49 protein-coding genes, 1 tRNA gene and 3 pseudogenes (1 of these 53 only partly in view) are annotated in these 56,367 nt (G+C 71.7%); 19 read left to right on the forward strand and 34 right to left on the reverse strand.

The window, feature by feature from the left end; genetic code table 11:
- The 4 genes and pseudogenes from ACZ6JY_RS04050 to ACZ6JY_RS04065 all read right to left on the reverse strand — a co-directional run.
- Positions 1-642: pseudogene (locus ACZ6JY_RS04050) on the reverse strand (hypothetical protein); the annotation flags it as partial.
- A gap of 120 nt (positions 643-762) precedes the next feature.
- Complete coding sequence (locus ACZ6JY_RS04055) at positions 763-1,734, reverse strand: ABC transporter substrate-binding protein (RefSeq protein WP_469192034.1); 972 nt, start codon at positions 1,732-1,734, stop codon at positions 763-765.
- Positions 1,735-1,781: 47 nt separating this feature from the next.
- Positions 1,782-2,462, reverse strand: a complete 681-nt coding sequence (locus ACZ6JY_RS04060) for an ABC transporter permease (protein ID WP_469192036.1) — start codon at positions 2,460-2,462, stop codon at positions 1,782-1,784.
- The gene (locus ACZ6JY_RS04065; protein ID WP_469192037.1) at positions 2,459-3,187 is read right to left on the reverse strand and encodes an ABC transporter permease; all 729 of its coding nucleotides are present in this window, start codon (positions 3,185-3,187) and stop codon (positions 2,459-2,461) included. The genes ACZ6JY_RS04060 and ACZ6JY_RS04065 overlap by 4 nt, the downstream gene beginning before the upstream one ends.
- Positions 3,188-3,350: 163 nt before the next feature.
- Between ACZ6JY_RS04065 and ACZ6JY_RS04070 the strand changes: the two genes are divergently transcribed.
- Entirely contained in the window at positions 3,351-4,508 is a 1,158-nt protein-coding gene (locus ACZ6JY_RS04070) for an ABC transporter ATP-binding protein (RefSeq protein WP_469192039.1), read from the forward strand.
- 70 nt (positions 4,509-4,578) lie between these two features.
- On the opposite strand, the gene ACZ6JY_RS04075 is transcribed toward ACZ6JY_RS04070, so the two are convergent.
- A complete protein-coding gene (locus ACZ6JY_RS04075; protein ID WP_469192041.1) occupies positions 4,579-5,697 on the reverse strand; it encodes an alpha/beta hydrolase in 1,119 nt (372 codons plus the stop codon).
- Positions 5,698-5,954: 257 nt separating this feature from the next.
- Between ACZ6JY_RS04075 and ACZ6JY_RS04080 the strand changes: the two genes are divergently transcribed.
- The 6 genes from ACZ6JY_RS04080 (at position 5,955) to ACZ6JY_RS04105 (ending at position 10,955) form a co-directional block, all read left to right on the forward strand.
- Positions 5,955-7,775: a phosphatidylglycerol lysyltransferase domain-containing protein gene (locus tag ACZ6JY_RS04080; RefSeq protein WP_469192043.1), complete on the forward strand. Its 1,821-nt coding sequence runs from the start codon at positions 5,955-5,957 to the stop codon at positions 7,773-7,775.
- A gap of 30 nt (positions 7,776-7,805) precedes the next feature.
- Positions 7,806-8,678 (forward strand): dihydropteroate synthase, encoded by an 873-nt coding sequence (gene folP, locus ACZ6JY_RS04085; RefSeq protein ID WP_469192045.1) that lies wholly within the window; start codon positions 7,806-7,808, stop codon positions 8,676-8,678.
- Complete coding sequence (locus ACZ6JY_RS04090; RefSeq protein ID WP_469192047.1) at positions 8,675-9,250, forward strand: nuclear transport factor 2 family protein; 576 nt, start codon at positions 8,675-8,677, stop codon at positions 9,248-9,250. Before folP ends, ACZ6JY_RS04090 begins: the two co-directional genes overlap by 4 nt.
- A gap of 143 nt (positions 9,251-9,393) precedes the next feature.
- Positions 9,394-9,753 (forward strand): dihydroneopterin aldolase, encoded by a 360-nt coding sequence (gene folB / locus ACZ6JY_RS04095; protein WP_363210595.1) that lies wholly within the window; start codon positions 9,394-9,396, stop codon positions 9,751-9,753.
- Positions 9,750-10,361 carry a 2-amino-4-hydroxy-6-hydroxymethyldihydropteridine diphosphokinase gene (gene folK / locus ACZ6JY_RS04100; RefSeq protein ID WP_469192049.1) on the forward strand — a complete coding sequence of 204 codons (612 nt, stop codon included), beginning with the start codon at positions 9,750-9,752 and terminating at the stop codon, positions 10,359-10,361. The genes folB and folK overlap by 4 nt, the downstream gene beginning before the upstream one ends.
- A gap of 108 nt (positions 10,362-10,469) precedes the next feature.
- Positions 10,470-10,955: a DUF3180 domain-containing protein gene (locus ACZ6JY_RS04105; protein WP_469192050.1), complete on the forward strand. Its 486-nt coding sequence runs from the start codon at positions 10,470-10,472 to the stop codon at positions 10,953-10,955.
- A 288-nt stretch (positions 10,956-11,243) separates the two neighbouring features.
- On the opposite strand, the gene folE is transcribed toward ACZ6JY_RS04105, so the two are convergent.
- The 6 genes from folE to dacB form a co-directional block, all read right to left on the reverse strand.
- A complete protein-coding gene (gene folE / locus ACZ6JY_RS04110) occupies positions 11,244-11,849 on the reverse strand; it encodes a GTP cyclohydrolase I FolE (RefSeq protein ID WP_469192052.1) in 606 nt (201 codons plus the stop codon).
- A gap of 109 nt (positions 11,850-11,958) precedes the next feature.
- Positions 11,959-13,983 (reverse strand): ATP-dependent zinc metalloprotease FtsH, encoded by a 2,025-nt coding sequence (gene ftsH / locus ACZ6JY_RS04115; protein ID WP_469192054.1) that lies wholly within the window; start codon positions 13,981-13,983, stop codon positions 11,959-11,961.
- Between the two features lie 182 nt (positions 13,984-14,165).
- Positions 14,166-14,726, reverse strand: a complete 561-nt coding sequence (hpt, locus tag ACZ6JY_RS04120; protein WP_365360061.1) for a hypoxanthine phosphoribosyltransferase — start codon at positions 14,724-14,726, stop codon at positions 14,166-14,168.
- 53 nt (positions 14,727-14,779) lie between these two features.
- A complete protein-coding gene (tilS, locus tag ACZ6JY_RS04125) occupies positions 14,780-15,835 on the reverse strand; it encodes a tRNA lysidine(34) synthetase TilS (RefSeq protein ID WP_469192056.1) in 1,056 nt (351 codons plus the stop codon).
- A gap of 240 nt (positions 15,836-16,075) precedes the next feature.
- Positions 16,076-17,206: a zinc-dependent metalloprotease gene (locus tag ACZ6JY_RS04130; protein ID WP_469192058.1), complete on the reverse strand. Its 1,131-nt coding sequence runs from the start codon at positions 17,204-17,206 to the stop codon at positions 16,076-16,078.
- A 108-nt stretch (positions 17,207-17,314) separates the two neighbouring features.
- Complete coding sequence (gene dacB / locus ACZ6JY_RS04135) at positions 17,315-18,808, reverse strand: D-alanyl-D-alanine carboxypeptidase/D-alanyl-D-alanine endopeptidase (RefSeq protein ID WP_469192985.1); 1,494 nt, start codon at positions 18,806-18,808, stop codon at positions 17,315-17,317.
- A 133-nt stretch (positions 18,809-18,941) separates the two neighbouring features.
- On the opposite strand from dacB, the gene ACZ6JY_RS04140 reads away from it, so the two are divergent.
- Positions 18,942-19,433, forward strand: coding sequence for an inorganic diphosphatase (locus ACZ6JY_RS04140; RefSeq protein ID WP_030785786.1), 492 nt, complete (start codon positions 18,942-18,944; stop codon positions 19,431-19,433).
- Between the two features lie 129 nt (positions 19,434-19,562).
- Positions 19,563-21,233 (forward strand): threonine/serine exporter family protein, encoded by a 1,671-nt coding sequence (locus ACZ6JY_RS04145; protein WP_469192060.1) that lies wholly within the window; start codon positions 19,563-19,565, stop codon positions 21,231-21,233.
- Between the two features lie 123 nt (positions 21,234-21,356).
- Here the strand turns inward: ACZ6JY_RS04145 and ACZ6JY_RS04150 are convergent, their stop codons facing one another.
- The 6 genes from ACZ6JY_RS04150 to ACZ6JY_RS04175 form a co-directional block, all read right to left on the reverse strand.
- Positions 21,357-22,049: a DedA family protein gene (locus ACZ6JY_RS04150; RefSeq protein WP_469192062.1), complete on the reverse strand. Its 693-nt coding sequence runs from the start codon at positions 22,047-22,049 to the stop codon at positions 21,357-21,359.
- Positions 22,050-22,301: 252 nt separating this feature from the next.
- The gene (locus ACZ6JY_RS04155) at positions 22,302-23,060 is read right to left on the reverse strand and encodes a MerR family transcriptional regulator (protein WP_469192064.1); all 759 of its coding nucleotides are present in this window, start codon (positions 23,058-23,060) and stop codon (positions 22,302-22,304) included.
- 103 nt (positions 23,061-23,163) lie between these two features.
- Entirely contained in the window at positions 23,164-23,805 is a 642-nt protein-coding gene (locus tag ACZ6JY_RS04160) for a PadR family transcriptional regulator (protein WP_469192066.1), read from the reverse strand.
- 149 nt (positions 23,806-23,954) lie between these two features.
- The gene (locus ACZ6JY_RS04165) at positions 23,955-24,503 is read right to left on the reverse strand and encodes a DinB family protein (protein WP_469192068.1); all 549 of its coding nucleotides are present in this window, start codon (positions 24,501-24,503) and stop codon (positions 23,955-23,957) included.
- Between the two features lie 151 nt (positions 24,504-24,654).
- Positions 24,655-26,112, reverse strand: coding sequence for an aldehyde dehydrogenase family protein (locus ACZ6JY_RS04170; RefSeq protein ID WP_469192070.1), 1,458 nt, complete (start codon positions 26,110-26,112; stop codon positions 24,655-24,657).
- 77 nt (positions 26,113-26,189) lie between these two features.
- A complete protein-coding gene (locus ACZ6JY_RS04175) occupies positions 26,190-27,053 on the reverse strand; it encodes a helix-turn-helix domain-containing protein (protein WP_469192072.1) in 864 nt (287 codons plus the stop codon).
- Positions 27,054-27,356: 303 nt separating this feature from the next.
- On the opposite strand from ACZ6JY_RS04175, the gene ACZ6JY_RS04180 reads away from it, so the two are divergent.
- The gene (locus tag ACZ6JY_RS04180) at positions 27,357-27,845 is read left to right on the forward strand and encodes an ATP-binding protein (RefSeq protein WP_469192074.1); all 489 of its coding nucleotides are present in this window, start codon (positions 27,357-27,359) and stop codon (positions 27,843-27,845) included.
- Positions 27,846-27,892: 47 nt separating this feature from the next.
- Here ACZ6JY_RS04180 and ACZ6JY_RS04185 read toward each other — a convergent pair whose 3' ends face one another.
- The 5 genes from ACZ6JY_RS04185 to rpmG form a co-directional block, all read right to left on the reverse strand.
- The gene (locus tag ACZ6JY_RS04185) at positions 27,893-28,132 is read right to left on the reverse strand and encodes a DUF397 domain-containing protein (protein WP_361725630.1); all 240 of its coding nucleotides are present in this window, start codon (positions 28,130-28,132) and stop codon (positions 27,893-27,895) included.
- Between the two features lie 240 nt (positions 28,133-28,372).
- Complete coding sequence (gene rpsR / locus ACZ6JY_RS04190) at positions 28,373-28,612, reverse strand: 30S ribosomal protein S18 (protein ID WP_447038214.1); 240 nt, start codon at positions 28,610-28,612, stop codon at positions 28,373-28,375.
- A 3-nt stretch (positions 28,613-28,615) separates the two neighbouring features.
- Positions 28,616-29,755 (reverse strand): CobW family GTP-binding protein, encoded by a 1,140-nt coding sequence (locus tag ACZ6JY_RS04195; RefSeq protein ID WP_469192077.1) that lies wholly within the window; start codon positions 29,753-29,755, stop codon positions 28,616-28,618.
- Positions 29,755-30,000: a type B 50S ribosomal protein L31 gene (locus ACZ6JY_RS04200; protein WP_447038216.1), complete on the reverse strand. Its 246-nt coding sequence runs from the start codon at positions 29,998-30,000 to the stop codon at positions 29,755-29,757. The genes ACZ6JY_RS04195 and ACZ6JY_RS04200 overlap by 1 nt, the downstream gene beginning before the upstream one ends.
- 5 nt (positions 30,001-30,005) lie before the next feature.
- The gene (gene rpmG, locus ACZ6JY_RS04205; RefSeq protein ID WP_363248282.1) at positions 30,006-30,170 is read right to left on the reverse strand and encodes a 50S ribosomal protein L33; all 165 of its coding nucleotides are present in this window, start codon (positions 30,168-30,170) and stop codon (positions 30,006-30,008) included.
- A 71-nt stretch (positions 30,171-30,241) separates the two neighbouring features.
- Between rpmG and rpmB the strand changes: the two genes are divergently transcribed.
- From rpmB to ACZ6JY_RS04220, 3 genes are all read left to right on the forward strand, one after another.
- Entirely contained in the window at positions 30,242-30,478 is a 237-nt protein-coding gene (rpmB, locus tag ACZ6JY_RS04210; RefSeq protein WP_469192079.1) for a 50S ribosomal protein L28, read from the forward strand.
- Positions 30,479-30,520: 42 nt separating this feature from the next.
- Positions 30,521-30,826, forward strand: coding sequence for a 30S ribosomal protein S14 (rpsN, locus tag ACZ6JY_RS04215; RefSeq protein ID WP_469192081.1), 306 nt, complete (start codon positions 30,521-30,523; stop codon positions 30,824-30,826).
- A 65-nt stretch (positions 30,827-30,891) separates the two neighbouring features.
- Complete coding sequence (locus ACZ6JY_RS04220; RefSeq protein ID WP_469192083.1) at positions 30,892-31,470, forward strand: hypothetical protein; 579 nt, start codon at positions 30,892-30,894, stop codon at positions 31,468-31,470.
- A 125-nt stretch (positions 31,471-31,595) separates the two neighbouring features.
- Here the strand turns inward: ACZ6JY_RS04220 and ACZ6JY_RS04225 are convergent, their stop codons facing one another.
- Both ACZ6JY_RS04225 and ACZ6JY_RS04230 read right to left on the reverse strand, forming a co-directional pair.
- Positions 31,596-34,316, reverse strand: coding sequence for an FUSC family protein (locus tag ACZ6JY_RS04225; RefSeq protein WP_469192085.1), 2,721 nt, complete (start codon positions 34,314-34,316; stop codon positions 31,596-31,598).
- Positions 34,317-34,412: 96 nt separating this feature from the next.
- Positions 34,413-35,591, reverse strand: a complete 1,179-nt coding sequence (locus ACZ6JY_RS04230; protein ID WP_469192087.1) for a DUF2786 domain-containing protein — start codon at positions 35,589-35,591, stop codon at positions 34,413-34,415.
- 84 nt (positions 35,592-35,675) lie between these two features.
- Between ACZ6JY_RS04230 and ACZ6JY_RS04235 the strand changes: the two genes are divergently transcribed.
- The 3 genes from ACZ6JY_RS04235 to ACZ6JY_RS04245 all read left to right on the forward strand — a co-directional run bounded on the left by ACZ6JY_RS04235 (position 35,676) and on the right by ACZ6JY_RS04245 (position 40,426).
- Positions 35,676-36,500, forward strand: coding sequence for an ABC transporter ATP-binding protein (locus ACZ6JY_RS04235; protein WP_469192089.1), 825 nt, complete (start codon positions 35,676-35,678; stop codon positions 36,498-36,500).
- Positions 36,500-38,656 carry an ABC transporter permease gene (locus ACZ6JY_RS04240; RefSeq protein WP_469192988.1) on the forward strand — a complete coding sequence of 719 codons (2,157 nt, stop codon included), beginning with the start codon at positions 36,500-36,502 and terminating at the stop codon, positions 38,654-38,656. The genes ACZ6JY_RS04235 and ACZ6JY_RS04240 overlap by 1 nt, the downstream gene beginning before the upstream one ends.
- 81 nt (positions 38,657-38,737) lie before the next feature.
- Positions 38,738-40,426, forward strand: a complete 1,689-nt coding sequence (locus tag ACZ6JY_RS04245) for a bifunctional 3'-5' exonuclease/DNA polymerase (protein ID WP_469192091.1) — start codon at positions 38,738-38,740, stop codon at positions 40,424-40,426.
- A 248-nt stretch (positions 40,427-40,674) separates the two neighbouring features.
- On the opposite strand, the gene ACZ6JY_RS04250 is transcribed toward ACZ6JY_RS04245, so the two are convergent.
- Positions 40,675-42,678: a HAMP domain-containing sensor histidine kinase gene (locus tag ACZ6JY_RS04250; RefSeq protein ID WP_469192093.1), complete on the reverse strand. Its 2,004-nt coding sequence runs from the start codon at positions 42,676-42,678 to the stop codon at positions 40,675-40,677.
- Positions 42,679-42,859: 181 nt separating this feature from the next.
- Positions 42,860-43,585 (reverse strand): annotated as a pseudogene (locus tag ACZ6JY_RS04255) (response regulator transcription factor); the annotation flags it as partial.
- Between the two features lie 326 nt (positions 43,586-43,911).
- Here ACZ6JY_RS04255 and ACZ6JY_RS04260 point away from each other — a divergent pair.
- Both ACZ6JY_RS04260 and ACZ6JY_RS04265 read left to right on the forward strand, forming a co-directional pair.
- Positions 43,912-45,297, forward strand: a complete 1,386-nt coding sequence (locus ACZ6JY_RS04260; RefSeq protein WP_469192095.1) for a sensor histidine kinase — start codon at positions 43,912-43,914, stop codon at positions 45,295-45,297.
- Positions 45,261-45,914 carry a LuxR C-terminal-related transcriptional regulator gene (locus ACZ6JY_RS04265; protein WP_469192097.1) on the forward strand — a complete coding sequence of 218 codons (654 nt, stop codon included), beginning with the start codon at positions 45,261-45,263 and terminating at the stop codon, positions 45,912-45,914. Before ACZ6JY_RS04260 ends, ACZ6JY_RS04265 begins: the two co-directional genes overlap by 37 nt.
- Before the next feature lie 254 nt (positions 45,915-46,168).
- Here ACZ6JY_RS04265 and ACZ6JY_RS04270 read toward each other — a convergent pair whose 3' ends face one another.
- Both ACZ6JY_RS04270 and ACZ6JY_RS04275 read right to left on the reverse strand, forming a co-directional pair.
- Positions 46,169-46,948, reverse strand: coding sequence for an SDR family NAD(P)-dependent oxidoreductase (locus ACZ6JY_RS04270; protein WP_469192099.1), 780 nt, complete (start codon positions 46,946-46,948; stop codon positions 46,169-46,171).
- A 313-nt stretch (positions 46,949-47,261) separates the two neighbouring features.
- Positions 47,262-47,753: pseudogene (locus tag ACZ6JY_RS04275) on the reverse strand (cupin domain-containing protein); the annotation flags it as partial.
- 170 nt (positions 47,754-47,923) lie between these two features.
- On the opposite strand from ACZ6JY_RS04275, the gene ACZ6JY_RS04280 reads away from it, so the two are divergent.
- Positions 47,924-48,748 carry an alpha/beta fold hydrolase gene (locus ACZ6JY_RS04280; RefSeq protein ID WP_469192101.1) on the forward strand — a complete coding sequence of 275 codons (825 nt, stop codon included), beginning with the start codon at positions 47,924-47,926 and terminating at the stop codon, positions 48,746-48,748.
- A 10-nt stretch (positions 48,749-48,758) separates the two neighbouring features.
- On the opposite strand, the gene ACZ6JY_RS04285 is transcribed toward ACZ6JY_RS04280, so the two are convergent.
- From ACZ6JY_RS04285 to tmk, 6 genes are all read right to left on the reverse strand, one after another.
- Positions 48,759-49,352 (reverse strand): TetR/AcrR family transcriptional regulator, encoded by a 594-nt coding sequence (locus ACZ6JY_RS04285; RefSeq protein ID WP_469192103.1) that lies wholly within the window; start codon positions 49,350-49,352, stop codon positions 48,759-48,761.
- Between the two features lie 299 nt (positions 49,353-49,651).
- Positions 49,652-50,149 (reverse strand): histone deacetylase, encoded by a 498-nt coding sequence (locus tag ACZ6JY_RS04290; RefSeq protein ID WP_469192105.1) that lies wholly within the window; start codon positions 50,147-50,149, stop codon positions 49,652-49,654.
- 443 nt (positions 50,150-50,592) lie between these two features.
- Positions 50,593-50,666 (reverse strand) — tRNA-Thr (locus tag ACZ6JY_RS04295).
- A 95-nt stretch (positions 50,667-50,761) separates the two neighbouring features.
- Positions 50,762-52,390: an alpha/beta hydrolase gene (locus tag ACZ6JY_RS04300; RefSeq protein WP_469192107.1), complete on the reverse strand. Its 1,629-nt coding sequence runs from the start codon at positions 52,388-52,390 to the stop codon at positions 50,762-50,764.
- Positions 52,391-52,576: 186 nt separating this feature from the next.
- Positions 52,577-53,782 carry a DNA polymerase III subunit delta' gene (locus ACZ6JY_RS04305; protein WP_469192109.1) on the reverse strand — a complete coding sequence of 402 codons (1,206 nt, stop codon included), beginning with the start codon at positions 53,780-53,782 and terminating at the stop codon, positions 52,577-52,579.
- A 152-nt stretch (positions 53,783-53,934) separates the two neighbouring features.
- A protein-coding gene (tmk, locus tag ACZ6JY_RS04310; RefSeq protein WP_469192111.1) for a dTMP kinase crosses the window boundary here: on the reverse strand, positions 53,935-56,367 show its 3' portion. The gene runs 777 nt beyond the window's last position; 2,433 of the gene's 3,210 nt are visible here — the last part of the coding sequence; its start codon lies off the right edge, out of view; it ends in the stop codon at positions 53,935-53,937.

The raw sequence follows: 56,367 nt of genomic DNA on the forward strand, positions 1-56,367 counted from the left end.
GGTTTGGGAATGGGGGTTTTCTGAGGGTGGTTTCTTCGTGGGCGTGGGGGGGTTTTGTTTGCGGGGGGGGGCTTTTTCCGGGTCCGGGGGGCGGGGGGGAGCTCCCGCCCGCACCGCGGGTACGAGGTCCACCGCGCCCGGCACCATGTCCTCGGCGCCCGCCTTCGGCAGTGCGGCGGCCGGGGACGTGGCCTCGATGGCGAGCAGCCGCCGGCCTTCGAGGGCGCTGGCCCGCTCGGTCTCGGCGGTCGCGTACCGGCGCAGCAGCTCGGCGTGTTCGTTGCGCAGTGCGGCCAGCTCGGCCCGCTTGGCGCGCAGCTTGGTCTCCAGCCTGCCCCGCAGCTCGCGCGACTCCTCGAGTTCGGTCTCGGCCTCGGCCATCCGTTCCTCGTGGCGCCACTCGTCGCTCGCGCGGGCCCGGCCGAGCTCGGCGACCTGTCTCCCGGCCGCCTGGTCCCAGCGGCGCATGACGACCGAGCCGACGACGGCAGCGGCGGCCGCCGCCGCGACGAGCCCGCGGAGCACGATCGGTTCCGCGAACATCCAGGCGCCGCCGGCGCAGAGAACAGAGACGCCTGCGACCGTCGAAGGCGGAAGCAGCCTGTGCAGGGGTGGGGAATGGCGGTGACGTCCACGTGGCATGGCCAGAAACTTACCGCGCGTAGGCGAACTCATGTGTCCCGCCCGCCAAAAAGCAGCCTTCTCGGCCACGACTCGTCATAATTGCCCATCCCTTTTCTTGATCAACTAGCCGAACCGGTCTCAGACCAGGCCCTTCGACTCCAGGTACTCCTTCGCCACATCGGCTTCCTTCTGACGCTCCTCGTCCACCTTCCGGTTGAGCTCGATGAGGTCGTCCGTGGTGAGCGTCTTGGTCAGCTTGCCGAGTGCGGCGGCCATCTCCTTGTCGCCCGCCTCCTTCTCGTTCACCACCGGAAGGATGTTGTCCGCGTTCTGGAGCTTCTTGTCGTCCTCAAGAATGACGAGGTCGTAGTTCTTCAGCGTCGCGTCGGTCGTCGTGGTGAGCACCAACTGGTCCGTGCCGTTCTTGACGGCCTGCTTGGACTGCGTGGTGCCGACGCCCTTGGGGTCGATTCCGCTGACGTCGATGCCGTACGTCTTCTTCAGACCGGGCGCGCAGAACGGCCGGGACTCGCATTCGTCGCCCGCCGCGATCTTGACCTTCTCGCCCGACTTGCCGAGGTCCGAGAGCGTCTTCAGCTTGTGCTCCTTCGCGAATTCCGCGGAGACCGCGAACGCGTTCTGGTCGACCGCCTCTCCCGCGGGGAGCACCTTGAGTCCCTCGGGCCCCGCGAGCTTCTCCAGGGCGCTCACCGTGGCGTCGAGATCGCTGGAGGCGACGAGCTCGGCCTTCGGCCCGTTCTTCTCCAGGTTCAGGAATTCCGCGAGGGTCGCGGCGTATTCGGGCACGACGTCGATCGAGCCCTTCTTGAGTTCGGGCGCGTAGATCTCGCGGTTCTGCACCGTCTTGACCTCGGCGTCATATCCGGCGTCATCGAGAACGCCCGCGTAGAGCTCGGCGAGGACCTTCTGCTCGGTGAACCGGGCCGAACCGACCACGACCGAGCCCTTCTTGTCACCGCCCGCCTTGTCCGACCCCTTGCCGTCGTCCTCCAGGCTGTCCCCGCCGCACGCGGCGAGCCCCGCGGTCAGCGCCATGACGGCCGCGGCCGCCCCTGCCATCCGTCGCGCGCGACGCGTTGTGCTGTTCATCGGTGAACCACCATTTCGAAGGGAATCCGAGGAGATGTGAAAGACGCTCAGCGGGTGGCGCCGCCCGTCCTGCGCATCGGGTCGAAGAGGCGTCCCGCCACCACCAGTGCGCCCTCCACGAGCAGCGCGAGCAGCGCCACCAGGACCGCGCCCGCGACCACTTGCGGAGTGTTCTGAAGGTTGAACCCGGCGGTGATGATCCGGCCGAGGCCGCCCTCCCCCGCCATCGCGGCGAGCGTGGCCGTCGCGACGACCTGCACGCCCGCCGACCGGACGCCGGTCATGATCAGCGGATACGCCAGCGGCAGCTCGACCCGGGCGAAGAGCTGGCCGCCGCTCATGCCCATCCCCCGCGCGGCCTCGACCACGGCCCGGTCCACCTCGCGCATCCCGAGGTAGGCGTTGGTCAGCAGCGGCGGCACGGCGAAGAGGACCAGCGCGATCAGCGTCGGGGCGTCGCCGTGCTCACCGAGCGGGGTGAGCGTGAGCAGGATCAGCAGGGCGAGGGTGGGCACCGCGCGGCCGACGTTGGAGATGTTGACCGCGAGGGCGCCGCCCTTGCCGATGTGGCCGAGGTAGAGCGCGAGGGGGAGCGCGATCAGGCAGGCGACGGCGAGGCAGACCCCGCTGAAGTACAGGTGCTCGGCCAGGCGGTGCCACACCCCCTTCTCGCCCTGCCAGTTGGCGCCCGTGGTCAGCCAGTCGTACGCACCGGTGATCGCGTTCATGCAGGTTCAGCCACCTTGGCCACGGCCGCCTCGCGGTCGGCACGGCTCGTCCGTATTCGGTGGGCTCTCGTCCAGGGCGTCAGCCACCGCTGGAGGCCGAGCAGGAGCAGGTCGGCGGCGACGGCGAGGAGCACGCAGAGCACGGACGCCGTGAGCACCTGGGCCTTGAAGGTCGTGTCGAGGCCGTCGAGGATCAGGGTGCCCAGGCCGCCGTAGTCCACGATGGCGCCGACGGTCGTCAGGGCGACCGTGGAGACCGTGGTGATGCGGACGCCGGCCAGCAACGCGGGCAGCGCGAGCGGCAGTTCCACCTCCCACAGCAGCCTCAGCGGGCCGTACCCCATGCCTTTGGCGGCGTCCCTGGCCTCGTCCGGAACCGCCTGGAGCCCGGCCAGGATGTTCCGCACGAGGACCGTGAGGGAGTACAGGACCAGGCCCGTGACGACCAGCGAGGCCGAGAGCCCGAAGAAGGGCAGGAGCAGCGAGAACATCGCGAGCGAGGGGACGGAGTAGAGCACGGTCGTCACGCCGAGGACCGGCCCCGAGAGGAAGCGCCACCGCCGGGCCAGCAGCGCGAGCGGCAGGGAGACGGCGAGTCCGATCACCACCGAGACGAGCGTGATCCCGACGTGCTCCAGGGTCGCGTCGATCAGTTCCTGACTGCGGGAGCGGACATATTCGCCGCAGATCCAGTCGTTGGTCACCAGACAGTTCCGCTCGGCCACGCGCCCCACCTCCCCCGAACCCTGAATTCCCGGACGCGCCGTACACACGTCCCCCCGTGTCTGGCGACCCTAACGCGCGGCACCGACAATCGCCGAGAGTCGTTGTACGGCCGCAATACTGCCGACACGCAAAGCCCGCCGCCGCCCGCCACAATGGGGAAACATGATCCGGTTCGAGCACGTCACCAAGCGCTACGCGGACGGCACCACGGCCGTCGACGATCTGTCCTTCGAGGTCGCGGAGGGCGAACTGGTCACGCTCGTCGGCCCGTCGGGCTGCGGCAAGACGACCACGATGAAAATGGTGAACCGGCTCATCGAGCCGAGTGCCGGCCGGATATTCGTCGACGGCGACGACATATCCGACGTCGACCCGGTCCAACTGCGGCGCCGTATCGGCTACGTCATCCAGCAGGTCGGCCTCTTCCCGCACAAGACGGTCCTGGAGAACACGGCGACCGTCCCGCACCTCCTCGGCGTCAAGCGCGGCAAGGCCCGCGAGCGCGCCGCCGAACTCCTCGACCTGGTCGGCCTCGATCCCGCCGTCTTCGGCGACCGCTATCCCGAGCAGCTCTCCGGCGGCCAGCGCCAGCGGGTCGGCGTGGCCCGTGCCCTGGCGGCCGATCCGCCGGTGCTGCTGATGGACGAGCCGTTCGGCGCGGTCGACCCCGTGGTCCGCGAGCACCTCCAGAACGAGTTCCTGCGCCTTCAGCAGTCCATGCGCAAGACCGTCCTGTTCGTCACGCACGACATCGAGGAGGCGGTGCGCCTCGGCGACCGTATCGCCGTCTACGGCCACGGCCGCGTCGAGCAGTTCGACACTCCCTCGACGGTGCTCGGCTCCCCCGCCACCGCGTACGTGGCCGACTTCGTCGGCGCGGACCGGGGGCTCAAGCGGCTCTCCGTGACACCGATCGAGGAGGGCGACCTGGAACAGCCCCCCGTGGTGCACCTCGACGACCCGCTGCCGAAGGAGCTCGACGCCCGCTGGGCCGTGGTCCTCGACGGCGGGAACAACCTGCACGGCTGGATCTCCGCCGAGCACGCGCGCGTGGGGCACGGCACGGTCCGCGAGCACGCGCGCCGCATGGAGGCCTGGCTGCCGGTGGGCGCGAGCCTGAAGCAGGCGTTCGCGACGATGCTCCAGCACGACGCGGGCTGGATCGCGGTCATCGACAAGGACAGCGAGGGCCGTTTCCTCGGCGTGCTCACCCCGGCCCGGCTGCACGAGGCGCTGCGCCGCTCGACGGCGGCCGACGCGCGGGCGATGGCGCGCGCGGACGTCGAGCTGGAGACGGTGGCGGCCATCAGCAAGGCGTGAACCACTGGAGCCCCGCCACGATGGCGCCGCCGAGGAGGCGGCTGCTCGGCCGCCGGCCCCGGTCCGCGGCTCAGCCGTCGCTCAGCCGGCCGCTCATCCACTGGAGGGTGGCGGGGATCTCCCTGCGCCAGGTGTTGAAGTTGTGCCCGCCGCTATCCAGCGTGATCGACGACACGCGCGTGGGCGGCTTCACCGCGTCGATGAAGTCCAGGGTGTCCTGGTAGTTGTCCTCGCCCTTCTTGCTGCTGGTCACCAGGAGGGACGTTCTGGGCCGCGGCTCGTGGCGGAGGTACCACATCAGGTCGGCGCGGCGCTCCAGGTCCTCGTCGCCCTGGAAGAGGTCGCCGGTGGTGACGTCGATGGGCGCCTTGTAGTACGCGGACAGGCCCGCCGCGGCGCCGTACCGCTCGGGGTGGTGGACGGCGAGCTTCAGGGCGCAGTAGCCGCCCGTGGAGTCGCCGACGACGCCCCAGCTGCGGCCCCCGGTGCCCACCCTGTAGTGCCCCGAGATGGCGCTGGGCAGGTCCTTGGCGAAGAAGGTCTCGGCCTGCGGGCCGCCGGGGACGTCCACGCACTCCGTGTCGCGCGGCGGCGCGACGGTCGGCCGCATCATGATCAGGACCATCGGCTGCATCTTGCCCTCGGAGGCCAGCCTGTGCGCGGTCTGGGGGTAGTGCAGCCCCTTGATGAGCGCCTCGGCGGTCCCCGGGTAGCCGGTGAGGACCACGGCCGCGCGGAACTTGCGGTTCCTGTGCTGCGGCTGGAAGTACTCGGGCGGCAGGTAGACGTAGGCCGGGCTGGCGATCTGCGACGCCCTGCCACCGATGTCGATCTTCTGGATCTGGCCTCCGGTGACCGTCCTGTGGCCCCCGGGAACGTCCACGGAACGGGTGTCGAGAACCTTGATGGGCCCCGCGCCCTTGGCCGGGTCGTGGTCCACCACGAGGCCGGGGCTCGTCTCCTGGCCGAACAGGTCGGCCCACGTGGCGTAGAAGCCGAAGGCCTGGTTGGCGGCCAGGCCCACCGAGGCGAAGATGGCGACCTGCGCGGCGAGAAGCAGCCCGACGCGGCCCGTGACGGCACGCCAGGTGCGGCGGGCGAGCCGCGGCCAGAGCCAGATCGTGCCGAAGAAGAGCACTACGGCCAAGAGGACCGCGAGGGCCAGGACCTCGTTGCTCGTGAGTCCCATGGGGATTTCCTGCCTGCGCTTTCTGCCTGTGCCCCGAGATAGCCGTGGCGTGACCGGAGCCGACCGGAACCGACCGGGACGCACGGCGGCTCGCCGGTGATTCGCCGAAGTTTTCCAGTGGTTTCCGATCGGGAATGAACCCGTTTCCCCGAAGGACCGTCCTAGAGGGGGCAATGGTGCCGGATGCCGCTTTGGCACCGGATTAAAGCTCTCTCGCAGAACTACGGGATGCGATGTCTGTCAGGATAGATGGGGAAATGTCGGGCGAGGTTCCGGAGGGTCAGGAACGTCACTTCGGCAGCCGGTTCCGCCGGTTGACGCGCGGTCCGCGCCCGGAGGCCGTGCCGACCCTCGTCGCCAGGGCATGCGCGCTCGTGGGTGTGCTGAACGTCGCGGCGGGTGTGTTCCCGCGCTTCCGGCACAGCCGCATGCACGCCATCGCCGAGGTACTGCCCGGCGCGCTCGGCCCCTTCGCGGCCGCTCTCGCCCTCAGCTCCGGCATCCTGCTGCTCCTGCTCGCCCACGGCCTGCGGCGCCACAAGCGGCGGGCCTGGCGGGCCGCCGTGGTGCTGCTGCCCGCGGGTGCGATCGCGCAGTTCACGTACCGGCACTCGGTGATCGGCGTACTGATCTCCGTCGCCCTGCTCGCGCTGCTGCTCCGCCATCGCAGTGAGTTCACCGCGCTGCCCGATCCACGCAGCCGCTGGCGGGCCCTGGCCAACTTCGTCCTGCTCGGCGCCGGTTCGATCCTGCTCGGCCTGGTGATCGTAAGCGCCCACCCCGGCAAGGTCGTCGGCGACCCCGGCATCACGGAACGCCTCCAGCACGTCCTGTACGGCCTCTTCGGCTTCGAGGGCCCGGTCGGCTACTACGGAAGCACGTCCTGGACCGTCGGCTTCTCCCTCGGCGCCCTCGGCATGCTCACCGCCCTGACCACCATCTACCTCGCCTTCCGCCCCGAGCACCCGGCCGCCCGTCTCACCGAGGACGACGAGACGAGGCTGCGCGCGCTGCTCGACAAGCACGGCGGCCGCGACTCCCTCGGCCACTTCGCGCTCCGCCGCGACAAGGGTGTCGTCTTCTCCCCCAGCGGCAAGGCCGCCGTCACCTACCGCGTCGTCTCCGGAGTGATGCTCGCCAGCGGTGACCCGATCGGCGACGTCGAGGCCTGGCCCGGCGCCATCGAACGCTTCATGGACGAGGCCAAGGCCCACTCCTGGACGCCCGCCGTCATGGGCTGCTCCGAGACGGGCGGCGAGGTCTGGACCCGGGAGACCGGCCTCGACGCCCTCGAACTGGGAGACGAGGCGGTGGTGGACGTCGCGGATTTCTCCCTGTCCGGGCGTGCGATGCGCAACGTACGCCAGATGGTCAAGCGGATCGAGCGCAATGGCTACGAGACGCGCGTACGGCGCATCCGTGACCTCGGGGAGCGCGAGCTCGCCAGGATCCAGCAGGCCGCCGAGGACTGGCGCGGCACCGACACCGAGCGTGGCTTCTCCATGGCGCTCGGCCGCATCGGCGACCCCGAGGACGGCGACTGCCTGATCGCCACCGCCCACAAGGCCGACGAGGAGCCGGGGCCCTACGGCGACCTGAAGGCCGTCCTCCACTTCGTCCCGTGGGGCAAGGACGGCGTCTCCCTCGACCTCATGCGCCGCGACCGCGCGGCCGACCCCGGCATGAACGAGCTGCTCATCGTGGCCGCCCTCCAGGCCGCCCCCAAGCTCGGCATCGCGCGCGTGTCCCTCAACTTCGCCATGTTCCGCGCGGCCCTCGCCCGCGGCGAGAAGATCGGCGCGGGCCCGGTCCTGCGCGCCTGGCGCGGCCTGCTGGTCTTCCTCTCGCGCTGGTTCCAGATCGAGTCCCTGTACAAGTTCAACGCGAAGTTCCGCCCCCGCTGGGAGCCCCGCTTCGTCGTCTACCGCTCCAGCAAGGACCTGCCCCGCATCGGCTTCGCCGCCATGCAGGCCGAGGGCTTCGTGACCCTCGCGCTCCCCAGGTTCCTGCGCAGGGGCACCGCCCAGCGCCGCCCCTGTGCGCACCGGAGCACGGAGCGTGAGGTCCAGGCGGCGTAACCCGCCGCCGACCGGGCCTAGGCTGGAACCATGAGTACGTTGCGCGGGCGGGGATCGGTCCAGGGGCTGCCGGAGTGGGACCGCTGTGCGGTCATGGGCGTCGTGAACGTCACGCCGGACTCCTTCTCCGACGGAGGCCGCTGGTTCGACACGACGGCCGCCGTCAAGCACGGCATCGACCTCGTCGCGCAGGGCGCCGACCTGGTCGACGTCGGCGGTGAGTCCACCCGCCCCGGCGCCACCCGCGTGGACGAGGACGAGGAGCTCAGGCGCGTCGTCCCCGTGGTGCGCGGCCTGGCCGCCGAGGGCGTCACGGTCTCCGTGGACACCATGCGCGCCACCGTCGCCGAGCAGGCGCTCGCCGCGGGTGCCGTCCTGGTCAACGACGTCAGCGGGGGCCTCGCCGACCCGCGTATGGTCCCCGCGGTCGCCGCCGCCGGCGCCCCCTTCGTGGTCATGCACTGGCGCGGTTTCCTCGCCGACATCCACGCCGAGCCCGCCTACGACGACGTCGTCTCCGAAGTCGTCGACGAGCTCCACGCACGCGTGGCGGCCGCCATCGAGGGCGGCATCGCCCCCGAGCGCATCGTCGTCGACCCGGGCCTCGGCTTCTCCAAGAAGGCCGAGCACGACCTGGCGCTCCTGGCCCGCCTCGACCGGCTGCGCGAGCTCGGCCACCCGATCCTGGTCGCCGCCTCCCGCAAACGTTTCCTCGGCCGGGTCCTCGCGGGCCCCGAGGGCGCACCGCCGCCCGCCCGCGAGCGCGACGCCGCCACGGCCGCGGTCTCCGCCATCGCCGCCCACCAGGGCGCCTGGGCGGTCCGCGTGCACGAGGTGCGGGCCACCGCCGACGCCGTGCGCGTCGCCCAGGCCGTGACGGACGCCGCGGGCGACAGCCGGTGACCGGGGCCCGTACCGACGTCGAGCAGGTCGAGAGTGCCAACACCGCCTTCTACGAGGCGCTCGAACGCGGTGACTTCGACGAGGTCTCCGACCTGTGGCTGGACCCCGGGACCGACACCGCGACGGACGACGACGAGGCTGACGACGACTCGACGGACCACGACTCGGCCGCCGATGACCCGACGGACGACGACGCGGACGACGACGAGGTGTCCGACGACGGCACCGCGATCTCCTGCGTGCACCCCGGCTGGCCGGTCCTCACCGGCCGCGGCGAGGTCCTCAGGTCGTACGCGCTGATCATGGCGAACACCGAGTACATCCAGTTCTTCCTGACCGACGTGAAGGTCGGGGTGGCCGGCGACACCGCCCTGGTGACCTGCACCGAGAACATCCTCAGCGGCGGTCCGCCCCCGGAGGGCGGCGGCGAGCTGGGGCCTCTCGTGGGCCAGCTCGTGGTCGCCACCAATGTGTTCCGCCGCACACCGGACGGCTGGAAACTCTGGTCGCACCACGCCTCTCCCGTACTCGCCGAAACCGACGACGACGAGAGCGACGAGACCCCTTCCTAGTGGGTAGGGGCAAGGATGTGGCCGGTCCCACGGGCCCCGCGAGCGAGCGTTGTCAGTGCTCGCAGGTAGATTCGACCGAGGCTGGAGCGCCGACCGCACTCGGTGCAGGCCCGCCGATACCGACGATTGCAGGAGTGATTCGCGTGGATCGTGTCGCGCTGCGTGGCCTGAAGGCCCGCGGGCACCACGGTGTCTTTCCGCGGGAACGCGAAGAGGGCCAGACCTTCATCGTGGACCTGGTTCTCGGCCTGGACACGCGAGCGGCCGCGGCCGACGACGACCTGGCGAAGACCGTGCACTACGGGATCGTGGCCGAGGAGGTCGTGGCCGCCGTCGAAGGCGATCCCGTCGACCTCATCGAGACGCTCGCCGAGCGCATCGCCCAGACGTGTCTGAAGCACGAGGGAGTCCTGGAGGTCGAGGTGTGCGTGCACAAGCCGGACGCCCCGATCACCGTGCCCTTCGACGACGTGACCGTCACCATCACCCGGAGCCGAGTATGACTGCGCCCTTCAAAGCGGGTCAGAGCGACCCGACCGTCCAGCCGGTGCCCGCCTCCGTGGTCGAGCAGGTGGACGCGGCGGACCACACCCTGTCCAACCCGCACCGCGCCGTGATCTCCCTCGGCAGCAATCTCGGCAACCGCCTGGAGACGCTCCAGGGCGCTGTCGACGCCCTGGAGGACACCCCCGGCCTGCGGGTCAAGGCGGTCTCTCCGGTGTACGAGACGGAGCCGTGGGGCGTCGAGCCCGGCTCCCAGCCCGCGTACTTCAACGCGGTGGTCCTGGTGAAGACGACCCTGCCGCCCACGTCGCTCTTGGAGCGCGCGCAGGCCGTCGAGGAGGCCTTCCACCGCGTCCGTGACGAGCGCTGGGGCCCGCGCACGATCGACGTCGACATCGTGTCGTACGCCGACGTGGTCTCCGACGACCCGGATCTCACGCTGCCGCACCCGCGCGCGCACGAGCGTGCCTTCGTCCTCGCCCCCTGGCACGACGTCGACCCCGAGGCCAGCCTGACCGGCCGCGGCCCCGTGGCCGAGCTGCTCGACTCCCTCACCCGCGAGGGCGTCACGCCCCGCGCCGACCTGGAACTCCGACTGCCGGAGTAGTCGTTAGGGTCTGATGAACCCGTACGACGGCGTGTACGACGGCATGTACGACGATCGGGACGCCGACAAGGGTTATGAAGGTCGGACGACGGCTATGAAGGGTCATTCGTGAAGCAACTGCGCATCAGGACGCTGGCCGGCCTCTTCCTCGCGGCCGGAGTGCTGTCCTGGTCGGGCGCCAGGCTGTGGGACTCCGTCGGCACTCTGCCGAAGGTCCCGCTGGCCGCGCCCATCGTGCTCGCGGTGATCGCTGTCGTACTGCTCTCGACGGCGCTCTCGCTGCGCTCGCGCCTGCGCGCCCAGCGTGAGCGCCGCCCCGGCGCCAAGGGCGTCGAGCCGTTGATGGCCGCCCGAGCCGTCGTCTTCGGCCAGGCCAGCGCCCTGGTCGCGGCGCTCGTCGCGGGGATGTACGGCGGCACGGGCGCGTTCCTGCTGGAGTTCCTGGACATCCCCGCCCGCCGCGACCAGGCGGTCTACGCCGGTCTTTCGGTCGTCATGGGCATCGCCGTGATAGCCGCCGCCTTCTTCCTCGAGCGGGTCTGCAAGCTCCCCGAGGACGACGACGAGGACGGCCAGACGGCTCCGGCGGCCTAGGGCCTGCCGTTTGGATCATCTCGGCGTCGCGGGGTCTGGCACGCACTCCCCCACGCCTGAACGGCGCGGGGGGACCCCCACCGGCGTTGTCGTCGGTTGCCAACTCCCCCAAGCTCTCGGCTCCGCTCGAGCAGGGGGCACCCCCATCGCGTTGTCGCCCTCCTCCGCCTTGCAGCTGCACGCACCAGACCCCGCTCGAGCCAGGTCGAAAAGGCACCGCCCCTCCAGCCGACCTGATCCAAACGACAGACCCTAGATCCGGAGCAGCTGGTTCCGGCTCGGTCCGCCTCAGCGGGCCATGATCAGGCTCATCGCCTCGTTGCGCGTGGCGGGATCCCGGAGCTGGCCGCGGACCGCGGACGTTATGGTCTTGGCGCCCGGCTTGCGGACCCCGCGCATCGTCATGCACATGTGCTCGCACTCGACGACCACGATCACACCGCGCGGCTCAAGGATGCTCATCAGGGAGTCGGCGATCTGCGTGGTCAGCCGCTCCTGCACCTGCGGCCGGCGCGCGTACACGTCGACGAGGCGGGCGAGCTTCGACAGACCGGTGATCTTGCCGTCCGTGGACGGGATGTACCCGACGTGGGCGACGCCGACGAACGGGACCAGATGATGTTCGCAGGAGCTCATGACCTCGATGTCCTTCACCAGGACCATCTCGTCGTGCCCCAGGTCGAACGTCGTCGTCAGGACGTCCTCCGGCTGCTGCCAGAGCCCCGCGAATATCTCCCGGTAGGACCGCGCCACACGCGCCGGGGTCTCCAGGAGGCCCTCGCGGTCGGGGTTCTCACCCACCGCGATCAACAGCTCGCGCACGGCGTTCTCGGCGCGCTTCTCGTCGAACTCGCCGATCGAGCCCTCGCCGTACAACGTCACCGGGTCGGTCATGTGGTGCCTCGTTCCTGTGCGTCCTGCGCGGGGCTACGGAAATGCCGCGCCCCCCAGGCTAAAACCTGGGGGGCGCGGCATTCATTCCGGGCCTGCCGGGACGCGGGACTCAGCTCTCGGGGCGGTCCTCCGGGGCCACCTCGATGGGATGCTCCGTGCCGCCCCCGGAGATCGCGGGGGTGGCGCCGTTCGCACCGTTCGTCAGCGACAGCTCCCTGGGGGAGAGCACCGGCGGACGGGTCGAGGGCGTACGCCGCGAGGAACCGGTCCACGCCGGACGGGCCGGGCGCTTCACGATGCCGGAGAAGACCTCGGCGATCTGCTCCTTGTTGAGCGTCTCCTTCTCCAGAAGCTGGAGAACGAGGTTGTCGAGGATGTCGCGGTTCTCGACGAGGATCTCCCACGCTTCGTTGTGCGCGGTCTCGATGAGCTTCTTGACCTCTTCGTCGACCAGCGCGGCGACCTCTTCCGAGTAGTCACGCGGGTGACCCATCTCGCGACCGAGGAACGGTTCGGTGTTGTCGCCGCCGAACTTGATCGCGCCGAGGCGCTCGGTCATGCCGTACTGCGTGACCATCGCACGAGCGGTCGCGGTGGCCTTCTCGATGTCGTTCGCCGCACCCGTCGTCGGGTCGTGGAAGACGAGCTCCTCGGCCGCGCGCCCGCCCAGCATGTAGGCGAGCTGGTCGAGCATTTCGTTGCGCGTCGTGGAGTACTTGTCCTCTTCGGGCAGAACCATGGTGTAGCCCAGGGCCCGGCCGCGCGACAGGATCGTGATCTTGTGGACCGGGTCCGAGTTCGGGGAGGCCGCCGCGACCAGGGCGTGTCCGCCCTCGTGGTACGCGGTGATCTTCTTTTCCTTGTCGGACATGATCCGGGTCCGCTTCTGCGGGCCCGCCACGACGCGGTCGATCGCCTCGTCCAGGAAGTGGTTGTCGATCAGCTTCTTGTCACCGCGCGCCGTGAGGAGCGCCGCTTCGTTCAGCACGTTCGACAGGTCGGCACCCGTGAAGCCGGGCGTGCGCCGGGCCACCGCGCCCAGGTCGACGTCCGGGGCGACCGGCTTGCCCTTCTGGTGAACCTTGAGGATCTCCAGGCGGCCCAGCATGTCCGGACGGTCGACCGCGATCTGGCGGTCGAAACGGCCGGGGCGCAGGAGCGCCGGGTCAAGGATGTCGGGCCGGTTCGTGGCGGCGATCAGGATGACGCCGCCCTTCACGTCGAAGCCGTCCATCTCGACGAGCAGCTGGTTCAGCGTCTGCTCGCGCTCGTCGTGCCCGCCGCCCATACCGGCGCCGCGGTGCCTGCCGACGGCGTCGATCTCGTCGACGAAGACGATCGCCGGGGCGTTCGCCTTGGCCTGCTCGAAGAGGTCACGGACACGGGAGGCACCGACACCGACGAACATCTCGACGAAGTCGGAACCGGAGATCGAGTAGAACGGAACCCCGGCCTCACCGGCGACGGCACGCGCGAGCAGCGTCTTGCCCGTACCGGGCGGGCCGTAGAGGAGCACGCCCTTGGGGATCTTGGCGCCGACGGCCTGGAACTTCGCCGGCTCCTGGAGGAACTCCTTGATCTCGTGGAGCTCCTCGACGGCTTCGTCCGAACCCGCCACGTCGGAGAACGTCGTCTTCGGGGTGTCCTTGGTGATCAGCTTGGCCTTGGACTTCCCGAAGTTCATGACCCGGGAGCCGCCGCCCTGCATCTGATTCATCAGGAACAGGAAGACCACGACGATGAGGACGAAGGGGAGGAGGGAGAGCAGGATGCCGACGAAGGGGTTCTGCTTCGACGGGGAGACGGTGTAACCGTCCTTGATCTGCTTGTCCTCGAACTTGGCCTGCAGAGACTTGGCGAGGTCGACGCCCTGGTCGCCGATGTAGCTCGCCTGGATCTTGCTGCTGCCCTTGACCTTCTCACCGTCGATGAGCTCGGCCTTGATGGTCTGCTCGTCACCGGTGGTGAGCTTGGCCGACTTGATCTTGTTGTCGTTGATCGCCTGGACGACCTGACCTGTGTCAACCGTCTTGTAGCCACCGGACGAGCCGACGACCTGCATCAACACGACCACGGCAAGGACGGCCAGCACGATCCACATGACTGGCCCACGGAAGTATCGCTTCACGTCCATCCATACGGAGCGATGACGCCCCGTCCCTCCTGCCATAGTGAGTTTGATAAAGACTGTTCTTCGGACGGTACCCCAGCATTGTGACCCGAAGCCGCACGGGAGGGCTGGCAATACTGTCTTCGCTTCTCCAACGGCGGGAAACGGGTGAGGGTTCCCCGCCGCCGCACACGGTCCCTCGGGTGTCAGCCGCCGTAGACGTGCGGGGCGAGCGTTCCGACGAAGGGAAGGTTCCGGTACTTCTCCGAGAAGTCCAGGCCATAGCCCACCACGAACTCGTTGGGGATGTCGAAACCGATCCACTTCACGTCGATCGCGACCTTCGCCGCCTCGGGCTTCCGCAGCAGCGTGCACACCTCAAGGGAGGCGGGCTCGCGGGAGCCGAGGTTGGAGAGCAGCCAGGACAGGGTCAGCCCGGAGTCGATGATGTCCTCGACGATCAGGACGTGCTTGCCCTTGATGTCGGTGTCCAGGTCCTTGAGGATCCGGACGACGCCGGAGGACTGGGTGCCCGCGCCGTACGACGAGACGGCCATCCAGTCCATCGTGACCGGGGTGGACAGCGCGCGCGCCAGGTCCGCCATGACCATCACCGCGCCCTTGAGGACACCGACGATCAACAGGTCCTTGCCCGCGTATTCCGCGTCGATCTTCGCGGCCAGCTCTGCCAGCTTCGCGTCGATCTCTTCCTTGGTGATGAGCACCGACTTGAGGTCGGTGCCCATGTCTTTCGCGTCCACCCGCATCACTTTCGGTCGTCCCACCGGCCGACGGGGTCCCGCAGCGCGCACGGTCCTCGTCAGCCTTGCCGGATCACCAGTCTGCCACCCTGGCGCTGAGCCACGACTTTGCCCGGGAGATTGATGGCTCCCTGGCCGCGCCAGCCGGTGATGAGGCGGTCGACTTCCTCGATGTGCCGGGCGAACAGCGAACCGGCCGGCGCACCGGCGTCGATCGCGGCCCGGCGCACGATGCGGCGGCGCACGGCGGGGGGCAGGGCGAAGAGCTTGGCGCACTCCAGGAGGCCGGTGGCGTCGCGCACCGACGTCTCGGCCTGGGCTGCCCACGTGTCGAGGGCGTCGGCGTCGTCGCGGGAGAGCTGGGCCGTGCGGGCGAGCGCTTCGACGACGCCCTTGCCGAGCGCTTTCTCCAGGGCGGGCAGGCCCTCGTGGCGCAGCCGGGAGCGGGTGTAGGCGGGGTCGGCGTTGTGCGGGTCGTCCCAGACGGGCAGCGCCTGGACCATGCACGCCTTGCGGGCCGTCTGGCGGTCGAGGTGCAGGAAGGGGCGGCGGTACCGGCCCGCGACCCCCGAGGTCGCGGCCATACCGGACAGGGAGCGGATCCCGGAGCCGCGGGCGAGCCCGAGCAGGACGGTCTCGGCCTGGTCGTCGCGGGTGTGGCCGAGCAGCACGGCGGCGGCCGCGTGCCGTTCGGCGGCGGCGTCCAGAGCCGCGTACCGCGCGTCACGGGCGGCGGCTTCGGGGCCGCCCTCGCGGCCGACGTCGACGGCGACGGACTCGACCGGGGTCAGGCCGAGGGCGGTCAGGCGGACGACGACCTCGGCGGCGCGCAGGTCGGAGCCGGGCTGGAGGCCGTGGTCGACGGTGACGCCGCCGGCGCGGATGCCGAGCTTGGGGGCCTCGAAGGCGAGGGCGGAGGCGAGCGCCATCGAGTCGGCGCCGCCGGAGCAGGCGACCAGCACGAGCGGCCGGGGAGCCTGCTCGTGGGCGGAGGGTGCGGGGCGTACGGGGGGTGGGGGGACGGTTTCGGAGCTGCGCTGTACGTCGGTCAGTACGTCGTGGAGTACGCGGCGGACCGCCAGGCGTATCGCCGCGACCGCAGGATGGGGACCCATGTCCGGTTCCCTTCGTGAAGTTCGGGGGGGTGTGCCTCGGACCAATCGCTCCGGGACCGCTCGGAAGACCGGATCTGGTCAGCCAGACGTCGGAATCCCGAGCATTCGGTCACTCAGAGTGTGTTGATGGTGACAGAGCCGAGCCGTTCCCCGAGCATTGCACGCCTACCCACCGCCCACGGTCCCTCGGACGGGTGATTACGGGGGCATTCTCCTGCCATCGGCCCCCATCGGTCTCCCTCAGTCCGCCTTCCGGTGCACCCGCGAGACCCAATCCGCGGGTTTGGCGATCTCCGCCTTGGTGGGCAGCGTGTTCGGCGAGGTCCACACGCGGTTGAAGCCGTCCATGCCGACCTCCTCCACGACCGCGCGCACGAAGCGCTCGCCGTCGCGATACTGGCGCAACTTCGCGTCGAGGCCGAGGAGCTTGCGCAGCGCTTGGTCCAGGCGGCTCGCGCCGCGCGCCCTGCGCTCCTTGAACTTCTCCCGGATCTCGTCGACGGAGGGCACCACGTCGGGCCCCACGCCGTCCATCACGAAGTCGGCGTGGCCCTCCAGGAGTGACATCACGGCGGTGAGGCGGCCGAGGATCTCGCGCTGGACGGGGGTCTGCACCAGCTCCACGATGGAGCGGCCGCCGTCGGACGTCGCGTCGTCCTCGTCATCGCCCCGTCCGCCGGCGAACGTCTGGGCGGCCTCCCTGACGCGCTCCAGGACGGTCATCGGGTCGACCTCGGTCTCGCCGAGGAAGGCCTGGATCTCGCCCTCCAGGTGATCGCGCAGCCAGGGCACGGCGGTGAACTGCGTGCGGTGCGTCTCCTCGTGGAGGCAGACCCAGAGCCGGAAGTCGTGCGGGTCCACGTCCAGCTCCCGCTCGACCTGCACGATGTTCGGCGCGACCAGGAGGAGCCTGCCGCCGCCGTTCGCCCCCGCGGGGAGGTCTCGGGTGGCCGGGGCGAAGGTCTCGTACTGCCCGAGGACGCGGGAGGCGAGGAACGAGAGGAGCATGCCCAGCTCGACGCCCGTCACCTTGCCGCCGACCGCGCCGAGCATGGCTCCGCCGGGGCCGCCGGAGCGCTTGTCCTGCATCTTGTCCAGGAGGGGCTTGAGAAGCTCCCGGAAGCCGGCCACGTTCGCCCGGACCCAGCCGGCTCTGTCGACGACAAGGACAGGGGTGTCGTGGGTGTCCTCCGTGCCCATGCCGGTGAAGGAACGGACGTGCTCCTCCGAGGACTTGGCATGCCGACGGAGCTCGGCGACGACGGCGCGTGCCTCGTCGCGGCTCACTTCTGGGCCCGGCCGTACGAGCCGGGTCGCGGTCGCCACCGCGAGATTCCAGTCGACCATCTCCGCACCACCGATGCTCGTCATGCGACAACGGTACGTGGTCGCTCCCTCCGGCGGAGGGGCTTGCACCCCCCACTTTGCCCCTGGGCGGCCCCCTAGGGGCTCTCCGCGTCTGGCTGCGGCTGCTTCCTGTCAGCGGCAGCCGCAGTTCGCCACTGTCGAGGCCATCTTGTCCAGGGTTTTCTGGGCTGCCTGGGGGTCTGTCGTGCCTGTGGTCATGAAAGCGAAGACCAGGAGGCGGCCGTCCGCGTCGACGACCGTGCCCGCCAGGGTGTTCACGCCCGTGAGCGTGCCGGTCTTGGCGCGTACGACGCCGGTGCCCGGGGACTCCTTGGGGTAGCGGTCGACGAGGGTGCCGGTGAAGCCCGCGACGGGCAGGCCCGTCACCGCGGAGCGCAGTTCGGGGCGGCCCGGGTCGGCGGCGCTGTCCAGGAGCGCGGCGAGGAGCTCGGCGGATACGCGGTCGGCGCGGTCGAGGCCGCTGCCGTCGGCGAACCTCGCCCCGGAGAGGGGCAGGCCCAGCTTCGTGAGCCGGGCGCGGACCGCCTTGTCGGCGCCGTCGAAGCTCGGCCGCTCCTTGTCCGCCACGGCCGTCTGGCGGGCCAGGGCCTCGGCGATGTCGTTGTCGCTGTGGGTCAGCATCCGCTCGACCAGGGCAGACAGAGGCGGCGACTCGACCTTGGCGAGGGATTCGGCCCGGCCGGACGCCTTCGCCGAACGTGCCGTGTCGGTCGTGGTCCCGATGCCGTGGCCGTCGAGGAACTCCGCGAACTTCTTCGCCGCGTCCCCCGCCGGGTCCCCCGAGCGCGGGGCGGGCCCGCTGGTGGAGTCGTCGAGGCGGCCCTCGTCGGCCATCAGTGCGCTGACGAGGGTGATGTTCTCGTTGGGGCCGATGGGGTGCTGCGCGGGGCCCGCGTACAGGGACGTGTCGTAGCGGAGCCTCACCTTGTCGACGTGGCGGGCCTTCAGCGCGCGGGCCGTGTCCTCCGCGAGGCGGCGCAGGCTCGCGGCCGTGTCGGTGTACCGGCCGTCCTTGCGGGCGGTGAGCGTGGGGTCGCCGCCGCCCACCAGGACCACCTCCCGCGTGCCCCCGGACGAGCCGGGTTCGAGTACCGCCTTCGTGGCGATGCGGTGGTCGGGTCCCAGCGCGGACAGCGCCGCGACCGCCGTGGCGATCTTGACGGTCGACGCCGGAGTCAGGCCCCGGCCCGCGTCCTTGCCGTAGATGCGCTTGCCGGTGGCCGCGTCGAGGACCACGGCCGCGCGCTCCGGGCCGAGCGCCGGGTCCCGCAGAAGCGGATCGAGTACGTCCGCCATGGCGCGCTCCGTCGGCGCGGGCGCCGTCCCCACGGGCGCGCCGAGGCCGGCGAGCACCGTTCGGGCGCTCGGAGCGGTCTCCGGCGCCTGCCCCGCGGCGGGGCCACCGTGATCTGCGCCACCCCCGGCATCCCCGGAGGCCGCCCGAACGCGCTCCGCCGTACGCTGACCGGAGGAGTCCCAGGGGCCGGCCGCGGCCACCGCTCCGGCCGAAATCACCAGGCCGAGGGTGGCGGCACCCGCCGTGAGCTGCCAGTTCGTAAGCTTTCCCGAGAATCGGGGAAGCTTTACGGCGGAAAGCCCGGGCAGCTGTTCCAGCAGCTGTCGAGGCCGACGCCAAGGCTTGAGCTCCGGCACGACGACCAGCCCCTTTCGCGATCACACATCTGCGTGAGGGACACTTAACCACCCGAAGTATGTGCTGATCATGGAGGAGCCACCCGTGGAGTTCGACGTCACCATCGAGATTCCGAAGGGTTCGCGGAACAAGTACGAGGTGGACCACGAGACCGGCCGGATCCGTCTGGACCGTCGCCTCTTCACGTCGACCAGCTACCCCGCGGACTACGGCTTCGTCGAGAACACCCTCGGCGAGGACGGTGACCCGCTGGACGCCCTGGTCATCCTGGACGAGCCGACCTTCCCCGGCTGCCTCATCAAGTGCCGCGCGATCGGCATGTTCCGCATGACCGACGAGGCGGGCGGCGACGACAAGCTGCTCTGCGTCCCGGCCTCGGACCCCCGTGTGGAGCACCTGCGCGACATCCACCACGTCTCCGAGTTCGACCGCCTGGAGATCCAGCACTTCTTCGAGGTCTACAAGGACCTCGAGCCCGGCAAGTCCGTCGAGGGCGCCGACTGGGTCGGCCGGGCGGACGCCGAAGCCGAGATCGAGAAGTCCTACAAGCGCTTCGAGGCGCAGGGCGGCCACTGAGCCTCCGGCCTCGTACGGGCCGCGCGGACCGATCAACGGGCCGCGCGGCCCGTTCGCGTATCTGTGCCCATACTGGCCATACGGAGGTGCGTAGGAGTCGCAGAAGTCGCAGGAGAAGTGAGGGCATCAGTGGCCGAGCATGAGGCCGAGGACCGTAAGCCTCAGTCGGACGAAGCCCGCAGCGCGTTCGTCCCGCCGAGCGGGGTGCTCGCGCAGGAGACCACCGAGGACGAGTCGCAGACGACGTCCGAGTTCGCCGTCCCGACCGGCCTCGCGTCACCGTCGACCACGACGCAGGAGACCGAGAAGTCGGCGTTCACGACGCCGCACACCTACAGCTCCCGCAACGCCCCGCCGGCCTTCACGCCCGCGCAGGGCATACCCCTGGTGAAGCTCACCAAGGAAGCGCCCTGGCAGGACCAGATGCGCACGATGCTGCGGATGCCGGTGACGGAGCGGCCCGCTCCGGAGCCCGCGCAGAAGCAGGAGGACGAGTCCGGCCCCGCCGTTCCGCGCGTCCTCGACCTGACGCTCCGTATCGGCGAGCTGCTGCTCGCGGGCGGTGAGGGCGCCGAGGACGTCGAGGCGGCCATGTTCGCCGTCTGCCGCTCCTACGGCCTCGACCGCTGCGAGCCGAACGTGACGTTCACGCTCCTGTCGATCTCCCACCAGCCCTCGCTCGTGGAGGACCCCGTCACGGCGTCCAGGACGGTACGGCGACGGGGCACCGACTACACCCGGCTCGCGGCGGTCTTCCACCTGGTGGACGACATCAGCGACCCGGACATCGACGTCTCCCTGGAGGAGGCCTACCGCCGGCTCGCGGGCATTCGGCGTAACCGTCACCCCTACCCGGGCTGGGCCCTCACGGCGGCCAGCGGGCTGCTCGCGGGCTCCGCGTCCGTGCTCGTCGGCGGTGGCGCGCTGGTGTTCCTCGTGGCGGCCGTCGGCGCGATGCTCGGCGACCGGCTCGCCTGGCTCTGCGCGGGGCGCGGGCTTCCGGAGTTCTACCAGTTCGTGGGCGCCGCGATGCCGCCCGCCGCGCTGGGCGTCGCCCTGAGCTTCGCGCACACCGAGGCGACGATGGCGTCCGCGGTCATCACCGGTGGGCTCTTCGCGCTGATCCCGGGGCGGGCCCTGGTGGCGGGCGTGCAGGACGGTCTCACCGGCTACTACATCACCGCCGCCGCACGCCTCCTTGAGGTCATGTACCTGATCGTCGGCATCGTCTGCGGTGTGCTGCTCGTGCTGTCGCTCGGCGTGATGCTGGACGCGACGAACCTGACGCCCGAGACCCAGTTCGGGGTGACGTCGTCGCGGCCGGTCATCCAGATCCTGGCGTCGATGGCGCTGAGCCTCGCCTTCGCGATCCTGTTGCAGCAGGAGCGCCACACCGTCCTGATCGTGACGCTCAACGGCGGCATCGCCTGGGTGATGTTCGGCGCGCTCGCGCAGACGCCCCTCGCGCTGTCGCCCGTGGCGGCCACGGCCATCGCCGCCGGGCTCGTGGGGCTCTTCGGGCAGCTCTTCTCGCGCTACCGGTTCGCGTCGTCACTGCCGTACGTCACGGCGGCGATCGGGCCGCTGCTGCCGGGTAGTGCCACGTACTTCGGGCTGCTCGCGCTGGCCCAGAACGACCTCAACACCGGCATCAACTCGCTGACCAAGGCCGTCGCCACGGCCCTGGCCATCGCGATCGGCGTGAACCTCGGGAGCGAGGTCTCCCGGCTGATCCTCAAGATTCCGGGCGCGACCTCCGCGGCGAATCGCCGTGCGGCGAAGCGGACCAGGGGCTTCTAGCCCCCGGTGGTCCCTCCTCGCCGGGGCTTTTGCTTGCTTGTCGGCTGCCGGTCGGCGGTGGGTTCGGGGGCGCTGCCCCCGGGCCCCCGGTCCTCAATCGCCGGACGGGCTTTTTTCAGGGCCCTACCGCTTCGCGTGGCGGCCACGCTGGGACGGCGGGGTGCCCTGGGTGGCGGCCTCGGCCGTCGCCGCCTTCTTGGACTTGCTGCGGGCGCGCAGGAACTCGATGGCGATCGGGACCACCGAGATGAGGACGATCAGGATCAGGATCGACTCGATGTTCTTGTGCACGAACTCGATCTTGCCGAGCCAGGCGCCGAGCAGCGTGACGCCCGCGCCCCACAGGATGCCGCCGATGATGTTGAACGTGATGAACGAGCGGTACCGCATCCCGGAGACGCCGGCGATGATCGGCGTGAAGGTCCGCACGATCGGCACGAAGCGGGCCAGGACCAGGGACTTTGGCCCGTACTTCTCGAAGAACTCGTGCGCCTTGACCACGTTCTCCTGCTTGAAGAGCTTGGAGTCCGGGCGGTTGAAGAGCGAGGGGCCGACCTTCTTGCCGAAGAGATAGCCCGCCTGGTCACCGAGGATCGCGGCGATGCAGATCAGCACGCAGGCCAGCCACAGCGGGGTGTCCAGCTTGTGCGTCGTGATCAGCAGGCCCGTGGTGAACAGCAGCGAGTCACCGGGCAGGAAGAAGCCGATCAGCAGCCCCGACTCGGCGAAGACGATCAGCAGGAGACCCCAGAGGCCGAACTGGTTCAGGAGATAATCCGGATCCAGCCAGCTTGGTCCGAGCGCAAGCGTCGTCACGGTTCCGGGCTCCTGAGGGTGAGAGGGCGGTGCGGCGGCGGTGCTGCTGCGGCCGTCCAACGGGGCGGCGGCGGGTGCAGCCGCCCAAAGTTATCAACGCCGGGCGGCCCGGCCAGGTTCCACTGCCCCTTTCCGGACTCGACCTGCGGATAACCCGGGCAAATCCCCCGCCGGACACCACGATCACCGCCGCGCACCCCCTCACCGCCGCACAACGATCACCGCCGCGCCCCTCACCGCCGCGCGCACCCCTCAGCCGTTGCGCGCCGCGTTCGCCAGGATCGCGTCCCGCATGTACACCGCGAGCCCGGGCCGGATGGCCTCGTAGAAGGCGGTGAACCGCTCGTCGGCCACGTACATCTCGCCGAGGCAGGTGTGCGTCTCGTGCGAGCACTCGTAGTGGTACCGGCAGATGAAGAGGCGGTGGTCCTCCGCGCCGTCCATCGCCTCCCGGGAGTCCGCCGCGAAGCCCTGGGTGAGCAGATCGCCCACGCGCGCGTGGAGCGCGGAGAACTCCTCGTTGATCCGCTTCCAGTCGTCCTTGGTGTACGAGGCCGCCCTGCGCTGCGCCTCCCGGTACCCCTCGGTGTCGCCCCAGCGCTCCCGCACCTCGTCCGCGTACTGCTCGGGGTCGTTGTCCCCGAAGACCTCGAACCGCTCCTCGGGCGTGAGGTTGATGCCCATCTTCTTCGCCTCCATGGCTCTCTCGACGGCGGCGGCCATCTCCTTGAGCCTCGCGATCCGGGCGGTCAGCAGCTCGTGCTGGCGGCGCAGGTGCGCGCGCGGGTCCGCGTCCGGGTCGTCCAGGAGTGCCGCCACCTGGTCGAGGGGGAAGCCGAGCTCCCGGTAGAACAGGATCTGCTGAAGCCGGTCGAGATCGCCGTCGCTGTAGCGCCGGTGACCCGCGTGGCTGCGCCCACCGGGCACGAGCAGGCCGATCTCGTCGTAGTGGTGCAGCGTGCGCACCGTCACTCCGGCGAAACCGGCGACCTGTCCCACGGAGTAACCCATGGCCTCCGCCTCTCTTCTCGGTACGCCCCTCAGCCTGAGTCCTCACGTCACGTGAGGTGCAAGTCCGGAAGTTCAGGAGTCCGGGAGTCCGGGAGTCCGGGAGCTAGCGGTCGTCCTCCGCGAGCCGCTCCCCCGTCGCGTACGGGTTCTCCTGCCCCTCGGCGAGCACCGCGACGAAGGGGGCGCCCTCACCCGCGAAGGTGTACGCGCCGCCCTCGATGCGGGCGATCAGGTCCCTGGTCCACTCCGCGCCCGTGTCCGCCGAGTGCACCCAGTAGTTCATGATCTCGCCGATGTGGCCGAGCTGTTCGGGGCCTTCCTCGGGCGTGTAGTAGCCCGTCACGGAGGCCCGCCACTCCTCCATGCGCCGCACCCGCTCCTTGAGCAGCCCCACGGCCTCGTCCCGCGGCAGGTCCACCATGAAGCCGAGCCCGGAGGTCAGGACGTCCGGCCGCTGGTCGTACGTGGTCAGGGAGGAGCGGAGCAGGGAGAGGTACTCCTCCGTGCCCTGCTCCGTCATCTCGTACTCGGTGCGCGGCGGACCGCCCGCCGTGGACGGGGCGACCTCGTGGGCACGCAGCATGCCCTGCTTCGCGAGCTGCTTCAGCGCGTGGTAGATCGAGCCGGGCTTGGCGTTGGACCACTCGTGGGCGCCCCAGTACTCCAGGTCGTTGCGGACCTGGTAGCCGTGGGCGCGGCCGTGCTGGCGCACGGCTCCGAGAACTAGTAGCCGGATCGCTGACATGCCGCCGCGCCCCTTCCGCTCGTACCGTAGTCATCAATTTTGACTAGGGTACGGGGGATTCCGCTCCGTCGGCATACCGCCCGCCAGGCATACCTCCCGCAGGCATACCTCCCGCAGGCATACCGCCTGCGGGCATACCGCGCCCGGCATCAGCCCCAGGACTCGCCGCGCTCCAGGGCCACCAGTTCGAAGGCGGTCTTGCCGTCCAGGGACTCGCGGACGATGTCGGCGTGGCCCGCGTGCCGGGCGGCCTCCTCGACGAGGTGCAGCATCATCCAGCGCATCGACACGACACCGTCCTTCGGGAACCACGGCGCCTCGGGCAGCGGGAAGGTGTCGTCCAGGCTCGGCACCTCGCGGATGAACTCCTCCGTCTCGGCGGCGACCCGGTCCCAGAAGGCCAGGACCTCGGCGAGCGTCTCGCCCTCCACGATCCGGAAGCTGTCGCCCCAGGTCTCCTGGGTGCGCTGCTTCTCGTTGGGCTTCTGCTGGGCCATGCGCAGCCAGCTCAGCTCCGTCTCGGCCACGTGCTTGACCAGGCCCGACAGGCTCAGCTCGCTCGCGCTCGGCCGCTGGGCCGCCTGCTCGTCGGTGAGCCCGAGCACCGACCGGCGGATGCCGCCGCGCTGCGCCTCGACGAAGGCGATCAGGGCGCCGCGCTCGTCCCCGTGCGTTTCCGAGCTGACGTGGGTGACCATGGGTTCCGCCTCTCTTCGGCCCGCTTCCGCGGGCTGCCCCTGGGGGCCTTTCCGACACCGCAGAAGCTACGGGCCCTTGCGGTCAGGTTCTGTCCGCAAGGGCCCGTGGCCATGAGATCGGGTGCCGGGTGCGCTCAGAAGCCGGATGCGCTCAGAACGGGAAGCGCGAGCGGCCGTGCTGCACCGAGATCCACTTCTGGGTGGTGAAGGCGTCCACCGTCGAGTCGCCGTTGAGCCGGCCCACACCGGAGCTCTTCTCGCCGCCGAACGGCACGATCGGCTCGTCGTGCACCGTGCCGTCGTTGACGTGGATCATGCCGGTCCTGACCCGCTTGGCGACCCGCACGCCGCGCTCGACGTCGGCGGTGTGCACCGCGCCGCTCAGTCCGTACGGGGTGTCGTTGGCGATCCGCACCGCCTCGTCCTCGCCGTCGAAGGGCATGAGCAGGGCCACGGGGCCGAAGATCTCCTGCTGGAGGACCGGGGAGTCGGCCGGCAGCCCCGTCAGGACGGAGGGGGCGACCAGGTTTCCCTCGGTGGTGCCGTGCAGCAGGGCCCGCGCGCCCGCGGCGACGGCCTGCTCGACGACGGACGAGACGGCCTCCGCCTGCGAGGCGTTGATGAGCGGGCCGATGTGCGTGGTGGGGTCGGCCGGGTCGCCGACCTTGAGCGAGGCGGCCTTGGCGACGAACTTCTCGGTGAACTCCGCTTCCACGGAGCGGTCCACGAGGATGCGGTTGGCGGCCATGCAGACCTGGCCCTGGTGCACGAAGCGGCTGAAGACGGCCGCGTCCACGGCGTAGTCGATGTCGGCGTCGTCCAGGACGATCAGGGCGCTGTTGCCGCCCAGTTCGAGGATCGAGCGCTTGAAGTGCGAGGCGCAGACCGTGGCGACGTGGCGGCCCACGCGGTCGGAACCGGTGAAGGAGATGACGCTCGGCACCGGGTGCTCGAGCAGGGCGTCACCGATCTCGGCTATGTCCGTGATCACGACGTTGAGCAGTCCTGCGGGCAGCCCCGCGTCCTCGAAGATCTTGGCGACCAGGCTGCCGCCGGTCACCGGGGCGCTCTGGTGCGGCTTCAGCACCACGGCGTTGCCGAGGGCGAGCGCGGGGGCGACCGTCTTGATCGACAGGAGCAGCGGGAAGTTGAAGGGGCTGATGACGCCCACGACACCCACGGGATCGCGGTAGAGGCGGTTCTCCTTGCCGTCCGCGGGCGAGGGCAGGATGCGGCCCTCGGGGCGCAGGACGAGGTGCACGGCCTCGCGCAGGAACTCCTTGGTGAGGTGGAGCTCGAAGGCCGCCTTGAGCCGGGTGCCGCCCAGCTCGGCGATGATCGCCTCGGTTATCTCCTCCTCGCGGTCCTCGACGATCCGCAGGGCCCGCTCGAAGACGCCGCGCCTGGCGTAGGGGTTGGTCTCGGCCCACTCACGCTGGGCGCGCTCGGCCGCGCGGTAGGCCTGGTCGACCTCGTCGGCCGTGGCGACGGTGATCGACGCCAGCTTCTCCCCGTTGTACGGGTTGAAGTCGATGATGTCCCAGGAGCCCGAGCCGGCTTTCCACTCCCCGTCGATGTACTGATGAGCCAGGTCAGTGAAGAAGGACATGAGACGGACCCCTTGCCGCGGCAGCAACGAAAGCAGACGGAACCTGAACCCTGAGGTTACGTCATCGTAGTTATGCGTCAGGTGAGTTGGAGAAGTCCGCGCAGGAGATCGCGGCTGTCGGCCGGGTCGGGGCTGTCCTTGTGGAGCTGCGCGGCCACCCGCTCGTACTGGGCGACCTCCTCGGCCTTGTCGAGGTAGAGCGCGCCGGTGAGCTGCTCCACGTACACGACGTCGGAGAGGTCGGACTCCGGGAAGCTCAGCATGGTGAACGCGCCGCTCTCGCCCGCGTGGCCGCCGAAGCTGAACGGCATCACCTGGAGCGTGACGTTGGGCCGCTCGGAGACCTCGATGAGGTGCTGGAGCTGGCCGCGCATCACGTCGCGGTCGCCGTACGGACGCCTCAGCGCCGCCTCGTCGAGGACGCAGTGGAAGTGCGGGGCGCGCTCGGCGGTCAGCAGCTTCTGGCGCTCCAGGCGCAGGGCCACGCGGCGGTCGATCTCCGCCTTGCTCGCGCCCTTCATGCCGCGCTTGACGACCGCGTGCGCGTACGCCTCGGTCTGCAGCAGGCCGTTGACGAACTGGACCTCGTAGACGCGGATGAGCGAGGCGGCGCCCTCCAGACCGATGTACGTCTGGAACCAGCCGGGCAGAACGTCGGAGTAACTGTGCCACCAGCCGGTGAGGTTGGCCTCTTTGGCGAGCGAGAGGAGTGCGCCGCGCTCGGTCTCGTCGGTGACGCCGTACAACGTCAGAAGATCTTCGACGTCCCTGGACTTGAAGCTCACCCGTCCCAACTCCATGCGGCTGATCTTCGATTCGGAGGCGCGGATCGAGTAACCGGCCGCTTCGCGGGTGATGCCGCGAGACTCTCTCAGGCGCCTCAGCTGTGAACCCAGCAGGATGCGCCGCACCACTGAGCCGCTCGACTCCCCTGCGGTCACTTCGCTCAATCCTCCCCATCGACTGGAAGCCAGCAGTCTGCCATTAAACGCACCACGCCGTACACGTTCGATTACAGAAACGGAAAGCCGACGAAAGCTCTCCAGAAGAAGTCGGTGGAAGAAATGGGCAAGAAGCGGCACGGGCACCCTCAAGTCCGGCGCGTGCACGTGCATCTGCCCTTGCATCTGCTGTGCGCATTCGGAACCATGGTCCGCGCGCCACCGCTGGACCTGACCGCACCATCGGCGACCGACCGCGCCACCGCTCCATCGCTATGACCGCGAAACCGGGGAGTGCCTCGCATGGGGACGAATGGATCGACCATGCTCGAGCCGTTACGGCAGGGGCTTCCCCCACTCGACCCCTCTGCGGTCTCCGACACGGCGTCCGTCGCCCTTCCCGCCCGGTACGAAGCGGTGGGCAGCGCACGGCAGTTCACCCGTACGACGCTCGGTCAGTGGGAACTGGAAGACCGCTTCGACGACATAGCTCTCGTCGTCTCCGAACTCGTCACCAACGCGCTGCGGCACGCGCTGCCCGCCGACGCCCCGCGTGAGCGCCAGGAACCGCCCGTGCGGCTGCACCTGATGCGCTGGGTGTCACGTCTGGTGTGCGCGGTGCGCGACCCCAGCGACGACAGTCCGGTCGCGCGCGACGCCGACGACGACTTCTCGGCGGAGTCGGGGCGGGGCCTGTTCCTCGTGGACTCCTTCAGCGACGGCTGGGGCTGGCACCCGCTGGCCGGCGCGACGCGCGGCAAGGTGGTCTGGGCGCTGTTCCGCCTGGGCTAGGTCATCCGGCGGCGGTCAGGCCCTCAGACGTTCACGCGTTCAAGGGGCTAACCGCCGGCCAGGTGGTCGAACTCCCCGTCCTTCATGCCGAGCAGCATCGCCTCTATCTCCGCGCGCGTGTAGACGAGCGCGGGCCCGTCGGGGAAGCGCGAGTTGCGCACGGCGACGTCACCGCCGGGCAGCTTCGCGAACTCCACGCAGGAGCCCTGTGAGTTGCTGTGCCTGCTCTTCTGCCAGACCACCCCGTGAAGCTCCGTGGCCGCCATGCCATTGAATGCGTGGTGCACAGATCGCTCCCCGGTGGTGCTGTGGCTGTATGGCCTCTAGATGCAGTAGTCAACTGTCCCGGATCATAGCTCTGTTCATATGCAGATGCATGGGCAGATGCACGTGCACGCGGGGTGGTGGCTTGGTTACAGGCCACGTCGACGCGAGTACCTCTATGAAAAGACGCGCACCGCGCCGTTTGTGTTCCGCCCCGGAGGCGGAAAACATCGACGCGGTGCGCGCAAGAAGCGGTAATGCGGTCAGCGGTTGGTGCCGTAGGGCAGAAGTGCCATCTCCCGTGCGTTCTTGATGGCGGCGGCGATCTGCCGCTGCTGCTGCGCGGTCACCCTTGTGACCCGGCGGCTGCGGATCTTCCCCCGGTCGGAGACGAACTTCCTGAGCAGATCGGTGTCCTTGTAGTCGATGTACGTGATGCCCGCGGCGTCCAGCGGGTTGGGGCGCGGCTTCAGCGGGCGGGCGGCGGTCTTGCGCGGGGACAAGGGTCAGACCTCCAGGAGGGTGTCGAAGGCGGGCGGCAGGTGTTTCCAGGCGTCGCGCCCGGCGGCGTACTCCTCGTCGGTCAGCAGGCAGGACTCCAGGACCTCTTCGAGCCCCTCGCGGTCCAGGCCGGGCGAGGTGAAGACCAGGTGGTTGCAGCAGTCGCCGTGCTCCGGGTGCCAGTCCAGCGCGGCGGCGGCGCGGCGCACCGGCGGGACCATCTCCCACGCGGCGTCCGGCAGCGAGGCCAGCCACGGCCCCGCGCTCTCGACGCAGAGCGCGCCGCCCGCCGCGTCCCAGCCGAGCAGGGTGTCCGGATGGTCGGCCAGCCAGAACCGCCCACGGCTGCGGGCCGCCGCGCAGGTCAGGTCTTCGAGCGCCTGGTAGAGCCGCTCCGGGTGGAACGGCCGCTTCCGGTGCCATACGAGGGTGGCGACCCCGCACGCGTCGGCCTCGGCCGGCAGCAGCGCGCACGCGGGGTGCTGCGCCGCGGCGGCGGCCTCGACGTCGAAGCCCGCGAGCGCGGCGGTGAGGAGGTCGCCCCGGCCGATGACGACCTGCCGGGCCGTCGGGTGGAGCTGGGCGAGCAGCGCGCGGTCCTCGTCGTCGGCCTCGGCGGAGTCCGTCACGGCGAGGACGGGCGCGTATTCGAGCTGCCGCGCCCATGTGTCGGCCACCGTGCGCTGGTCGGTGGGTGCGGCGGCGAGCCCGGCGTCCATGAGGTCGTCGCCGTTGCCGAGGTAGGGCAGCAGCAGCGCCGGGTCGACCGCCGTGACCACGCCGCTGAGCACGAGTGACTCACCGGCGTGCGCGGCGACCACCTCGGCCATCGCCTTGGGCTCGACCGAGTCCCACAGCTCGACGACGGCGAGGCGGGTCAGGCCCGCGTCCGCGAGCCGCAGCAGCTCGGGCACGAGGTCCTCGCGCAGCGCGCAGCACGCGCAGTCGTTGACGAGCGGGGTCTCGCCGGTGGAGAGCACGCCCGTGGCATCGCGCACGGTGCGCAGGACGGTGCCCCGCACGGCGGTCGAGAGGTCGTGGTGCAGGGCCACGCTGTCAACGGCGGTGGCGAGCAGCCGGTCGACGGCCTCCTTGCGGGCGTCCGCGTGGAGGCCGCCGACGATCACGACGTTCATGCGGCCCATCAGCGCTTACCGAAGCGCCGCTCGAAGCGCTCGACGCGGCCCGCGGTGTCCATCACGCGCGCGTTGCCCGTGTAGAAGGGGTGGCTCGCGGACGACACCTCGACGTCGATGACCGGGTATGTGTGTCCGTCCTCCCACTCGACCGTCTTGCCGCTGGTGGCGGTGGACCGGGTGAGGAAGGCGTAGCCCGCTGCCTTGTCGCGGAAGACGACCGGGCCGTAGGGCGGGTGGATGTCCTTGCGCATGGCGGTCAGCGCTCCTCTCGGAAGTCGACGTGGCGTCCGGCCTTCGGGTCGTACTTGCGCAGCGTGAGGCGGTCGGGGTCGTTGCGGCGGTTCTTTCGGGTCACGTACGTGTAGCCCGTTCCGGCTGTGGACCGGAGCTTGATGACGGGGCGGAGTTCATTGCGGGGCATGTGGCTAGTATATGAACATGACTCCCGTTTTCAACAGCGGGTCATTCGCCACGACCGAGAGGTGCGTCACCATGTCCGCCCACTGTCAGCTCACCGGGACCGAGCCCGGTTTCGGCAACCGGATCTCCCACTCCCACCGGCGGTCCCCCCGCCGCTTCGACCCCAACGTCCAGCGCAAGCGGTACTGGCTGCCGAGCGAGGGCCGGTACGTGCGGCTGCGGCTCGCCGCGAAGGGGATCAAGACGATCGACCGCATCGGGATCGAGGCCGCGGTCGCCAGGATCCGTGCCCGTGGCGTGAAGGTCTGAGAAGGACCAGGAGAGGTCTGAGAAGGACCGGGAGAGGAAACGATGGCCAAGAAGAGCAAGATCGCGAAGAACGAGCGGCGCCGCGAGATCGTCGCGCGGTACGCCGCGCGACGGGCCGAGCTGAAGGAGACCATCCGCCGGCCGGATACGCCCGCCGCCGAACGGGCCGCCGCCCAGCGGGAGTTGGCCCGCCAGCCGCGGGACGCCAGCGCCACGCGGGTACGGAACCGGGACAGCGTCGACGGGCGCCCGCGCGGGTACGTGGGGGCGTTCGGCCTGTCCAGGATCTCGCTGCGTGAGCAGGCGCACGCCGGATTCCTGCCCGGGGTGCGGAAGTCGTCCTGGTAGCTTGGCGCGCGATTTCGCCGGGTGAGGCCCGGCGTGCGACTGCGTTGTGAGTAGGGGGGCTTCGAGTGCGTACGCGCGTCCGTGGTGTGGGGTTCGGGGCGGCCGCGGCCGGCCTGGCCGCGGTGCTTGCCGTGGCCGGGTGCGGTGGGGACGGGGGCGGGGGTGGCAAGAAGCACCGCGGGTCGTCGTCGTCCGGCGGGGCCGGTGGGTCCGACTCCTCCGGTGACGAGGGCGGGTCCACGGGAGGCTCGGGCTCTGGTTCTGGCTCTGGCTCTGGTTCCGGTTCCGGTTCCGGTTCCAAGGGCGGGAGTCTGGAGGGCTCGTGGGTCACGACGGCCGACGGCAAGCCGCTCGCCCTCGTCATCCACGAGAAGTCGGCGACGCTGGTCGGCGAGGACGTGCTGTGCAACGGCACGGCGGGCGACGCCAAGGCCGGCGCCAAGGCGGGGTCGCGGGTGATCGCCCTCAAGTGCCCGGAGGGGAACTCCGACCGCACGACGGGGCGGGTCGAGTCCGTGAACGCCAGGACGCTGAAGGTCGACTGGGGCGGCGCCGGCAGGGACGAGTTCCTGAAGACGGACGGCGGAAAGCTGCCCGAGGGGTTGCCTACGGGGGTGCCTTCGGGGATGCCTTCGGAGGGCTAGGGGTGCCTGCCTAGGGGGCCTTCGGAGGCTAGGGGCCGCCTACGGGGCGCCCTCGGGGCCTGGGGGTGCCTCGGAGAGCAGAGGTCTACGGGGGTGCTGCCCGGGTCGGGGGCTTGGGGTTGGCCCTAGTCGCGGCTGGGCGGGGGGCTTTTCGGTCCGTCCGGTCCCTCCGGTCCCTTCGGTCCGTCCGCCGTGGCGCGGGTCGACGTGCCGTCCACCAGCATCGGCGGCGGCGTCGTGTCCAGCGCCTCGGAGAGGTCTTCCAGGGTTTTGAGCAGCAGGCCCGCGCCCCTGCGGACCACGCGGTCGGGGACCCCCTCGCCGTCCCACTCCGCCAGGGCCGTGCGGACCGCGTCCCACTCGGGTACGCGGCGTTCGCGTACCGCCTTGGCGCCCTGTTCCGTCGACTTGCGCAGCGCCTCGGCCAGGCGGGCCGCCGCCGGTACGGGGGTCGCGTCGCGGTCCGGCAGGTGGGCCTCCATCAGCATGGCAACGCGGCCCAGTTGTGCGAGGCACTCCTCCGCGTCCGCGGCCGTGGCGCGCGACAGGCCGCGGTGGCGCACCGGCTCGTTCTTCGCCCGGTCCGACGCCTCCTGCCAGTCGATGCGCGCGTCCCTCGCGGCGAGCAGCGCCTCGCGGACGTCGGGGCTGGCCTTGCCCGCCGGGTCCGCGTAGTGGTCGACGACCGCCGCCGCGTACCGGCCGTCCGCGACCAGCCAGTCCGCGAGGCGGTTGCGCAGCCGGGGGGTCTCCCACGCGGGGTACACCGCGTACGCGATCATCGCGAGGACGCCGCCGAGCAGCGTCAGGATCAGCCGCTCCGGGACCGTCTGCTGCCACTGCTGGCCGCCCATGCCCAGCAGGAACACGACGTACGCGGCCACGCAGGCCTGCGCGGCGACCTGGCCGGTCCGCATCAGCAGGTACATCAGCCCGGCGCAGACCACCGCCACCGCCGCGGACAGGGCCGTGCCGGGGTGGGCGAGCTGGACCAGGCCCGTGGCGAGCGCCACGCCCACCATGGTGCCGCCGAAGCGGGCCACCGCGCGTGAGTAGGTCTGCGAGAAGTCGGGGCGCAGCACCATGACCGCGGCCATGGGGGCCCAGTAGCCGTGGCCGAAGGGCAACCACGCGCCCAGAAGGTACCCCGCCGCCGCCACCGCAGTGACGCGAATGGCGTGCCTCGCGATCGGGGACTCATGGCGGAGGGCCGCCCGCATGGCACGGAGCCCTGCGGGGACCAGGGCCGGGAAGGTGGGCCGCAGGAGGGGGATGGCCTGGGTTTCGGATTGGGTGGCGGGTTGGATTGCGGGTTGGGTCGCGGCTTGGGTTTCGGGGGCGGGGCTCGGGCCGGGGCCAGGGCCGAGATCTGGGCTGGGGCCGGGTGCTGGGCTTTGGCTGGGGTCGGGGCGTGGGCCGGAGGTTGAGCCTGGGCGTTGGTCTGGGTCTGGGTCTGGGCTTGGCCCCGAGCCCGGGCCTGCCCCTGCCCCTGTACTCGACCCTGAGCCCGGACCCCGGCTTGAGCCCAGACCTGGGCTTGAGTCGGCGCTCCGGGCTGGGCCGGACCCCTGAGCTGATTCGGAGCCCCGGGCTGAGTCGGGGCCCTGGGCCAGATCGGGGCCCTGGGCCAGATCGGGGCCCTGCGCTGAGCCGGACCCCTGCGCTGAGCCGGACCCCTGCGCTGAGCCGGACCCCTGCGCTGAGCCGGACCCCTGCGCTGAGCCGGACCCCTGCGCCGCGCCGGGGCCCACAGCCACGTCAGGGCCCTGCGCCGCGTCAGGGCCCCGGGCCGCGTCGGAGCTCCCGGCTGGTGGAGGTGGTTCTGAGGGGTGCGGTGGGGTTTGGGGGGTGGGGGGTGGTTGGGTGCCGCCTGCTGTTTCCAGTACGTCCTTGAGGAGTGCTGCCAGGCGGGAGGCCGCTCGGTATGCCGGGCCGGTGAGGATCGCCCCCGTGTCCGGGGTTCTCAGGGCGGCCAGGGCCGCAGGGGAGACCCTGACCGGCTCACCGTGGCGGATCGCGCGGGCCGCAGCGTCGAGAACCGTGCCCGCCGCCGCGAGGACCTCCCGTACGCGGTCCCGCTCCCTGCCCTCCTCCGGGACGCCCACCGCCGGGTCCGCCAGGCTGGCGAGTACCGGGCGGATGCGTTCGGCCAGGCCCCGCGAGCCGCGCAGTTCCGCCGGGCGGCTACGGGCCTCCCTCGGCGTGATCCTCGCCGCGTCGCGCGCCGCCATCAGGGGCTCCGGGTCGAAGGGGGCCACGGGATCGTGCCTGAGCCTGCGGGCGTAGTCCGCCTCGGCGGCCAGGGCGTCGGCCAGGGCGTCGCGGTGGGCGCCCCATCTCCGTACCGGGAAAAGGACCACCAGCGCCGCCTGCACGAAACCGCCGACGATCATCATCGCCGCGTGGCCCGCGGCGGCGACGACCGAGGTCGGGAGGGTGACCGTCACCAGCATGATCGCCACGTTCGACGAGGCGATGATGCCGACCGTCGGGCCCGCCGCCCAGCTCAGGCCCGACAGGAAGGTCCACAGGCAGAGCAGCGCGAGGAAGAGGAGCATGTGGGAGCCGGTGACGTAGCCCAGGAACGTCGAGACGGCGAGGCTCGTGCCGGAGGCCAGGGCCAGCTCCGGGCGGGGCCGCCAGCTCCGCTGGAACGTGGCGATGGCCGCCTGGAACGCGCCGAAGGCGGAGCTGGCGGCCACCGCCGGGCCGAACAGGGCGAGGCTCACGCCGATGACCAGGGCCAGGCCTGCGGCGCCTCTCGCCGCCACGAGGGGTTCCAGGCGTTTGCGCTCCACCGTCAGGCCCGTGCGGGCTGTCTCTTTCAGCGCGCTCAGCCAGGTCACTCTGTGATCATACGGGGCATATCGGGCGGGGGCGTTGTCGTTGGCGACGCGGTGCCCGTGCGGTTCCCTGGCCTGTGCGCTACCAACGCCGGTTCGCTACCGCCGCCGGTTCGCCACCTGCGCCGGTTCACTTTCGCCGCCACCGCCGTCGCCGGCTCGGCCCCGGAGCCTCACGTGGGCCCGGTCCGCCGCTGTTGTGCCGTGGGTCCAGCCCTCCGGGTCCGTCGCGCCGCGTATCCGGGTCGCGGTCGTCTCGGGGAACATGTGCTCGGCATGGTCCGTGACGGCCACATCCCTGGCGGCAAGCGCCGGGAGCAGTGAGCTCCGTGGCTCCGCGGCCTCGGCGACCGCGTGGTCGCCCGCCTCGGCCAGGCGGACGCCCATGCGGTGGGCGTAGGCGAGGAGGAAGGTCTGCCGGAAGGTCTTCGTGCGCCTGCGGCCTCCCGCGCGCTGGGCCGCCTCCGCCTTGGTCATCGCCGCCGTGCCCTGGACCAGCAGCGACGTGTGCAGGAGTTCCACCGCCTCCAGGTCCGTCTCGAAGCCGACGACCGTCGAGAAGCCGTACGCCTCGTTCCACACCGCGCGGCAGTGGTTCGCCGAGGCCACGGCGTCCAGGAGGATCGCCTTGGCCGTCTCGTACGGGGCGTCCACGCCGATCCGGCAGGCCGCCGGGGTGTCCTTGTTGTGGGTGCGGGCGGCGAGCAATGCCTCGTCGAGCGAGTGGCGCGCCATCAGCTCCTGCGCCTTCGCGGTGAGCGCCTCCGCCTCCTGCGGGTAATCGGTCCCCTCGGCCTTGGCGAGCAGCGCGCGGATGCGGGTCAGCGTGCGCGGCTCGCCCTCGACCGGGCCCGGCACGCTCTCGCCGGGCGGCGGGCCGACCGGTTCGATCGGCGGCAGCCGCAGCAGCAGGCGGTAGAGCTCCAGGTGGGTGGTGGCGTACGAGAAGCGGTCGCCGGCGAGGTCCCGCGCGGGGCCGATCTCGGCGAGCTGGGTGGCCCAGCGGGGTGGCAGGTGGGCGTAGCGCCGGATCTCGGCGTGGACCAGCGCGGCGGTCAGACGTACGTGCGGCTCGTCGAGCTCACGGCGTACGAGGCGGACGACGTCGGCGGGCTGCCAGCCGTGGCGCCAGGCGCGGGACACGTACTCCTCGCCCCGGCGGCGCAGCTCGGCGTCCAGGCCGGGGGCCGCCGCGAGGAGGGAGGCGCCGGTGTCGAGGCCGTCGTCACCGTCGCCGTACAGCGCCGCCGCGAACGCCTTGTCGATCACCGAATCCATGGGTCAAGGGTATGGCCGGCCCTACCCTCGCGACGCCCACCAGTGGTCGTGTGCGGGGGCTCGCGCGGCGGTTGGGTTGAGGGCATGAACCAGACCCCCGCCCCCGTGGCCTCCCCGACCGCCGTACGGCTCACCGCCGTCCGCCGTCTCTACCGTGACGCCGCCGGCCGTGATGTGGCCGCCCTCGCGGGCGTCGGCCTCGCCGTGCGGGCCGGGACCTTCGTCGCGGTCATGGGCCCCTCGGGGTCCGGGAAGTCCACGCTCCTCCAGTGTGCCGCCGGGCTCGACCGGCCGACGTCCGGCTCCGTCGAGGTGGGCGGGACCGAGCTGACGGGGCTGAGCGAACGGCGGCTCACGCTGCTGCGCAGGGACCGCATCGGGTTCGTCTTCCAGGCCTTCAACCTCCTGCCCTCGCTGACCGCCGCCCAGAACGTCGCGCTGCCGCTGCGCCTCGCGGGCCGCCGTCCCTCGCGTACGGAGGTCGGCGACGCCCTCGCCAGAGTGGGCCTCGCCGAGCGGGCGCGGCACCGGCCCGGCGAACTGTCGGGCGGCCAGCAGCAGCGGGTGGCCCTCGCGCGGGCCCTGGTCAGCCGCCCCGCGGTGCTCTTCGGCGACGAGCCGACCGGTGCGCTGGACACGGTCACGAGCCGACAGGTGCTCGAACTGCTGCGGGGCCTGGTGGACGGGGAGGGCCAGACGACGGTGATGGTCACGCATGACCCGGTGGCCGCCTCGTACGCGGACCGTGTGGTGTTCCTGGTGGACGGCCTGGTCGCGAGCGAGCTCCGCTCGCCGGGGGCGCGGGCGGTGGCCGAGCGGATGGCGGAACTGGAGAGCGGCACGTCCCGTGCGGCGTCCGTCGGCGCCGACGACGTCAACGGCGCCTGCGACGTCGAGGTGGGCGCGTGATGGTCTTCCTCGCTTCTCTCCGGGCCCGCTGGAGCAGTCTGTTCGGGGCCTTCGTCGCCGTAGGGCTCGGTGTGGGGCTGATCGCCGCCATGGGGCTCGGGCTGGACGCGAGCCTGCGGGCTCCCGTGCGGGAACCCGTGCGGTTCGCGGGGTCGGACGTCGTCGTCATGGGGCAGGACACGCTGACCGTGCCGGTACGGCGCGGCCCCGGCGTTGATCACGTATCCAAGCCGCTCGCCCATCCACACCCTGTGGACAGCGAACTCCTGCGCGAACTTCGGCGCCTCGGGCCGCTGCGGTTCGACGGCGGTGCGCGGGACGCCGTCGGCACCGACGCCCCCGCGCGCGACGTCCGCGCGGTCGTCGACGGGCGGGCCCGCGTCCTGACCGGCGCGGACCGGCGCCTCGCCGACCCCGGCGCGGCACGTGACGCCGAGGCCCTGGTCGCCGTCAACGCCTTCCTCGGCACGGCGGGCGGGGTGGCCGCGTTCGTGTCGGTGTTCGTCACGGCGTCGACGTTCGCGTTCGTGGTGGCGTTGCGGCGGCGGGAGTTCGGACTGCTGCGGATGGCGGGCGCGACGCCGGGGCAGGTGCGCGGGCAGCTGCTCGGCGAGGCGCTCACGGTGGGCGTCGCCGCCTCCGCGGCCGGGTGCGTGCTCGGGGCGTGGGGCGGGCCGCTGCTCGCCGACGCGCTGGTCGGCGCGGAGGTGGCGCCGCCCTGGTTCGCGGTCACGGACGCCTCGGCCGGCCTCGCGTCGGGCGCCTGGCTCACCTGGCCCTTCCAGCTCGCCTTCTGGACCGGCCTCCTCGTGGCCTTCGCGGGCGCCTGGGCCGCCTCACGCCGCGCCGGGCGCATCACCGCGGCGGAGGCGATGCGCGACGCCTCCGTGGACAGCGGCGTCATGCCGTGGAGCCGGCGGATCGTCGGGGCCCTCCTGCTCGCCTGCGGGCTCGGGCTGCTCCTCCACACGCTGGCCACCGATCCGTCCGCGCTGCTCAAGCGCAAGACGTACACGACCCAGCCGATGATCCTGATCACCGCGGCCGCCGCGTTCGCGCCGCTCCTCGTACGCCCCGTCGTCCGCGCCTTCCGGCTGCCGGGCGCCGTCGGGCTCCTCGTCCGCGAGAACTCCACCGCGTCCGTACGCCGCACCGCCGCCGTCGCGGCGCCCGTCCTGGTGACCGTCGCCCTCGCGGGCAGCCTGCTCGGCTCGGCGCAGACCGTGAGCGGGGCGAAGGCCGCGGAGGCACGGGAGCAGGTGGCATCGGACCTCGTCGTCACCGGGGACGGCCCGCGCGGCCTGCGCCCGCCGGGCCGCCGGGAGGTGCCCGGCGCGGCGGCCGTCTCGGCGTCCGCCACGACCGCCGTGTTCGTACGGGAGGAGGGCTCGGCGCTCATCCGGTCCGAGGCCCGCGCGGTACGTGACCCCGCGGCGCTCGCGGCGACGTCCCGGCTGCCGGTCGTCGCGGGCGACGTACGCGACCTCGACGACCGGTCGATCGTGGTCAACGAGGAGTGGGAGAAGCGGCGGGTCGGCGAACGCGTCGACGTCTGGCTCGGCGACGGGCGCCATGCCGAACTGCGCGTCGCGGCGGTCCTGGCGCGCGGCACCGGGGACAACGGGGCGTACGTGACCTCGGCGAACGCCCCCACGGCCGTGGTGGACCGCGTCGACGTGCGTCTGGCGGCGGGCGCGGACGCCGGGCGGGCCGCCGCGGCCCTGGCCGGCAGCGGCGACGAGGTCCGCACGGCGGAGCAGTGGCTGGCGGCGACGCATCCCCGCGTCAAGGCCCAGACGCGGCTCGGCCTGCTGATGGTGCTGGGCATCTCCCTCCTCTACACCGCCATCTCGCTCGCGAGCACGCTGCTGATGGCCGGTTCCGTGCGGGGCCCGGAGCTGCGTTCCCTGCGCCTGGCGGGGGCCACGCGCCGACAGGTCCGCCTCGTCCTCGCCGGGGAGGCCCTGGCGGCGGTGGCCGCGGGCGCGCTGATCGGCCTCGCGGTGACGGCCGTCAACCTGGCCGGCCTCGCGGCAGGCCTCGCGAGCCTGTCGGTGCCCGCGGGGGTGGCGGTGCCCTGGGGTGAGGTGGGGGCCTGCGTGGGGATCTGCGCGGTGGTGGCCGCGGGGGCGGGGGTGGCGCGGCGGTACGCGTAGGAGCTGTAGGAGCCGTAGGAGCCGTAGGAGCCGTAGGAGCCGTAGGAGCTCGATGTCAGTGGTGGGTGCGAGACTCGTGGCATGAGTGGTCGATGGGGGATCGTCGCTGGTGAGGGGGGTGGGGCCGAGCTGGTCCCGCTGGGGGACGACGGGCTGCCCGCGGGAGAGGTGCGGCGCGAGAGCGACCTCGTCGAAGCCGTGCGGCGGCGGCCCGAAGTGGAGCGGTGGGTGTGGCGGTCCACGCCCGCGCTGTATCCGCGGCTGCTCGCCGCCGGGGTCCGCGTCGAGCGGTGTTACGACGTGGAGGCCGCCGAGCTGCTGCTCCTCGGCCACGCGGGACGTCTGGGCGAGCCACGTTCCGCCGCTGCGGCCCTCGCCCGGCTGCGCGACGCCCCCGTACCGCCCGATCCGCCGCCCCGCGCCGCCGAGCCCGGCACGCAGGACTCCCTCTTCGAGCCCCGCCCCGGTGGCGTCGACGTGTCCCTCGCCGAGCTCGTCGAGGTCTATGCCGATCAGCAGCGAAGACACGACACCACCGACCACCCCGGCCGCATGCGCCTGCTCACCGCCTCCGAGTCGGCGGGCATGCTCGTGGCCGCCGAGATGAACGCCTCGGGGCTGCCCTGGCGCGCCGACGTCCACCGCGAGCTCCTGCACGAACTGCTCGGCGAGCGGTACGCGGGCAGTGGCGAGCCCCGCCGCCTCGCCGAGCTCGCCGACGAGGTGTCCGCCGCCTTCGGCCGCCGGGTCCGCCCCGATCTCCCCGCCGACGTGGTGAAGGCGTTCGCGCAGGCCGGCATCAAGGTGAAGTCGACGCGTCGCTGGGAGCTGGAGAAGTTCGACCACCCGGCGGTGAAGCCCCTCGTCGAGCACAAGAAGCTGTACCGCATCTGGACGGCCCACGGCTGGAGCTGGCTCCAGGCCTGGGTGCACGACGGCCGCTTCCGGCCCGGGTTCACGCCGGGCGGTTCCGTCAGCGGGCGCTGGACCACCAACGGCGGCGGCGCGCTCCAGATCCCCAAGGTGATCCGCAGGGCCGTCGTCGCCGACCCCGGCTGGCGGCTCGTGGTCGCCGACGCCGACCAGATGGAGCCAAGGGTCCTCGCCGCGATCTCCCACGACCGGGGGCTCATGGAAGTGGCGGGCAGCGAGGAGGACCTCTACACCCGCCTCTCCGACCGCGCCTTCTCCGGCGACCGCGACCACGCGAAGATCGCGCTGCTGGGCGCGGTGTACGGACAGACCTCGGGGGACGGCCTGAAGAACCTCGCCGCGCTGCGCCGCCGGTTCCCGTCCGCCGTCGCGTACGTCGACGACGCGGCGAAGGCGGGCGAGGAGGGGCGGCTCGTACGGACGTGGCTGGGGCGGACGAGTCCCCCGGCGGCGGGGGCCGGGGAGGACGACGAGGCGGGCATCCCCCAGGAGGGGCCTTCCGCCACCGGGGAGTTCACCGCGGGATACGCGTCGAACGACGCGCGGGCCCGCGGGCGGTTCACCCGTAACTTCGTCGTGCAGGGCAGTGCGGCGGACTGGGCGCTGCTGATGCTGGCCGCGCTGCGGCGGGCGATATCGGAGGCCGGGATGCGGGCCGAGCTGGTCTTCTTCCAGCACGACGAGGTCATCGTGCACTGCCCTGCCGAGGAGGCGGCGGCCGTCGCGGTGGCGGTACGGGAGGCGGGCGCCCTGGCAGGCCGCATCGCCTTCGGCGAAACACCGGTCCGGTTCCCGTTCACCACGGCGGTGGTGGAGTGCTATGCGGATGCGAAGTAGCGCCCCGTCCAGCCGGGCTGGGGAGCCCCGGAACGCCGGGCGCGTGGGAAGCCCCGTAACGCCGGGCGCGCGGGTCCCCGGAACGCCGGTCGCGTAGGAAACCCCGTACGACTGGTCGGGCGGGAAACCCCGTGACGCCGTCCGCGTGGGAAGCCCCGTAACACCGGTCGCGCGGGGAGTTCCGTACGGCCGGGCGCGCGGGAAGCTGCGTACAGCCGGTCGCGCGGGAGGGCCCGTGCAGCCGGTGGTCAGGGGGCCGGCGTCGGTAGGTGGACCGTGAACTGGGAGCCTCTGCCCGGGACGCTCTGCGCCGTCACCGTGCCGTCGTGGGCCTCCACCAGTTTCCGCACGATGGACAGGCCGAGGCCGCTGCCGCCCGTGGCGCGCGTGCGGGACTTGTCCGCGCGCCAGAAGCGGTCGAAGACGTGTGGCAGGTCGGCCGGCGCGATGCCGGTGCCGGTGTCGGCGACCTCGATCAGGACGGCGTCGGGCGTAGCGCGGCAGGTGACGCGGACGCTGCCGCCCTCGGGGGTGTGGCGTACCGCGTTGGAGACGAGGTTGCCGACCGCCTGCCGCAGCCGCAGCGGGTCCGCCGTCAGCCAGGGGTCGCCGAACGCGGTGGCCCTGAGCTTGACCCCCGCCGCGTCCGCGCGGGCCTGGTGCGCCGCGGCCACCTGCTCGGCGATGTCGGCGGCCCGCACCGGTTCCCTGTGCAGCCGGAGCGTGCCTGCGTCGGCCGCCGCGAGATCCTGGAGGTCGTCGACGATGTGCTGGAGCAGCAGGGCCTCTTCGAGGAGCGAGGTGACCAGTTCGGGGTCGGTCTCGACGACGCCGTCCTCTGCGGCCTCCAGCCAGCCCCTGATGTTGGAGAGCGGGGTCCGCAGCTCGTGCGCGACGTCGCTGACCATGGCTTTGCGCTGTTCCTCCAGGGCCTTGCGGTGGGCCGCCATGTCGTTGAAGGCGGCCGCCAGTTGGCTGATCTCTCCGGCGGAACGGGTGGCCGTGGCGGGTACGGGGTCGCCGGGCTCGCCCGCCTTCATGCGCCGCGTCGCGGTGGTCAGCGCGCGCAGGGGCCGGGTCAGCCGGGTCGCGGCGAACGCGGTGACGGCCACCGTGACGGCGAGGACGGCCGCGGCGAGCCCGGCGAGGCGGGTGGTGTTGTCCCTGGAGAGGCTGAACCCCGGTTCCCCGCGGGAGCCGTCCGGACTGGTGATGAAGAGCAGGGCGGGCGAGGAGACGTAGGGGCTGAGCTGTTCGCGCCGGGCGCTGTCGACGCAGGCCTCGCGGGCGGCGTCGTCGGCGGTGCGGGAGCCGAAGGGGTCGGGGGTGGCGGTCGGCTCACGCGGGCGGTCCGCCCCGGCTGCGGGGGGCTCCTCGGGGACGGAGGCCTCGGGGCCAGGCTTCTCGGGGTCGGGCTCGTCGGGGTCCACGGGGTTCCCGGGGTCCACGGGATCCACGGGGAGGACGTATGCGGCGTACGTGGGCACCGCCCCGAACGGCTTCGGGCCCGACCGTCCGCTCAGGTCGAGGCCGACGGGGATGTGCTGGAGGCCGCGGCGCTCCATGCAGGCGCCGGCGACGGAGTCGAGCTTCTTCAGGGCCTTGCGTTCGGTCTCGGTGGGCATGTCGAGCAGTGATTCGCCGCAGGCCATCCTGTTGACGGCCATGGGGTCGCCGCCGACGCGGACGGAGGGGCGGCCGCCGGGCGCGGTGACGACCTCGGGGGTCATCCCGATCTTCGTCAGACAGGCCGCGGCGCGTTCGGCGGCGGCCTTCAGCCGGTCGCGCTCGGCCCGGGTGAGGCGGTAGGGGCCGATCGCGCGCGGATCGATGCGGTCGGCGGCGGCGTCCTCGCCCGAGCGGCCGGGGGTCAGCGTGGTGTCGACGGCGAGCGGATCGAGGACGGCGGAGGCGTTCGGGGGCAGCGGGGTGTGCTTCGCGGGGGCCGCGGAGTCCGTGATGACCTTGCGGTCCTGCGTGGTGAGGGCGATGCGGCGCCCGGTGCGCCGGGACAGCTCGCGTACGGCCTCGTCCGCCCCGCGCCACGCGGGCGCGCCGGCCCCCACGCCGAGGAGCCGGTCGTAGATACGGGCGTCATCGGCGAGCACCTGCCCCTGCTCCTGCCGAAGCGCCCCGGAAGTGGTCTGCGCGGCGAGCCACGCGGTGGCGGCGATGGACCCGACGGACACGAGCACGGAAACGGCGAGCAGCCGCGCGAGGAGGCTCCGCCGCAGAGGGATATCACGCGCCACGACGAGCCAAGGGATTGCGGGGCACGGCTCGTGGGGCGGGGGCGGGGGCTGGGGTGTTGGCGGGTGCTGGGGCGGTGGCGGCCCCCATAGGCCCGGCGGCAGCCATAGGCCCGGTGGCAGCCATAGGCCCAGTCGACGCCGTCGTCCCGCCTGGCTCCGCTGCCCCGGCGGGTGTTGTCGACGCCGATGTCGATGTCGACGTCAGCTTGTAGCCCACGCCGAAGATCGTGAGCAGGCGCGTCGGGTGGCGGGGGTCCGGTTCTATCTTCTTGCGGAGGTTGAGCACGTGGACGTCGACCGTGCGTGCCGATATGTAGCCCGACGAGCCGTGGATGCGGTCCAGGAGCTGGGGGCGGGTGAAGACGCGGTCCGGGTCGCTCGCCAGGGCGGTGAGGAGGTCGAACTCGCCCGGCGTGCACTCGATCGGGCGCCCGTCGACCGTCACCTCGTGGCGCCGCGGGTCGACCACGAGGTCCCCCGCCCGCAGCACCTGGCGGCCGGTGTCCGGCGAGGGCGCGTGGATGCCGCACGCGCGGCGCAGCAGTGTCCGTACGCGGGCCATCAGCTCGCGGGGGCTGTACGGCTTGGTGAGGTAGTCGTCCGCACCGAGGTCGAGACCCTCCAGGAGGTCGTCCTCGGTGGAACGGGCGGTCAGCATCAGGATCGGCAGTTGCGCCAGCTCCGGCGTCACACCGCCGCCCCGCAGCGTCCGCGTGACGGCCAGGCCGTCCTTACCCGGCATCATCACGTCGAGTATCAACAGGTCCGGCGGCCGGTTCCGGACCGCCGCGAGGGCGGCGTCCCCGTCGTGGACGACGGTGACCGAGTGGCCCTCGCGCTCCAGATAGCGGCGGACCAGCTCGGCCTGTTTCTCGTCGTCCTCCGCGATCAGGACTGCAGCGCACATGGGGTGAGGATAGGCACGGGCCGCCGGGGGAAGGGCGGCGAGGCCGGTCGGGGCCGCCGCCCTGACAGGATCCTCATAACTGCCGGCCGGGCGCGCGGACCGGCCGGGCGCGACCCCCACGGCGTTGGAGGGGGAGCTTTATCCGCGCCCAAGAGGGGAGTTATTACCACCGACTTCGGGCCGGACCCCCTCTCATACTGGGCGAGCGGAACCGCAGCAGTTCATCGCTCCACACCCCGTACTCCGTACCCGGTACCCCGTACCCGGTGCCCGGTGCCCGGTGCCCCGTACTCCGTATGAGAAGCAGGTAGAAAGGCGTTGGCCAGATGGACAGCTCGCGAGAGTCCGCGGACACCAGGTCGCAGACCACTACGCCGCCACGGACCACCACACCGCCGCAGACCACCACCGGGAACGGCCCCGGTCAGAGTCACCCTCTCCCCTCAGGACCCACCGGCTTCCGCCGTTCGCTGGTGCTGTGGGGCCTGTCGTGCCGCGCGTTCTGGCTGTCCCTCTGGCTCTTCTTCGTATACCTGACGCTGAGCGGACCGCTGGGCGTCAGGCTGATGCCGGGCGCGGTCGCCCGCGTCCGGCGCCTCGCCGACCGGCAGCGGGCGCTGGCCGGCGAGTACTCGGGCATCGAGATACCCGCCCCGTACAAGGAAGTTCCCGACAAGGAAGTTCCCGCCCAGGACCGCGGCAAGGCCCTGCGCGCCCAGCTCCTCGCCAAGAACAACCAGGTCTACCGCGACTGGCGTTGGGCCGCGATCGACCCCATCGCGGGCGGCGCCATCTCCTTCGCCCCGCTGCTCCTGGTCCTCAGCGGCCTCTGGGGCCTGACGACCGCGGTCTTCGGGGCGCGGCTCTCCCAGGACTGGGACAGCATCTGGTACCTGTTCATCCCGGTCGACGGCTGGGGCACGGCGATCCTGGCGGGCGCGGTCGGCCTGGCCCAGTTCCCCCTGGCGTTCTTCTGGGCGGGCCCCCGCGCGGTGCACCAGCACTCCCGCTATCTGCGGGCCATGCTGGCCCCCAGTGAGGGCGAGCTCCTGGCGAGCCGTATCGAACACCTCACCACGACGCGTTCGGACGCCGTGGACACACAGATGTCCGAGATCCGCCGCATCGAGCGCGACCTGCACGACGGCGCCCAGGCCCGCCTGGTGGCGATGGGCATGACGCTGGACGCCGCCGAGCACCTCCTGGAGTCCAACCCCGAAGCCGTCCGCGCCCTCCTGGTCGAGGCCCGCCAGTCGTCGATCAAGGCTCTGGAGGAGCTGCGCGGCCTGGTCCGCGGCATCCACCCGCCGGTGCTCGCGGACCGTGGACTGGGCGACGCCGTACGCTCCTTGGCGATGATCAGCCCGTTGAAGACCGACGTCCAGGTGGACCTGCCGGCCCGCCCGGAGCCTCCGGTGGAGTCGGCGGCCTACTTCGCCGTCTCTGAGATCCTCACCAACGCCGCCAAGCACTCCGGTGCCGAGCGCTGCTCGGTCGACATCCGGCACGACGCGGGGACGCTGCGTGTCACCATCACCGACAACGGCCGCGGTGGCGCCGACATCAACGCCGGTACGGGGCTGCGGGGCATCGAGCGCCGCCTCGCCACCTTCGACGGCGTACTCGCCGTGAGCAGTCCGCTCAACGGCCCGACCATGGTGACGATGGAGCTGCCGTGCGTGTTGTCCTCGCCGAAGACCACTTTCTCCTGAGGGACGGCCTGAGCCGCCTCCTCCAGGCCTTCGGCCACGAAGTCGTGGCGGCCGTGGACAACGGCCCGGAGCTGCTCCGCAGCCTCACCGAGCGGGAGCCGGACGTCGCGATCGTCGACGTCCGGCTCCCGCCGGGTTTCAGCGACGAGGGCCTGCGGGCGGCGGTGGAGGCGAGGACCCGCGTCCCGAACCTGCCCGTTCTCCTCCTGTCCCAGTACGTGGAACCCCTCTACGCCCACGAGTTGCTCTCGACGGGCTCCGAGGGAGTGGGCTACGTACTCAAGGAGCGGGTCACCAACGGCGCCGAGTTCATGTCGACCATCCAGCGCGTCGCCGACGGCGGCACGGCGATGGACCCCGAGGTCATCTCGAAGCTCCTGACCGGCAAGAAGCGCGACGAGCCGATGAGCACCCTGACCGACCGCGAACGCGAGGTCCTGGAGTGCGTGGCCCAGGGCCGCTCCAACGCGGGCATCGCGGAAGCCCTGTTCATCTCGGAAAAGGCCGTGGCGAAGCACATCAGCAACATCTTCCCGAAGCTGGGCCTACCGCAGTCCGACACGGACAATCGGCGGGTACTGGCGGTGTTGGCCTATTTGGATGCGGGTGGGGGGTAGGGGGTGTCCGGGGGGCGGGGCGGTTTGGCGGGGTGGCTTCGCACGGCGGGGGCGGGGGCGGCTTGGCAGGGTGGCTTCGCCCGGCCGGGGGCGTCGCGGCGTGACGGGGCGGCATCACCCAGCCGCGGTGACGGCTTGGCGGGACGGCTTCACTCGAAGGCCCCGCATCACCACGTAGGCCGCATCACCAAACAGGCCGCGCCCACGACGCAGGCCACGCCCACGACGCAGGCCACGCCACCACGCACGCCCCGTCACCACGTAGGCCGCGCCCCCACCCCTCCGTCGACGACCAGATCCGTCCCGCTGATCCAGGACGCCGCCTCCGAGGCGAGGAACACGCAGGCGTTGCCGATGTCCTCCGGGCGGCCGAGCCGGCCCAGCGGAGCCGCGGCCCGCCAGCGGGCCACCCCCTCCGGCCAGTCCTCGGCCAGGCCTGGCCGGTCGACGAGGCCCGGCGACACAGTGTTCACGCGGATGCCGCGCGGCCCGTACTCCAGGGCCGCCGAGCGGGCGAACATGATCAGCGCGGCCTTGGACGCGCTGTAATGGGCGTGCCCCGGCGCAGGGTTCGTCCCCTCGATGGACGCGACATGCGTGACGGAGCCACCACCGTCCTGCCCGGCCATGACCTCCGCCGCGGCCTGCGTACAGCAGAACGCGCTCGTCACGTTCGCCTCGACGACGCCCCGCCACTCCTCCGCGGTCATGCCGGGCAGATCGCGTACGGGCTGGACCCCGGCACAGTTCACGAGGGAGTCCAGGCGCCCCTGCCAGGCGTACGCGTCTTCGACGAGCCGCCGGCACTCCTCCTCCCGGGCCAGATCCGCCGCTACGGCGATGGCGTCACCGCCCGCGTAACCGATCCGCTCGACCACCTCCCGGGCCCGCGCCCCACCGCCCCGGTAGTGGACGACGACCGCCGCCCCGGCCTGCGCGAACCGCACCGCGATCCCCGCTCCGATGCCACCGCTCCCCCCGGTCACCAGAGCGACCCGCCCCCTCAGCCCCGGCAACGCCACGTCACGCCGCATCCGGCCCACCTCCCCCACGGCCCGGCGAAGCCGCCCCTGGCTCTCGCCCGGAGGCTTCGGACCGCCGCTCGGCAGCCCCGGGCACCGGCCCAAGGGCACCGGGCAGCCGCTCAGGAGCCTCAGGGATCCGCCCGGAAGCTTCGGGCACGGACTCGCCGGCTTCCGGCAACTGCTCGGGAGCCTTGGCCACCGGTTCGACGGCGCCGGGCACCGACTCGGGCCCCCCGACCACCCGTCCAGAAGCCCCAGGCACCCGGCCAGAAGCCTCCGCCCCCGCCTCAATCTCATCGGGCATCCGCCCGGCACCCCCCACCCGACACAACTCCCGGATGAGCGCCGCCCGCCCCGGATACCGCGCGCACAGCGCCTCCGCGTCCCCACCCTCGTAATCCCGGGGAACGAAACCAGGTGCCATGGTCGTCCCGAAGAGCCCCCACCCATGCCGCCCACCACGGACGACCCGCGCCCCCATCCACGTCCCCGCGGGCACCACGTACTGCACCTCACCGCCCTCACCGCCCGCCCCCAGCAGGACGAGCCGATCGGAACCGTCGGGGGCGAGAAGCAGCAGCTCCAGCGCATCCCCCCGGTAGAAGTGCCAGACCTCGTCGACGGGCAGCCGGTGCATGGCGGAGAAGTCACCGGGAGCGGTACTCAGCAGCGCGATGATCGCGGAGCCCGCGGGACGCCCGTCCGCACCCTCCGCCCCCGCCCAGGTCCGCCGGAACAACCCGCCCTCCACCGGCAACGGCCGCAACCCATAACGCACGGCCACGTCTTCGGCCGTCTCACCCACCTCGCCCATCTCACCCATGCCCCGATCGCTCCCCCCTCCGGCAACCCCCCAACCACACCCGGCGTCACAAGGAGAGGAAGAGAAAGAGGAAGCAGACGCAGCCGCAGACGATGAGCTGGCAGCAGAAGCGGAAGCGGATACAGAAACATCCCGGCCACCGAAGGAAAGAAGCAGGCAAGATGATGCGCCAGGTAGGCACGATGATGCGCCAGACCCCCGAGCCAGGCCTATGGACCGCCGGGGACGACTCCGGTCACCCGCTCGTCCTCGTCCACGGCATCCGCCTGCCGGCCCACATGTGGACGCCGGTCATCGCCCGCCTCGCCCCGGATTTCCGTATCACCGCCTGCGACCTGCCGGGCCACGGAGCACTGGAACACCGGCAGTTCACCGTGGAGGGAGCCGTCGAGCGGATCGGGGCCGCCGTGGCCGAGGCCCGCGCGGCCACCGGCCGGGCACCGGTCCTCGCGGGCACATCCCTGGGCGGCATCTGCTCCCTCGCCTACGCCTCGCAGCACGACGACATCACCGGCCTCTTCGCACACGGCAGCACCCTCCGCACGGACGGCTCGCTCGGCCTGCCGCACTACATCGCGGCCCGCGCCCTGCGGCTCATCGGCGAGGACCGGGCCCTCCGCCTCAACGAGTGGGTCCTACGGTCCGTACTGCCCGACGAAAGCTTCCGGGAGATCATGGCGGGCGGCATCTCCCGGCACGGGTTCGGCGAGGTCATCGACGCGCTGTCACGCTGGGACACCCTCGCCTGCGCCACCAGGGTGACCACCCCCGTCATCCTGGCCAACGGCCGCGCCGACCCGCTCTTCCGCCGTCAGGAACGCCAGTTCCTGAACGCCCTGCGCTCGGCGGGCACCCCGGCCCGCCTGGTCCACGTACCGGGGCCGCACCTGCTGGCGCTGACGGAGCCGGACACGTTCAGCCGGCTCCTGCGCAGGGCCCACGCGGAACTCGCGACGATGACGCCGGCCACCCCGAAAGCCGCATGACCGCACCGGCTCACGGCGCGACCGACCGCCAGATCCGCTCCGACAGGACCCGCGCGGCCCGGCCGAGGGCGACGTCATCGATGCCGGAGAGCCGGCGCCGCGCGACCGCGACGATCGGCCCCATGACGAGCGACTCGACCAACGGCACCTCAAGAGGCGCGATCTCCCCCGCCTCGACCTGCCGGGCCACCCAGTCCGTCAAGGGCGAGAGCCTCGCCTCCTGCGCGTCGCGAAGCTGCTTGGCCTGCGCCATGCCGAGCCGGTCGGCGTAGGAGGAGTGCAGGAGCCGCGCGGCGTCCGGATGCTCCTGGATGAACGTGAGATACGTACGTACGAGCGCACGGATGCCGCCCCGTGCCGTCCGGGAACGTTCCACTGCCGTGGCCAGCTCCCCGAGGAGGCGGCCGAGCCAGCGCAGCAGCAGGGCGTTCATCAGTCCGTCGACACTGCCGAAGTGGTGGTAGAGGCTGCCGAGGCTGACTCCGCTCGCCTTGGTGAGGGCGCCGACGGTGACGCCCTGCTCCCCGGATTCGGCGTACACCTCGAGGGCGGCGTCCAGGAGTCGGTCGGCGGTCTCCGCGCCACGTCGCTGCTTGGGGCTCATGGTGCGTATCAGCGTAAAGCACAGATTTTCTAGAACCCTTTTCTAGAAACAGCTTCCACTGGCGGAGGGCCATGGTCCAGACTGTTCAACGGGCTTGGCCTGGCCGGGTCCAGCCCGGTGTCCGTCCGTGCGGACGGGGGTGCGCACGGACCGGCACGGGCAGCGACCACGGGCAGCGACGGGCGACCGGGTTGCCCACGGACTGACACGGACGCCGGTACCGGCACTGGCACTGGCACTGGCACTGGCAGGGCGACCGGGCGGAATTCCGGGACTGAACCCCAGCCGCCTGGCCCCCATCACGCCAACAGATCCAGAACGCCCTGCTCCGACCAGCTCTCGGCGCCCCCGGGGCAACCGGCGAGATACGAAGCGACGACGCCCGCCTCCCAAGCCCCGGTGGCCAGCAGCCCCGACCCCAGGTGACGCAGGTAGGCGGCAGACGGCGAGACCCCTGGGACATCGCCCACCCCCCAGGGAGCGGTGAAGGTGAGCATGGGCACGGAGTCGATCTCCCCCACGCACACCAAGGTCTCGTAGCGCCCGTCCCCCAGCACGGCACGCCCCCGCGAAAGCACCTCGCTCAGATCGATCCGCGAACCGGCTCCACCCGGCTCCCGGTACATCTCCTGAGCCGCGATATCACCGAACTGCTCGACGGTTACGAGATGCGCCCTGCCCAGCACCCGCCCGCGCGCCCCCGGGTCATAAAAGGCCCGTCCTCCGCCCCAGACGGGCGACCGAGTGGCGAAGTACATCACCCCGGAAAGCTCCACGGGAACGGACGCGACAGGCATGGCGGAGTCACGGCACCCCGGATACACCCGCGCCCCACCGGGCGGACATCCCCCACGGATGTAGGCACGCAGCCGCTCCAGATGCACGTTCGACCCATAGGCCGCATACCAGACGAATGACGGGTCCGCGGCTCCACCAGAGCCACCCCTGGGAACCGAAGCCGACATGAAATCAGACCCGGCCGAGGTCGACTTCCACGGGGAAGGGCGCCGAAACCTCGACGCCGCCGGTGAACACGACCCCGCTCCGGTAGGCCCTCGGTGGGCTGACAGCGGTGGTGGCCATTGCTGCCATGGGAAGGGCATGGGCGGGATCGCCGCCGCGGTCACATGGCTCAGCATGCCGGACTCCTACCCCGCGCGGCTCGTGCTCAGCGCCGTCGCCGCATCCGAGAAAAGCAAAAGCCCCAGGTCACGGCGAGTGAGTCCTGAGGCTTCCACAGAGCCGCCTTCGGGATTCGAACCCGAGACCTACGCATTACGAGTGCGTTGCTCTGGCCATCTGAGCTAAGGCGGCGCGCCGTCTGCACCATGGTGCGGTCGGCAACGCGGCCAAGTCTACACAGTTTCCGGAGGTGCTCCGCACACCCCCTCGTGGGCGGCCCGGAGCGGCTATGAGCAGCGCTTTCCTTCCGCCGGGGCCGTGCCGTGGAGGAGGTACGCGTTGATCGTGGAGTCGATGCACTCGCTGCCGCGGCCGTACGCCGTGTGGCCGTCGCCCTCGTACGTGAGGAGGCGGGCCGAGGAGAGCTGTGAGGCCAGGGAGCGGGCCCAGCGGTAGGGGGTCGCCGGGTCGCGGGTCGTGCCGACGACCACGATCGGCGCCGCGCCCTTCGCCTCGATGCGGTGCGGCTTCCCCGTGGCCTTGACCGGCCAGTACGCGCAGCTGAGCGAGGCCCAGGCCAGGCCCTCGCCGAAGACCGGGGACGCCTTCTCGAAGTCGGGCAGCGCCTTCCTCACCTGGTCCGGCGTGGTGAAGGCGGGCGGCAGGTCCAGGCAGTTCACGGCCGCGTTGGCGAACATCAGGTTCGAGTACTTGCCGTCGCTGTCCCGCTCGTAATAGCTGTCGGAGAGGGCGAGCAGAGCCGCCCCGTCCTTGTTCTTCACCGCCGAGGTGAGCGCGTCCCGGAGCTGTGGCCAGGCCCCCTCGTCGTACATCGCCGCGATCACGCCCGTCGTGGCCAGCGACTCGGTGAGCTTGCGGCCCGACGCGTCGCCGGTGGGCAGGGGCTCGCGGTCCAGGGCGTCGAAGAAGGCCTTCATACGCTTGCCCGCGCCGTCGGTACTGGCAGGGCCGCCCGTACTGCCGGCACGGCCCGTGACGCCCCTGCCGATCGGGCACTCCGCGCCGCGCCTCACGCAGTCCTTGGCGAACGACTGGAACGCCGTCTCGAAGCCCGCCGTCTGGTCGCGGTTCATCCGGCGCGCCGGCAGGGACGGGTCCATCGCGCCGTCCAGGACCAGCCGGCCCACGCGCTTGGGGAACAGGCCGGCGTACGTCGCTCCGAGGAACGTGCCGTACGACGCGCCCACGTACGACAGCTTCCCGTCGCCGAGCGCCGCCCGCAGGACGTCCATGTCCCGCGCCGCCTCGACCGTGGAGACGTGCGGAAGGATCTTCTTCGAACGCTTCTCGCAGCCACCCGCGAACTGCCTGAACGAGGCCCCGAGCGCCTTCGTCTCGGGCCGGTCGTCGGGGGTGACGTCGACCTGCGTGTACGCGTCCATCTCCTTGCCGTCGAGGCAGGTGACGGGCTCGCTGCGGGCCACGCCGCGCGGGTCGACGGCGACCATGTCGTAACGGGCCCGGACCTTCTCGGGGTAGCCCAGCGCCGCGTACGACTGGAGGTAGCCGATCGCCGAGCCGCCCGGGCCGCCCGGGTTGACCAGGAGCGATCCGAGCTTCCCGCTCTTCTCCGTGGCCTGCTTCCTTGCCACCGCCAGCTTGATGTCGCCCTTCGCGGGCTCGTCGTAGTCGAGCGGCGCCTTCATGGAGGCGCACTCGAAGCCCTCCACGCCGCACGCGCGCCAGCTCAGCTTCTGGTCGTAGTAGGGGGCGAGGTCCGTGGGTGTCGACTCGGGCAGGGCCGCGACCAGGGAGGCGTCCGCCGTCGAACCGCCCGACGAGCATCCGGAGACGAGCAGCCCCGCGGTCACGAGCAGCGTGCCGCACGTACGGAAGGTGAGGTGACGGCCGAGGGAGCGGCGACTGCGGTGACGGCGGTGACGGCTGGTGTCCATCAGACGAGGCTAACTCTCGGTCAGTCACTCATCACTTAACGTTCTCGCGCGGTACTCGTATGAGTGATGTCGTCAACCGGGCCGTCGTGCTCCGGAGGAGTTCAGGGGGTGCTCAGGGGCTCCCCCAGGCCGTCCGGGCTCTCTCCCAGGCCGTCCGGGCTCTCCCCCTGGCCGTCCGGGCTGCCTTCAGCCCGCCCTGAGCGCCACCGTCATCGCCTCGACCGCCAGCAGCGGTGCCACGTTGCGGTCCAGGGCCGTGCGGCAGGCGGCGATCGCCTCTATCCGGCGCAGGGTGGACTCGGGCGAGGTGCCCAGGGCCATGCGCTCCAGCATGTCCTGCACCTCGGTGTTGGCGATGGCCACGCGGGAGCCGAGCTGGAGGGCGAGGACGTCGCGGTAGAGCGCGGTCAGCTCGATGAGCGCCAGGTCGAGGCTGTCGCGCTGCGTACGGGTCCTGCGGCGCTTCTGCTTGTCCTCCAGGTCCTTCATCACGCCCGCGGTACCACGCGGCATCCGGCTGCCCTGCCCGCCTCCGAGCGCCGCCTTCAGCTCCTCGGTCTCCTTGACGTCGACCTCCTCGGCCATCTGCTTCGCGTCCTCGCCGGCCGTGTCGATCAGGTCCTGAGCGGCTTTCAGGCAGCCGCCGATCTCCTGCACGCGCACGGGCAGCTTGAGCACGGCGGCCCTGCGCTCACGCGCGCGCGGGTCGGTGGCGAGGCGCCGGGCACGGCCGATGTGGCCCTGCGTCGCGCGCGCCGCGACGGCCGCGACGTCCGGCTCGATGCCGTCCCTGCGTACGAGCACGTCGGCCACGGCGTCCACGGAGGGCGTACGCAGTGTCAGGTGCCGGCAGCGCGAGCGGATGGTCGGCAGCACGTCCTCCAGGGAGGGCGCGCAGAGCAGCCACACCGTACGGGGAGCGGGCTCCTCCACGGCCTTGAGCAGGACGTTCCCCGCGCCTTCGGTGAGGCGGTCGGCGTCTTCGAGGACGATGACCTGCCAGCGTCCCACCGCCGGCGAGAGCTGGGCCCGCCGCACGAGTTCACGGGTGTCCTTCACGCCGATGGAGAGCAGGTCCGTGCGGACCACCTCGACGTCGGCGTGCGTGCCGATCAGGCTGGTGTGGCAGCCGTCGCAGAACCCGCAGCCGGGGACGCCGCCCAGCGCGCGGTCCGGGCTCGTGCACTGGAGGGCCGCGGCGAAGGCCCGCGCGGCGGTGGACCGCCCGGAGCCGGGCGGCCCCGTGAACAGCCAGGCGTGCGTCATCTTCGACGAGTCCGGCGACGACGAGCCCGCGGCGACCGCGGTCACCTGCGCGTCGGCGTCCCGGGCGGCAGCCCCGAGCTGCTCGCTCACCCGCTCCTGCCCCACCAGGTCGTCCCACACGCTCATGGGATCACCGCCTTACGCCGCTCACTGCTCTGTGCTCTACCGGACTGCCCATTGTGGGACACGGCACTGACAACGCGGGCCGCCGGACGCCGACCGGGCCGCTCCGAAGCCTCGCCGACCGGAAGAAGCCAGCGGCCTCCGCGCCACGACCGTCAGCCCCGGCGCCCGCCCCGGCCCCGCCGCCGTCCGTCCTCGTCGCCCTCGCCGTCCTGTCCGCCGAGCAGTTCGTCCGCCAGCGTCGGAAGGTCGTCCAGCGGGGTCTCCTCGGCCCAGTCGGGCCGCGGCCGCCGGGGTACGCCCTGCTCGTCGACCTGCGGGAGCTCCGCCGTCCGCTCGTTGGGCCCGTCGGGCGTGGCGGACTTCGCGGGCCGCTCGTCGCGGAAGTAGCCGCGCGGCACCTGGTCCTCCGGGACCGCGGGCAGCACCGCCGTCTCGTCCGTCGCACCCGGAACCTGCGGCTGCGGCAGCACCTCGGTGTCCTCCGGGCCAGGCCCGTCGAGCCGCACCGCCGGGAGCACGGCCGTCTCGTCGGCGGGACCGGTGCGCGGCTTCACCACGGGCGTCGGCACGGTGGTCTCGTTGTCCGGGACGGACCGAGCACCGGACCGAGCACCGGACCGAGCGCCGGACGCCCCAGCGCCAGAGCCAGAGCCAGAAACGGAACCCTCGGCCTTGGAGAGATCCGCCCGCTTCGGAGCGGCCGCAGACGCGGCCGCAGACGCCTCGGCCGCCCTGGCAGCCGCGGCAGCCCGCGCCGTCTCCGCCTCGGCGGCAGCCGCTGCCGCGGAGGCCGCGGCCATCCGCCGCGCCTCCTCCGCCCGGAGCAACGCCGCCTCCGCCTTGCGCTGCTTGTCCAGGCGGCGCTCCTCCGCCTCGGCGCGCTTCCTGGCCTCTTCCTCGGCCTCCCGGCGGCGCCGCGCCTCCTCGGCCGCGCGGACCTTCTCCTCCGCGAGCAGCCTCGCCTTCTCCTCCTCGGCCTTGCGGCGCGCCTCCTCGGCACGCTTCCTGGCCTCCTCGGCCTGCCGCTCGGCCTCGCGGCGCTGCGCCTCCTCCAGCTCGCGGCGCTTGCGCTCCTCCTCCTCGGCGCGGAGCTTGGCGAGCTGCTCCTGGCGCTCGCGCTCCAGTCGCTCCTCCTCGGCCTTGCGCGCGGCCTCTTCCTCGGCCTTGCGCCTGGCCTCTTCCTCGGCGGCCTTACGGGCCTCCTCCTGGGCCTTCACCTCGGCCTCGGAGAGCGGGAGCACCACGTCGAGCCGGTGCCGGATGACGGTGGTGACCGCTTCGGGCTCCTGTGCGGCGTCGACGACGAGGTAGCGCCCCGGGTCGGCCGCGGCGAGGGTGAGGAAACCGGACCGCACGCGTGCGTGGAACTCGGCGGGCTCCGACTCCAGACGGTCGGGCGCCTCCGTGAACCGCTCCCGCGCCGCCTCGGGCGACACGTCGAGCAGGCAGGTCAGATGCGGTACGAGGCCACCGGTCGCCCAGCGGTTGATGCGGGCGATCTCGGTGGGCGAGAGATCGCGTCCGGCGCCCTGGTAGGCGACGGAGGAGTCGATGTACCGGTCGGAGATCACCACGGCACCGCGCTCCAGGGCGGGCCGTACGACGGTGTCGACGTGCTCCGCGCGGTCGGCGGCGTACAGCAGTGCCTCCGCGCGGTGCGAGAGGCCGGCCGAAGAGACGTCGAGCAGGATCGAACGCAGCCGCTTGCCGACGGGCGTGGCCCCCGGCTCGCGGGTGACGACGACCTCGTGGCCCTTGGCGCGGATCCACTCGGCGAGCGCCTCGGCCTGGGTCGACTTGCCGGCGCCGTCGCCGCCCTCCAGGGCGATGAAGAAGCCGGTGGCGCAGGTCGCCTGCGCCGGGTCGTCGCCGCCGCGCAGGGCGTCGAGCAGATCGTGCCGCAGCGGTACGCCCTGTCGGTCGTCGGTCTTGGCGAGCAGCAGCGCGGCCACCGGCAGGAGCAGCGCGCCGACCAGCATCAGGGTGAAGGACGCGCCTCCGTGGTCGAAGACGAACTTGCCGTTGACCACGCGGTGCGGCCCGATCAGGGCGGCGACCACGGGGGCCACGAGGGCGCCGAGCGCGACACAGAGGCGTACGACGGCTTGCAGATGCTCCGCGGTGCGGGTCCTGCGATAGTCCTCGACCTCCTGGTCGAGCAGCGCGTGCCCGGTGTTCGCGGAGACGCCCGCGGAGGCTCCGGCGAGGGCCAGGAGCAGCAGGACGGTGGTCACATCGGGCACGAGGCCCGCGGCGAGCAGCGCGATGCCGGTGAGCGCGATCGCGAGCGCGAGCAGCCGACGGCGCGAGAGCGAGGGCAGCAGGGACGGCGCGCCGAGGATGCCGACGACGGTGCCGCCGGTCAGGGCGAGCACGACCAGGCCGTACGCGACGGGTCCGCCGCCCATGTCCTTGGCGTGCAGCAGGGCCACGGCGACGGCCGCGGCGATGGCGGTGGCGACCGCGGCGCAGGCGACGACGAGCAGCGGGATGGCACCCGTACGCCCCCTGTCGGTGCCGGTGCCGGTGCGCGGCCTGCGCAGCCCTTCGAGCGGGCTACGCGCGCGTGGCGTCTGCCTGCCGGG

It is taken from the genome of Streptomyces sp. NPDC046335 (assembly GCF_055587985.1).

Excerpts from the sequence above, each read along its gene's own strand:
- tilS (WP_469192056.1), bottom strand. The coding sequence starts at position 15,835 with ATGGGTCCCCATCCTGCGGTCGCGGCGATACGCCTGGCGGTCCGCCGC.
- ACZ6JY_RS04060 (WP_469192036.1), bottom strand. The coding sequence starts at position 2,462 with ATGAACGCGATCACCGGTGCGTACGACTGGCTGACCACGGGCGCCAAC.
- ACZ6JY_RS04055 (WP_469192034.1), bottom strand. The coding sequence starts at position 1,734 with ATGAACAGCACAACGCGTCGCGCGCGACGGATGGCAGGGGCGGCCGCG.
- ACZ6JY_RS04155 (WP_469192064.1), bottom strand. The coding sequence starts at position 23,060 with ATGGGTTACTCCGTGGGACAGGTCGCCGGTTTCGCCGGAGTGACGGTG.
- ACZ6JY_RS04200 (WP_447038216.1), bottom strand. The coding sequence starts at position 30,000 with ATGCGCAAGGACATCCACCCGCCCTACGGCCCGGTCGTCTTCCGCGAC.
- ACZ6JY_RS04300 (WP_469192107.1), bottom strand. The coding sequence starts at position 52,390 with ATGGACACCAGCCGTCACCGCCGTCACCGCAGTCGCCGCTCCCTCGGC.
- ACZ6JY_RS04290 (WP_469192105.1), bottom strand. The coding sequence starts at position 50,149 with ATGCCTGTCGCGTCCGTTCCCGTGGAGCTTTCCGGGGTGATGTACTTC.
- ftsH (WP_469192054.1), bottom strand. The coding sequence starts at position 13,983 with ATGGACGTGAAGCGATACTTCCGTGGGCCAGTCATGTGGATCGTGCTG.
- folP (WP_469192045.1), top strand. The coding sequence starts at position 7,806 with ATGAGTACGTTGCGCGGGCGGGGATCGGTCCAGGGGCTGCCGGAGTGG.
- ACZ6JY_RS04180 (WP_469192074.1), top strand. The coding sequence starts at position 27,357 with ATGGGGACGAATGGATCGACCATGCTCGAGCCGTTACGGCAGGGGCTT.
- ACZ6JY_RS04260 (WP_469192095.1), top strand. The coding sequence starts at position 43,912 with ATGGACAGCTCGCGAGAGTCCGCGGACACCAGGTCGCAGACCACTACG.
- ACZ6JY_RS04280 (WP_469192101.1), top strand. The coding sequence starts at position 47,924 with ATGATGCGCCAGGTAGGCACGATGATGCGCCAGACCCCCGAGCCAGGC.
- ACZ6JY_RS04245 (WP_469192091.1), top strand. The coding sequence starts at position 38,738 with ATGAGTGGTCGATGGGGGATCGTCGCTGGTGAGGGGGGTGGGGCCGAG.
- ACZ6JY_RS04070 (WP_469192039.1), top strand. The coding sequence starts at position 3,351 with ATGATCCGGTTCGAGCACGTCACCAAGCGCTACGCGGACGGCACCACG.
- ACZ6JY_RS04285 (WP_469192103.1), bottom strand. The coding sequence starts at position 49,352 with ATGAGCCCCAAGCAGCGACGTGGCGCGGAGACCGCCGACCGACTCCTG.
- rpmB (WP_469192079.1), top strand. The coding sequence starts at position 30,242 with ATGTCCGCCCACTGTCAGCTCACCGGGACCGAGCCCGGTTTCGGCAAC.
- ACZ6JY_RS04075 (WP_469192041.1), bottom strand. The coding sequence starts at position 5,697 with ATGGGACTCACGAGCAACGAGGTCCTGGCCCTCGCGGTCCTCTTGGCC.
- ACZ6JY_RS04235 (WP_469192089.1), top strand. The coding sequence starts at position 35,676 with ATGAACCAGACCCCCGCCCCCGTGGCCTCCCCGACCGCCGTACGGCTC.
- ACZ6JY_RS04195 (WP_469192077.1), bottom strand. The coding sequence starts at position 29,755 with ATGGGCCGCATGAACGTCGTGATCGTCGGCGGCCTCCACGCGGACGCC.
- folK (WP_469192049.1), top strand. The coding sequence starts at position 9,750 with ATGACTGCGCCCTTCAAAGCGGGTCAGAGCGACCCGACCGTCCAGCCG.
- ACZ6JY_RS04230 (WP_469192087.1), bottom strand. The coding sequence starts at position 35,591 with ATGGATTCGGTGATCGACAAGGCGTTCGCGGCGGCGCTGTACGGCGAC.
- hpt (WP_365360061.1), bottom strand. The coding sequence starts at position 14,726 with ATGCGGGTGGACGCGAAAGACATGGGCACCGACCTCAAGTCGGTGCTC.
- ACZ6JY_RS04165 (WP_469192068.1), bottom strand. The coding sequence starts at position 24,503 with ATGGTCACCCACGTCAGCTCGGAAACGCACGGGGACGAGCGCGGCGCC.
- rpsN (WP_469192081.1), top strand. The coding sequence starts at position 30,521 with ATGGCCAAGAAGAGCAAGATCGCGAAGAACGAGCGGCGCCGCGAGATC.
- ACZ6JY_RS04240 (WP_469192988.1), top strand. The coding sequence starts at position 36,500 with ATGGTCTTCCTCGCTTCTCTCCGGGCCCGCTGGAGCAGTCTGTTCGGG.
- rpmG (WP_363248282.1), bottom strand. The coding sequence starts at position 30,170 with ATGCCCCGCAATGAACTCCGCCCCGTCATCAAGCTCCGGTCCACAGCC.
- ACZ6JY_RS04130 (WP_469192058.1), bottom strand. The coding sequence starts at position 17,206 with ATGACGAGCATCGGTGGTGCGGAGATGGTCGACTGGAATCTCGCGGTG.
- folE (WP_469192052.1), bottom strand. The coding sequence starts at position 11,849 with ATGACCGACCCGGTGACGTTGTACGGCGAGGGCTCGATCGGCGAGTTC.
- ACZ6JY_RS04305 (WP_469192109.1), bottom strand. The coding sequence starts at position 53,782 with ATGAGCGTGTGGGACGACCTGGTGGGGCAGGAGCGGGTGAGCGAGCAG.
- ACZ6JY_RS04270 (WP_469192099.1), bottom strand. The coding sequence starts at position 46,948 with ATGCGGCGTGACGTGGCGTTGCCGGGGCTGAGGGGGCGGGTCGCTCTG.
- ACZ6JY_RS04160 (WP_469192066.1), bottom strand. The coding sequence starts at position 23,805 with ATGTCAGCGATCCGGCTACTAGTTCTCGGAGCCGTGCGCCAGCACGGC.
- ACZ6JY_RS04170 (WP_469192070.1), bottom strand. The coding sequence starts at position 26,112 with ATGTCCTTCTTCACTGACCTGGCTCATCAGTACATCGACGGGGAGTGG.
- ACZ6JY_RS04080 (WP_469192043.1), top strand. The coding sequence starts at position 5,955 with ATGTCGGGCGAGGTTCCGGAGGGTCAGGAACGTCACTTCGGCAGCCGG.